Below are 57,671 nucleotides of genomic sequence, written 5' to 3'. Positions count from 1 at the left end.
ACAATAGTATACAATTAATTAGTAACGCATGTAACAATGAGAGAAAAAGATAGTTCTTTTATATATTATACAAATGAATTGAAATCTTCGATGTAATAGGGGTTATAATATGCGAAAACGAGCAAGAGTGATCTACAATCCAACGTCCGGAAGAGAACAGATGGAGCGGCAGATGCCTTATATATTAGACCGGATGGAGCAGGCGGGTTACGAAACGTCGGCATTTATGACCCGTGGGGAAGGGGATGCCCGGGATGAGGCACGCCGCGCCTCCGAGGACAGGTTCGAAGCTGTGGTCGCTGCGGGTGGGGACGGCACGATTTTTGAGGTCATTAACGGAATCGCCGAACAGGAGTGGCGCCCGAAGGTAGGGCTTATTCCTGCCGGAACGACGAATGATTTTGCGCGTGCCCTTGGACTGCAGGGAAAAGAAATTAAAGAGGTCTGCGATGTATTTGCGCGCGGACGCACCCAGGGTATTGATATAGGAAAGGCGAACGGCTCGTACTTTATTAATATTGCTGCGGGCGGAAAGCTGACGGAGCTCACCTATGATACTCCAAAGGGCCTGAAAACGGCGCTGGGGCAGGCTGCCTATTTTATTAAAGGGTTTGAGAAATTCTGGTCCCTGCATCCGCAGATGACCACTGTTGAATACGATGGGAAGTTTCTTGAGGAAGAAATTACAATGTTTCTTGTGTCCAACACCAATTCCGTCGGCGGTTTTGAAAAGCTTCTTCCGCAGGCAGAGTACAATGACGGCTATTTTGATGTGATGATCGTACAGAAGATGACGATGTTTGAATTCAGTCAGCTGCTTCGCCAGGCATTGCGCGGCAGGCATCTCGAGAATCCTAAAATCAAATATTTTAAAGCAAAACAGCTTCGTATAGAGGCAGAAGAAGACATGCAGCTGAACCTCGACGGGGAATACGGCGGCCATCTGCCGGCGACGTTTGAAAATTTATACCAGCATATTGAATTGTTCTGTCCGTAAAAAACAGCCGCATCGCCGGCTGTTTTAATTATTTTTCCATTCTGTTTTTAGAATTGCGTAGATCATGACATCCCGCCGTTCCCCCTGAATCAACAAGGAACGGCGCAGTGTGCCTTCATGTACCATCCCGACCTTTTCCATCACCTTGGCTGAGGCTGTATTTTCGATAAAACACCGGGCTTCAATTCGGTGCAGGCCCATGTCTTCGAAGCCAAAGCGGATAATTTCCCGTGCTGCTTCCGAGCCGAATCCCTGATTCCAATGGTCCGGGGCGAGCGTGTAGCCAATTTCCCCGTTGGCATGGCCACGGTCCCAATGCACAAAATCGATGGTGCCGATTACTTTTCCGGAATCCTTGCGTTCGATGCCAAACGGCGCCCGGTCACCGTATTTATAGGAGTTCATCGTGATATCCAGAAAATCTTTTGTTTCCCCGCGGCTTTTGTGGGTGTCCCACAGAACGTTGCGGGAGACAAGTGGGTTGGAGGCGTATTCGTAAATATCTTCAAGGTCTGAATAACGCAGGGCCCGGAGCCGGAGCCTTGCCGTCTCCAGGGTGGGGAAGGGTCTGAATGGTGATGTTGATGAATGATGCATAGGCCTTCATCCTTTACTGTAGCGCGCCCTCAAACGGTGCTTATTTCTTTGTTAATTATAGAATAATAAGAAATACCCGAAATGACAATAGGCACACGAGGCAGAAAAAAGGCATTCTGCGCAAATGCAGAATGCCTGGACGTTTAAACAGTAGAATTTTGTTCGAGCTCTGTACGTTCTTCCTCAGAAAATACACGTGAGCGGGTTAAAAATCGTTTGCCCTCCGGACCTTCAAGAGAAAACATTCCGCCCCGGCCGTCGACAACATCAATAATCAGCTGCGTATGCTTCCAGTATTCAAATTGATCCTTCGACATATAAAACGGGGCCCCGCCAATATCGCCCATATACATGTCACTGTTGCCGGTTTTAAAGTCACCTTCCGGATAGCACATCGGGGCGCTGCCGTCGCAGCAGCCCCCGGACTGGTGAAACATTAACGGGCCGTGTCGCTTTGTCAGTCGGTTAATCAGTTCAAGGGCAGCGTCAGTAGCGGTTACACGCTCTACTGCCATGATAAATCCTCCTTTTTAAATGCTTCCGGCCAGCGGATTCTTAAAAGAATCCTTTCGGCTGTTCGCTGTAGCTGACCAGAAGGTTTTTCGTCTGCTGGTAATGGTCGAGCATCATTTTATGGTTCTCCCGGCCAATACCCGATTTTTTATAGCCGCCAAAGGCTGCATGAGCCGGGTAGTCGTGGAAGCAGTTGGTCCATACACGGCCGGCCTGGATCGCACGCCCGAACCGGTACGCGGTGTTCATATCGCGGGACCATACACCGGCGCCAAGTCCATACAGCGTATCGTTGGCAATTTCCATCGCTTCTTCTTTCGTTTTAAAGGTAGTTACACTCAGCACTGGTCCGAAGATTTCTTCCTGGAACACGCGCATTTTATTGTGGCCTTTAAATACGGTCGGCTGTACATAATACCCCTGCGAACGGTCTTCATCGTCGACCTGGGCTGCTTCGCCGCCGACGAGAACCTCCGCGCCTTCCTGCTTTCCAATATCGAGATACGAAAGAATTTTATCGAGCTGTTCCTTGGAGGCCTGGGCGCCCATCATAGTGTCGGTGTCGAGCGGGTGGCCGACGTTGATGGCTTTGACGCGTTCAATGGCCCGTTCGATAAATTTGTCATAAATGGATTCCTGAATGAGAGCACGGGATGGGCACGTGCACACTTCCCCCTGGTTCAAGGCAAACATAACGAAGCCTTCGATCGCTTTATCGAGATACGAATCGTCCTCAGCCATGACGTCCTCAAAGAAAATATTCGGCGATTTGCCGCCAAGCTCGAGCGTTACCGGAATAATATTTTCCGAAGCGTACTGCATGATCAGGCGGCCGGTCGTCGTTTCCCCGGTGAATGCCACTTTATCAATGCCCTCATGCTGGGCAAGCGGTTTGCCGGCTTCAACCCCGAATCCGCTCACTACGTTCAGAACGCCCGGCGGCAGAAGGTCTTCGACGAGCTCAAGCACTTTGTAAATCGACGCTGGTGTCTGCTCGGCCGGTTTTAGCACGATGCAGTTGCCGGCAGCAAGCGCCGGAGCGATCTTCCAGATGCCCATAAGGATCGGGAAGTTCCACGGGATAATCTGGCCGACGACGCCGAGCGGCTCGTGGAAATGATACGCTACGGTATCATCGTCAATTTGTCCAATCGTTCCTTCCTGGGCACGGATAACGCCTGCAAAGTAGCGCAGGTGATCGATGGCAAGCGGTATATCAGCGTTCAGCGTTTCCCGGACAGCCTTGCCGTTTTCCCATGTTTCGGCCACGGCAAGCATTTCAAGGTTTTCTTCCATCCGGTTCGCCATTTTATTTAAAATATTGGAGCGTTCTGTCGTGGACGTTTTGCCCCAGGCTTCTTTCGCTTTATTTGCTGCTGCCACTGCCGCATCAACGTCCTCTTTCGTTGAACGGGCAATCTGGCAAAAAACGGTACCGGTAACCGGGCTGACGTTATCGAAATATTCGCCCTGGGCCGGCGGCCTGTATTCGCCTCCAATAAAGTTGTCGTATTTGTTTTTAAAATGTACCAGGCTTTCAGGGGTGTTTGGTGCGTCGTATCTCATACAAAATCCTCCTTCGTATTAGAGAAAAATTGGAAACGCTTACACAAGTTCATTATAGCACCATTTAAAAATAAAGAAAATATAGAAGTTCTGTATATAAAAATAATCCCGCCGAGTGCGGCGGGAAAGTATTTAATGAAGCCCCGAGGTAACATGTTCGATTTCCTGAAGGGTGCTGTCGATTTCATCAAGCAGATTGTCCGGAAGCTCCAGCTCTGCAGCTTTTAAGTTTTCTTCAAGCTGTTCGGGACGGCTCGCTCCGACGATTGTAGAGCTTACGCCCGGCTTACGGAGAATCCAGGCAAGGGCGAGCTGGGAAAGCTTGACGCCGAGCTCGTTACGGGCTAAATTCTCCAATTTGACGACATTTTCGAGAATGCGGTCGTCCATGAAGCGTTCCATCGCAAAATTAATATCTGAATTGGCAGCACGGCTGTCAGCCGGAGGCTGCTCGCCCGGACGGTACTTACCGGTTAAGATGCCCTGGGCGAGGGGGGAAAAGACGACCTGTCCGAGCCCTTCGCGTTCGCTGATCGGAAGCACCTCTTTTTCAATGTAGCGTACGAGCATATTGTAGATCGGCTGGTTCGATACCGGCCGGTGAAGGTTTCGTTTATCGGCAATATGTGCTGCGTCGCTGATCTGGGCGCCGGACCATTCGCTGAAGCCGTAGTACAAAATTTTACCCTGGCGAACAAGATCATCAAGCGCCATCAGCGTCTCTTCGAGCGGAGTGTCAGGGTCATAGCGATGGCACTGATACAGGTCCATATAATTCGTACCGAGCCGCTGCAGGCTGGCATCGCACTGCTCCATGATGTGCTTACGGGAGAGTCCGCGGTCATTCGGTCCGTCTCCCATCGGAAAATATACCTTCGAAGCAAGCACGTAGCTGTCCCGGTTGTAGGAGCTTAAAGCTTTGCCTACGACCTTTTCCGCTTCGCCACGGTTATAGGCGTTCGCTGTGTCAAAGAAATTGATGCCGTTTTCATACGCGTGGTGGATAATATTCCCGGCGGTCTGATCCTCCACGGAGGAGCCGTAGGTAAGCCAGCTGCCAAGGCCGATTTCACTTACTTTTACCCCGGAGTTTCCTAATCGACGATACTTCATGCGAACACGTCCTTTTCATAAGTATAATGCACTGCGGCAAAGAGACAGGTTACTTCAGAATTATTCCTTTGTTTATGAAATTGTAAACAATCTGCAGGAGGGCAATGAAACAAACAAAAGAAAAACAGGTATGTTATTCTAGGAAAAAAAGCAGGATAAGGGGTAGATGTACGTGGACTATTACATAACAAGGATGCAAAAGGAGCATTGGCCCGAGGTCCGGGACATATATGAAATGGGAATCATGAGTGAGCATGCGACATTTGAAACGGAGGCACCATCATGGGAGCTGTGGTCAGCGACGCATGACCTGGCGTGCCGGCTCGTTGCCATTGACAGTACGACTGAAAAAGTGATTGGGTGGGCCGCCCTTGCGCCGATTTCCGGAAGGGAAGTATATGAAGGCGTAGGCGAGACGAGTGTTTACATTCACCAGGATGAGCGCGGACGGGGTGTAGGAGGGACGCTTCTGGAAGCATTAATTGAAAAAGCAGAAGCAGAAGGCTACTGGATGCTTCAGGCCGGCATTTTTCCTGAAAATGATTACAGCCTGCGCATTCACCGGCGTAAAGGATTCCGTGAAGTAGGTGTACGGGAGCGTATCGGTAAAATGCAGGGACGCTGGCGCGACGTGGTGCTGCTTGAGCGCCGCAGCCAGGTGGTCGGCGTGGAAGAGGAAGACAATTATGATGATTGATCTTCCTCTTTTTTGTAGCGCTCCTTCCACTTTTCGAGTGAAGCAATCATGTCATCCATTTCTTTGGGTGTAATCTTCGGGTAGCGGTTCAGCGTTTCCTGGACGTGCCGGGCTTCGGGTGGCAGCGTGCGTTGGTTCTGAGAGAAGAAGGCTGCTACAGTTCCGGTGATCACGCCTATCAGGCCGATGCCGACGATCATCAGAATGCTTGCAATAATCCGGCCGGCAGTGGTGACGGGGTAAAAATCTCCGTACCCGACTGTGGTAGTCGTGACAATTGCCCACCATAGGGCCTCCTCATATGTGTGAAAGTCAGGTTCAATCCAGCGCATGGAAAGACTGGCCGCAAACAGGAGCACGCCGACAATAATGACAGCTCTGTCTATATGGTATTTAGAAAAAAACACGTCGAACGGAGAATGCTTCCGACTGAAAAGTACAATCAAACGCAGAACTTTTAAGAGACGAACGAGCCGGGCAGCTCGGAAAATTTCCCCGAGCGGCAGAATGGCGATCAGCTCGAGCGGGTTGCTTTTAATGTACTGCCACTTATTGTCGCTCGCAACAAAGCGGACGCCAAAATCAATCACAAAGAGTACGTAAATAAATATATCGAGTGCCCGCGACTGATCCGGCGGCAGATCCACCGTTAAAGAAAATATTAGAAGAGCGGCAAGAATCAGCTCATAAATCGCTTCAAATGAAATACGCACAGTGTTGCTCCTTTCTACAGCAGCTTGGCCATCATTATTTCGTTAACATACGCTCCGTGGGCAAAAAGCGAATTTCTTTTGACACCCTCCTCCTGAAAGCCAAAGCGTTCGTAGAGGGCCCGCGCTCCCGTATTTTCTTCGATTACGGTCAGCTCCAGGCGGTGGAGGCTTCGTTCTACAGCCCACGCTTCGATACGCCCGAGCAGCCGGCTGCCAATGCCCAGGCGGTGATAGGCCGGCAGGATGCCGATAACGACAGAGGCGGTCCGACAGTTACGGGTGGTGCTGCCCCCGACGCCCATCGCGTGTCCAACGACCGCACCCGCATCCTCCACAATAAACAGTACAAGATGATCCTTCATAATAAACTCGTTCACCATATGCTGGTGCTGTTCGGCCGTAGGCCTGCGCTCCCCCGGCTCGAGCAGCATATACGAAGTTTCGTTATCGAGCTGCTGCGTAAACGCCAGGTGATCGTTGGCATCGGGCGGCTCGATCAGCCGAATATTCATATGTATCTCTCCGTTCCAAGCTGTTTGCTTTGTGTATTCCTACATTATAGCGTGCGAACAGACGGACGCCAAACCGCTCCTGTGTTACAATTTTGCTGACAGACTAGAATGAACGGAAGGAACGAAATAATGAGTAAGCAAAATAAGCCGGAAGCCCCGGTAGAAAAAAATGAATTAATAGAGACGACAATTGAAGATTTAACCCATGAAGGACACGGAGTCGGGAGAATCGACGGATATGCGATGTTTATTCCGTACGCCCTGCCCGGCGAGCGCGTAGAGGCGAAGGTGATTAAAACAAAAAAAGGCTACGGCTTTGGAAAGCTTATTACCGTTCTTGAAGAAAGCAGTGAACGCACGGAAGCGCCGTGCCCGATTTACGTAAAATGCGGCGGCTGCCAGCTGCAGCATATGACCTACGATGCCCAGCTCCGCTATAAGCATAAACAGGTAAAGGATGCGTTCGAACGGATTGGCGGCCTCGACGAAGCAGCGGTCCGTGATACGATCGGCATGGAGGCCCCGTGGCGCTACCGCAATAAGGCCCAGGTGCCGATCGGTGTAAAAGAGGACGGCCGGCTGAAAGCAGGGTTTTACCAGAAGCGTACACATAACATTATTGATATGGATGAGTGCATTATTCAGCAGAAGGAAAACGACGCTGCCGTCCAGCAGGTAAAGGATATCGCCGGCCGGTTTGGCATGAGCGCCTATGATGAAGAAAGTGGACGCGGCTTTCTCCGACACGTCGTAACGCGTTACGCACCGACCACCGGCCAGCTGATGATCGTCCTTATTACAAACGGCAAAAAAATTCCGGACGAACAGGCGTTTATCGAAGCTGTTCGAGACGAAGTAAAGGATACCGCAAGCATCGTTCAAAACGTGAATACAAAACGCACGAATGTCATCTTTGGCGATAAGACAAAAACGCTGTGGGGCGAAGACTACATTTACGATCACATTGGCGGCGTGAAGTTTGCGATCTCCGCGCGGTCCTTTTACCAGGTGAATCCGGTCCAGACAAAAACGCTGTACGATAAAGCGCTGGAGTACGCAGACCTGCGCGGTCATGAAACGGTCATTGATGCTTATTGCGGCATTGGTACCATTTCGCTGTTTCTCGCAGAAAAAGCCCGGCAGGTGTACGGCGTGGAGGTAGTGCCGCAGGCCGTGAGTGATGCAAAGCGAAACGCCCAGCTGAATCACTTTGATAACGTAACCTTTGCGACAGGAAAAGCAGAGGAAGTGATGCCGTGGTGGGTAAAAGCAAACGGGCTGCGCCCGGACGTCGTTGTTGTGGATCCGCCGCGGAAGGGCTGCGACGAACAGCTGCTGGATACAATGCTTGAGGTATCTCCCGAACGTATCGTATACGTCTCCTGTAACCCGGCGACACTCGCCCGGGATTTAAAGCATCTCGTGGAAGGCGGGTACGAGGTTGTAGAGGCCCAGCCGGTGGACATGTTCCCGCAGACAACGCATGTGGAAGTAGCCACAAAATTAGTGAGAAAGTAAGAGGGAACGATGCAGAAAGCATACCGGCCGCTCAACAGTATACTAAAAAACAAGGAAGGTCCCGCGCCCGGGGCCTTCCTTGTGTTATTACGGAGTCTCTTCGCCAAAGGCCTCCGGCAGCATTTTAAAGCCTTCGATCTCTGCGTCCTCTTCAATTTCAATCATAATGCAGCGTTTTCCCTGATAGTTGACCTGTCTCACATATTCGAGATCCTGCGGGCTGATCGAAATATTGGCGATCTTCGTGTTGATTTTAATGGATTTGGAGTTGTATTTCGGCACGATGCTGTTGGCTTTGAGTTCATACGTTTCGTTATCGGTCACCCGCTGAAAGGCCGTTTTTACTTTGTCGGTGTCCACCTGCTCGCCGCTCTGCTGCAGTACCCGTTCGACGTCCTTATAGTCAAGCATCGGCGGGGTGTCCTCTTCGTTTTCTTCAACGACCCGGTGGATTTCCCCGTAGACGTTCGCAAGCGTGGAGGGGTTCATCTGATCGCCAACTACGTCTCTTACAATATCCTCGAACACGGTTTTGTTTTCTTTGGCCGTGACGATTTCTTCGCCGTTCAGCACGTCTTCGATAAACCGGTAGTCCGGTTCGTTGGGCTTTGATGCCGCATAAAGGACACGGTTGACGTCAGCGGCTCCCTCGGTCATTGCGGGGAACAAAAAGCCGGCCAGCGGATGCTTAAGATCAATGACTGGATCGGCCTCGACCTTGTATTTAAATTCCTTCTCAATGTAGTCGAACTGCATTTCTTTTTTCGGCTCTTCTGTCTTATTAATACTGCAGAGAATGAAAGCATTGGAATACACCGCATCGCGTCCGCTCGTTTCTGCCTCTTCGCTCCGCTGTTTGGCCGGCTTTAAATACTCGGCACGGATAAAGGTAATAACGGTGTCCTTTTCATACGGATGGTCTTCGATCATTTTCTCGGTCATGCGAAGCATTTGTTCCTTCCAGTCTTCAACATTGCGGCTTAAGAGGCCTTTATGAAGAATGAACTGACTGGAGTCTTCTGCGTCCTGCTGGAATTTCAGTTCGAACAGCTTTTCATCCAGCTGCCCGGTGAGAACCTTTTTGAAATTGGCCATAAACAGCTCCTGCTGGTCGCTGTCGAGCATTTCGAACGGCTGGCTCTGGTGGTGATAAATATCGGTTGTTTCTTTCATTATGTAAACGTTAAAAATGTCGGAGATTGTGAGCAGGTCATTGTCTGTCTTTAACTGCCTGCGAAGATCGGCGATATCTTTTTTATCCATTGGTAGTCCACTCCTGAGCTGTTTGAAGGATTATTAGCTTATTTATTTTAACATATCACAGAGGTTCTGGTTCCGGCACGCATAAAAAAGCCCGCTGCAGTTAAGCAGCGGGAGTCTGGCGTTTATCTGTTCGACGGGCTGCCGAAGTGACGGCGGATTTCTTCGCCGTAATCATCGGTCAGCGTCATGGACGTTTCGTAATCAGGCGAATTTTCCACGGCTTCACGGCTCACACTGGCGGTGGCACTTTCATCCAGGGCATTGAATTGATTAAACCATTCCACCGGCACAAGAGAGTGGTTACTTGACAGGGCACCAGCGGTATCGACTTCAATAAACTGAACGCTCCAGTCGTTTGTATCAAACACCACGTCAGAGATAGTGCCGATGTTTTCACCGCTCACATCGATATCATAGCCGCGGAGATCCTTCGTACTCTGCAGATAGTAGTCTTCTTTGTTCCGGGCAGCTTCCATTTCATTTTCTTCCGGACCGGTGACAGCTGTGTCATGGGCAGGACGTGCGTTACTATCGTCGTCATCCATTGGGGCAAACGGCCCGCCTACGGGCATGACAGGTCCGGTGCCAGTGCTTCCGGCTGTTGGGATCCAATAAGGCTCCAGGTTGTAATAATTTAGCACTGAAGCTTCATAGGAACGGGAAATAGGTTCGTGTTCATCCGGCTTCGGACTGTCTTTAATCTGGTCTCTCGAAGCATTCATCTGAATGGCCTGGCCGGCCAGATTAAGGCGGTTAATCAGCTGGGGACTGAGCAGAACCTTTCCGCCGACAAACCACGTACGGGTGTCAGCGACGAGAAACCGTACCTTCCATTCGCCTCTGGAGTCGAAATAGACGTCGGAAATGGAGCCTATCGCTTCTTCATCGGTAGCTGAGATCCAAAATGCCTGAAAATCCTTTGTACGTACGAGCAATTGCTGCACCTCCTGATAATAGTTATTGATACCCGGCTTATTACCTGAGAGGGGGGTTTTTAAACTAACGACATGAACGGTCAAAGGCATGTGGCTATTAAGTCACGATCTGGACGAAGGAAAGGGTAATAGACCTAAACTGTTTCATCGGCCATCACCAACCTTTGAATCAATTCCGCAGCAGTTGTTGACTTTGATAATCATTTTCAATTAGTGTGTAAATTGTAATTAAGAGCTTGGAAAGAAGCTTTTATTTTTTTGGATTAATTGATAATGATTTTCATTATCTATAAATAACAGATAATGGAGGAGACGATATGCCGGTTGTAAAGGAAGAGTCACACACCGCATTTGATAATGAATTTCTAACCAACGTTGGTGATAAGGGCAAAATTCTTGAAATGTTAAGCCAGACTTCTGCCTATATAGCGGAATTTTTCAATGAAAGTGAAAGGCCTGTGCCTGCAGCAGCAGAGCCGCAGGTAAAGCAGTTCTTTCACGGCACAGAGAATGAACATGCTTTTGATAGTGTGCTTAAGGAAGTAATGGAACATATTATGAAACCCTCTTTAAACATCAGCCACCCTCATGCAATGGCGCATCTGCATTGTCCACCGCTTTTGTCCGGGGTGTGCGCGGATGTAATTGTGAGTGCTTTAAATCAATCAATGGATTCCTGGGATCAAAGTCCGGCAGCAACAACAGTGGAGACAGAAGTAGTGAATTGGCTGTGTGAATTGTACCAGCTGCCTCAAACTGCTGCGGGAACGTTTACGACTGGAGGCACTCAGTCGAATTTTATGGGGCTGATGCTTGCAAGAGACGAGTACTGCGCACGGAGATTGTCACATGATGTCAAAGCCAACGGCCTTCCTCCGGAAGCAGCTCGATTTAAAATTTTCTGTTCAGAGGAAGCACACTTTACAGTCAAAAAATCGGCAGTTCAGCTTGGCCTGGGAGAGCGGTCAGTAGTAGGCGTGCCGACAGATGAGCATAAAAAGATGAGCGCGGGAAAGCTAGAAGCCTTCATACAGGAGGCAAGGGAAGCAGGTGATCATCCGATTGCCGTAGTAGCTACTGCCGGCACTACTGATTTTGGAAGCATTGACCCGCTCTGGGATATTCAGCATACGGCCAATAAAGAGAATCTGTGGATGCATGTGGACGCAGCATTTGGCGGGGCATTAGCGCTCTGCAGTGATCAAACTGCCAAACTTGAAGGGGTGCAGCACGCAGATTCTTTGGCGGTGGATCTTCACAAATTATTTTATCAGCCGGTCAGCTGCGGGGCTTTTTTGGTCAGGAGCCGGAATAGTTTTCGTTTTATCAGGCATGGGGCGGAGTATTTGAATCCGGAGGATGACAGAGATGAGGGCTTTACGAACCTTGTGGATTATTCGATGCAGACGACCCGCCGCTTCGATGCACTTAAAATATTGATGACGCTCCGTACTCTCGGCACGGAAAAATGGGCGAAAATGATAGGCCATGGGTTAAAACAAGCCGAACGTCTCGCGGAAAAAATTAACGACGAGCCGGCGCTGTACCTGGTAATGAAGCCGGAAATGAATGCAGTGGTGTTTAAATACTGCACAGAGCATCCCTTTGAAAAAGTGGAGGAGGATGAGATCAATAGAGAAATTCAGCAGCAGTTATATGCTTCAGGCGAAGCGGTCATTGCCAAAACGAAAATAGAAGGCAGACAGTTTTTAAAATGCACGCTGCTGAACCCTTTAACGACAGAAAAAGATATTGATCATGTAATCCAGTCGATCATTGAAGCAGGACGGGAAATTGAAATTTTACGAAGGAGGAAAAGTGTTGAATTTTAAACAGAAAGCAGCAGAAGCTTCGATGCAGAGCTTTATCAATTGTTATTTGCGTGAAACCGGAAGCGGTGTCTGGGGAGAGGAGCAATGCCGCGTGGAGCTCTCCCATCAGAAAATCGAGCTGATTCTTCCAGTGAAATACCGGTCGTTGACCCACCGGCATATCTTTCGTTTTCCGCTTTATTATAAAACCCTGGAAAGCGGCTCCCTGCTTGAGCTTGATGTGCTGACCACCGGGGCTTTGCTTTTGAAGGAGCTTTCGCTTGAATACGGTGATAACGGAGGGAAAGAAGAGATGATGCAGCGGGTGCTGCAAAGCTTTGAGCTTACAGAGCTGTTTTTGGAAGCACGCAAGGAGCAGAAGGGAGAAATCGTCTCCCGCTACATTGATTCAGAACAGGGCCTTCTGCTCGGGCATCTGCTGCACCCGACCCCTAAAAGCCGTCAGGGAATGGAACGCGAAGAGGAAAGAGACCTGTATTCCCCGGAAACCGGCGGACGTTTTCAGATGCATTTCTTCCGGGCGCCATCAGAGCAGGTGGAGGAAGCATCGATGGAAAAAGAAAGTGCGTCGGCTATCGTGAAAAACGAGCTCCAAAACGCCCCGGAGACAGAAGAATTATTTAAAGAGGACTATTGTCGCTTGGATGATGGATATGCCCTGCTGCCGGTGCATCCGCTTCAGGCAGAGGCCATGCTCCGGCAGAAATCCATTCGGCAGAAGATAGACCGGGGAGAATTAGCGTACCTTGGCCCGGCTGGCCGGAGCTTTACAGCGACCTCCTCCATTCGGACACTTTACCATGAGCAGTCACCTTATATGTTCAAAGTCTCTATTCCGGTGAAGGTTACCAATTCCCTGCGTGTAAATCAAAAAAAAGAACTGGCGCGCGGCGTAGAAGTGGAAAAGCTGATGCAGAGCCGGATTGGAAAAGAGGCAGCACGGTTTTTCCCGGGATTTGAAATTGTTCGTGATCCAGCGTACATCGCCTTTAAAGGTGAAGAAGAAACAGGCTTTGAAACGATTATCCGGCAAAACTCTTTTCAGGAAACTATGGACGACCAGGTGTCACTGGCCGCAGGGCTAGTGCATGATGCTTACGGAGAAGGCAGTATGCTCGGCAATCTGATCCGAAGCCTTGCCCAGGCAGAAAACCGGAGCACTGCCGAAGTAAGCCGGGACTGGTTCCGGCGGTACTTATCAATCTCCCTGCATCCGATGCTTTGGCTGTATATGACCCACGGCATTGCGCTTGAAGCCCACCAGCAGAATTCCGTCGTGCGTTTTACCGGCGGCTATCCGCAGGTGTTTTATTACCGGGACAACCAGGGCTACTATTTTGCGCGCTCGAAGGAAGCCCACTTAAAGGAGTACGTACCGGAGCTGAACGCTTCAAGCGATACGGTATGCGCAGATGACATTGCAGACGAACGCTTTCGTTACTACTTTTTTATCAACCATTTGTTTGGACTGATTAACGGCTTCGGAGCTTCAGGATTGATTGAAGAGGCGGAGCTGCTGCGAATACTGCGCGAAGAGCTTGAAGATGCAGAAAAATCATTCGGCCGTTCCGCTTTAACCGAAAGCCTTCTTGAACACGAAACAATCCCTTCCAAGGGTAATCTGCTGACCCGCTTTTTTGATATGGACGAATTAATCGGCTCCCTTGCTGAACAGTCCGTTTATATTCATATTTCAAACCCGTTGACCGCAAAGGAGTGTTTGCAGCATGAAAGCCCAGCAATCTAATTCTCATATGTTTATCCGGGAGCCGGACGGGCAGGAAGGTGAACGCATTCAATTCCGTGCAGTTGATGAAACAGCCGACTTTCACCTGCTGCACGGCTGGATGCACCAGGCCCACGTGGTGCCATTTTGGCAGCTGAATATAAGTGAAAGTAAATATCAAACCCATCTGTACAAGGCGCTCACTGATGCCCATCAGACACTTTACATTGGAGAGCTCGACGGGCGTCCGGTCAGCTACTGGGAAGTGTATTGGGCAGCAGATGACGTGATCGGTTCCTATTACAGGGCGGAGCCTGCAGATCAGGGCGTACACCTCTTGATTGGGCCTCCGGAAGAAACAGGCAGAGGCTACGCCCTGCCGCTTTTAAAGGCTATGCTTTCGATGCAGTTCCAATACGCCCGGACAGCCCGGATTATTGCAGAGCCCGATATCACCAACGACAAAATGATTCATGTGTTTAAAAAAGCGGGGTTTGAGCCTGTGAAGTCGGTGAATCTGCCGGATAAACGGGGGCTTCTAATGGTTTGCAGACGGGAGACATTTGAAGGAGGGACAGACGGTGACAGCTGAAACAGAAGTATATGACGTAATTGGCATAGGCGTTGGGCCATTCAACCTTGGTATGGCAGCGCTCGTGGAAAACGTGCCGGAAATACAAGGCGTATTTCTGGATGAAAATGAAGCTTTTGAATGGCACGGCGGCATGCTGCTCGATGGCACCAGCCTGCAGGTTCCTTTTCTTGCTGATCTGGTCACGATGGCAGACCCAAAAAATCCCTACTCCTTTTTGCAGTATTTGCAGGAAAAGGACCGGCTGTATGCTTTTTATTTCTATGAAAAATTTCATATTCCGCGTCGCGAATACAATGACTACTGCCAGTGGGCAGCGGAAAAGCTTTCCTCCTGCCGGTTTGGCCGGCGCGTGACCAATGTATCCTTTTTAGAAGAAAGCAGCCTGTATAAAGTGGAAGCGGTACGTTCAGATGCTAAGACAACCGAATACTACTATACCCGGCACATCGTGACAGGTACGGGCACGAAACCGTCGCTTCCCCTCTGGGCAGAAAAGGGAGAAGATGTCTGTCATTCTGCTGATTACCGGTACCGCCGGAAGGAGCTGCTCCAAAAGAAGAGTATTACAGTGGCAGGCTCCGGACAGAGCGCCGCTGAAGTCTTTTACGATCTGCTAAAGCACCGGCCTGAATATGGATACAGTCTGCGCTGGTATACAAGGTCTTCAGGATTTTTCCCGATGGAGTATTCCAAGCTCGGCCTGGAGCATTTTTCGCCGGAATATATTAGTTATTTCTACCACCTTGATTCTTACACAAAGGAGCAGCTGCTTCAAAAGCAGGATCTTCTGTATAAAGGGATCAGCGCTGACACCATTGCTGCGGTGTACGATGAGCTTTATGAGCAGACGATCGGAGGGGAGAGCGAGGACATCATTCTGCAGGCGAATACGGAAGTGATGAGCATGGAGAGAACGCCGGCCGGCAAAATGAAGCTGTGTTTGAAAGAGATTAACTACGGTACGGAGTACACAGAAGAAACGGAAGCGCTGATCGCGGCTACAGGCTATCAGCCGTCACCACAGCCGTTTTTAAAGGGTATCGAAGCAGGCCTGCAGCGTGATAAACACGGGCGTCTGCAGATTGATGAAAAATACCGCGCTGTCCAGACTGAAAGGAACCGTCATGTGTTTATTCAAAACGGTGAAATGCACACGCATGGTGTCGGGGCGCCGGATCTCGGGCTTGGAGCGCATCGGAACGCGGTCATTATTAATCAAATCGTAGGCCGGGAGGTTTACCCTGTCCGGACTAAAAATGTTTTCCAGCAATTTGAGAGAGAAAAGACCGGGGTTTTCGTGTAAACCTGTAAGCCTAATCTTAAAAAGAAGGGAAGAAAGCAGATGAATCCATATACGGAGGAATCCTTTGGGGTCGCCCAACAGCGGCACTGGGAGGAAGCGAACCAGCGATTAACAGCGAAGATGCTGCAGGAATTTTTGTATGAAGCTATTATAGAAGCAGATATTGTAAAGGAAGGCGACCCCCAAACGCTTCAAGTAGAAGTCCCTGGAGCGGTTTATACATTTTCTGCACGCAAGCGGCTCTTTGACAGTGTCCATGTGTACCCAAAAAGCATCGTAAAAAAAGAACATGATGTAGAAGTACCTGTGCGGGCAGATGCTTTTCTGCTTGAACTTCAGCAAATGGCACCGATCTCGAGTGAGACAGCCGGCCATTTACTGAAAGAATATTACCATACCCTGACCGCGGACTGCTATTTGCTGGACAAACAAACGACAGCTGCCGAGCTTGCGGAAATGGATTATTTGCGGCTTGAAGGAGAAATGGGCGGGCATCCATGGATCACTTACAATAAAGGCCGCATTGGCTTCAGCTTTCAGGATTACCTTTCTTATGCCCCTGAACACAAGCAGAAGGTTCGTTTGTTCTGGATAGCGGTCCACAAGAAAACAGCCTCGTTTCAAACGGTACACGCTGATGGTTACTATCGTTTAATAGAAGAGGAACTGAAGGAGACTGAACGAAAACATTTTCGTGATCTTATAAACCGGGCCGGAAGAGAAGCGGAGAACTATTATTACATGCCGGTGCATGCCTGGCAGTGGGACAATCACATTGTGACGCTTTACGCTGAGTACATTGCCAAAGGATGGATTATTCCATTGCAGTATTCAGAAGACACGTACCTTCCGCAGCAATCGATTCGTACGTTCGTAAATACAGAGCATAAAACAAAAAAACATGTGAAGCTTCCGGTAAGTATTTTGAATACGCTGGTGTACCGGGGACTGCCCAGTGAGCGGACAATGGTTGCTCCGGAAGTGACGAAGTGGATTCAGACGGTCAAGGACAAAGACCCGTTCCTGAGAGATACGTGCAGGGTGGGACTGCTCGGGGAAACAGAAACGATCGATGTGCCGCACCCCGCGTTTCATCATCTGCAGGGAGTGCCGTACCAGTATACAGAAATGCTGGGGGCTGTCTGGAGAGAAAGTATTTATACGGCTGTGGAAGAGGAGGAAAAACCAGTAACGCTGGCGGCCCTTCTGCACGAAGATGCGAATGGAAAGCCTTTGGTGCTGGAATACGTGGAGCGGTCGGGATTAAGTACAGAAGCGTGGATCAAACAGCTGTTTGATTCCGTGCTTCCTCCGCTGCTGCATTACATGTATAAATACGGTACCGTTTTTTCACCGCACGGCCAGAATACGATCGTGGTATTAAAGAACTACGAGCCGCAACGGCTTATTATGAAAGACTTCGTAGATGACGTAAATGTGAGCGATCAGCAGCTGCCGGAGCTTGAAGGTCTTCCGGAGGACTTAAAGCAGGTTCTGCGGTGCGAACCGCCGGAAGGGCTCGTACAGTTTATCTTCACGGGACTGTTCATCTGCCACTTCCGCTACCTGTCGGATCTGCTTGCCCGGGAAAATTTACTTGCAGAGCATACATTCTGGAAAATGACAGTGGAAACAATTGAAGCGTATCAAAAACGTTTCCCGGAGCTCGCCGGACGCTTTGAGCTCTTTAATCTTTTTCAGCCAGCCATGGTGAAGCTTTGCCTGAATCGAAACCGCATGCTTGATTACGGATACGGAGACGGAGATGACCGCCCGCACGCTTCAGAGCATGGATTCGTGGAAAACGCGCTCTTTACAGTCCATACGCTTTACACTTAAGTCAGGGGATTCCCCTGGCTTTTTTGTATGAAAACGATTATTTGTATGAAAATACATACCAAATAAACATTTATACCATACTAAAGACACATGTATTGTTTGGGAAAAGGAAAAGTATTATAATAATTCTAATGTGCAAATCGCCCCCGCAATTAAACTAAATGTTGGAGGAACAAAAATTGCAAAAAGAATATAGTCTGGATTCGACCGAATTTCCATCGTTGAAATCCGTTTCGCAAAAAATGTTTGATTTAATAGCCGACCAACTCGATGTGAATACAGCGTATATTACAAAGCGCGGCAGCAATGAAATGACTGTCATCAGCACGTTTAATAAAAAAGAAGAAATTATTCCCGAGGGCTTTTCGGTAGAATACAGCGACACATACTGCAGAAAAATTATTATGAACGAGGAAGACGCACTCTGTACAGAGGACCTGACAAAAGACGTGATGACAAGGGAATTAGAGGTGACCTCCCAGCTGCAAATGAAGGGATTCCTTGGTGTCACGCTGACTGATCTGAACGGCAACGTCTTCGGAACGCTCTGCGTCATGGATCCGGAGGAAAAAGTATTCAGCCAGGAGGATGTGGATTACTTAAAAGCCATGGGAGAGGTACTTGCCCATATTATCGAGCTTGACCACACCCAGTACAACCTCGGGTTTTTAAATGTGCCGATCATCCCGGTCAGAAAAGGTATTTCGATTCTTCCGGTTCAGGGAATTATCGATGAAAAACGGGCTGAAATTATTACCCGGACTGTTCTCGAATACGCCGCGGCCCAAAAAATTGAGCACCTCGTGATTGATTTGTCCGGACTTGTGATTGTGGACGGTGAATTTCCGCACGTGTTTATTAACGTCATTCATGCCCTGAAGCTCATGGGAGTTAATATTTTGCTGACAGGAATATCCCCGGCGATCGCCCAGCATGAGTTAAGCAACAACGAAATTTTAAAAATGAACATCCATATTTCAAGAAATCTTGAAGCTGCGCTCGAACACATTGGTTTTCACCTGCAGTCTCAATAAAAAACCGGCAGAGCGCCGGTTTTTTTGCTATCAAAAGGATAAAGGAGGAATAAAATGAAACATGAGATCCTGATAAAGGCCTCCAGGCAGACAGTATACGATTGTTTAACGGATCCAAAGAAGCGGACAGTATGGAGTCCGGAAATTAGCGATATTACATATGAAGATGATCCGAGAAAAGAAGAAGCGTTGTTTACTCAGAGCCAAAAGGCGGGACGCTCTACTTATATGTTTAAAGGAAAAAATCTGGCCGTGAAGGAACCATCGATTTTCAGCTACGAATTGACTCTGAAGCAGATGCATATTGTCATAACCTATGAATTGAAAGAAAAATCGGCCTGGACAACAGTCACGCAAACGTACGAATCTTATCAAAAAAATCTTTTCGGACGATTGGTTGGCATACTCGCACGCCCACTCACGAATAAGCTTGCTAAAGATATACTGAAAGGGCTGAAAAGATGCAGTGAAGCATCATAAAGCTGCATTGTTTTTATAAAGGTAAAACCAACCCAAAATAGTAGAACTTTGGGCTGGTTTTAGTTCTTATGGGAATTTGAAAGCATCTCATGGATTTCTTCTTTAATCAGGCTCCAGGCATCGGTTTGTATATCGGTAAGCATAAAATGCTCTGCGTCTGGGAGTTCGAGATACCTTATGGAGCGGTAGCCGATTTTTGCTGCCTGGTGGTACTGGGCGCTGATGCCGACCGGCACGTTCACGTCGAGCGCTCCGTGCACGAGTATCTGGGGAACATCAATAGGGATCAAATCAAACGGCGATGTTTCAGTATAGCGCTCAGGGAATTCATCCGGGGAGCCGCCGAGTAGCTCTGCGACGGGGTCCATGGGTTCCTGTGCGCCGGTGATTTTGTTGCGGTAATCGTGTATTTCGTGCATCAGATGCATATCGAGCACTCCGGCGAGACTCACTGCCCCGTACATGGATAACGGCTCAGCGAAATGGGACAGTTCGCTGGTAGCCGGAAGGGACGGTCTGGCAGCGAGCCATAAGGCGAGCTGTCCCCCTGCGGAATGGCCGATGGTAAATACCTGTCGAATATCAATGGGATGAATGGCTGCGAGTTCTCTGACGTAGTCAGCGGCTCTGCCAACGTCGTTAAACGTTCCCGGCCATCCACCGCCAGCGTGGCCGACTCGCCGGTATTCGATGTTCCATGTGGCAATGCCCTCCCGGGTTAAGTCCTCCGCTGCGTCCTGAATAATATCGAGGCCGAAGGGCATTCTCCAAAAGCCTCCGTGAATAACGATCGCTAAAGGAAAAGGGCCTTCTCCTTCGGGCAGACGAAGGTCTCCAAACTGCTCCGGGTGATCCCCATAATAAATTCGTTCCATAATTTTCCCTCCTGTTCTCCTTTTATCATACCTGCTTTTGGTACAATAGATAATAGGAAAATGCTGAGGAGGAGAGACGTGAGGATAAAAACGTTTTACGCCATAAGCGATAAAGGACTCGACAAGAAGGTGAATGCTTTTTTGGACGATGCAGGCATTGAAGTAACGGATATCCAGTTTGGGATGAACTTCTTTTATTTCAGTGCGATGATTGTATATCAGAATAATAGGGAACAAATGGGGGATAAATAATGCAGCCATTAGTAAAAGCTATTGAAGGAGAGCAGCTGTATCTGCGTCCATACACGAAAGAAGAAATACCGGCGCTGTATGAAGCGTTTAACAATAATCAAATTGCCCGCCAGTTTACCGGCACAAGCCGTATCTACTCCCTGGAGGATGTGGAGCGCTATATTGAAGGCACCGACGCCCATGCAGATGTTCGTCTTGGCATTTTCATGCAGGGAAATGACCAATTAATCGGGGACACTTCGTTTATTGATATCGACACGCCGGCGAGCCGGCAGGCGAGGTTTCAAATGGTCGTGTTTGACGACTATATTGGTCAGCGCTTCGGCACTGAAGCGACAAAGCTGATGCTTGAATACGGGTTCGGAAAATTGAATTTCCACCGGATTGAACTCGAGGTGTTTTCGTTTAACACCCGGGCGATTCACGTATATGAAAAGCTTGGATTTGTGCATGAAGGAATGAAGCGCGAGTGCCGTTACTACGACCATCAGTACTATCACGCCGTAATGATGAGCATACTCGAACAGGAATACCGGGAAAAGCATCGCTGAACCGCCTGGCTGCAGGCGGTTTTTCACTTTGCGGAACTAGTTTTTATGTATCGGCGGGAAAATAACCATTTAATGAAGGTGACAATGTGAAGGAAATATACAGCAGCGTGGTGCAGTTTCGCGGCACCCATTACGAATTTGGCAAACACCAGGGAAAACTTCTCGCCGGATCGTTGTCCGTCGAGAACCGGGACAAGCAATGGAAAATACGAAAACCAAGGTTTCAGGTGGATATAGGGGAAACGAAGGAAGCGCTTATGAAAGTGGCCCCGGGTATCTGGGAGGAGCTTGAAGGGCTGCAGGACGGTTTGAAATGGAATATGGAAAAAATCATTATGCATTTTTCCGGCTATCGCCTTGAAATACCTAAATCGGGCTGCTCTATTATGACCGGAGACAATTATCTGGTGCGTAATTACGACTATCATCCAAAAACCTACGAGGGCAGGTACACATTGTTTCAGCCGTCAGATCAGGGCTATGCGATGATTGGCCCCTCACAGCGGGTAACAGGCCGGATGGACGGCATGAACGAAAAACAGCTTGCGATGGGCTACAATTTTATGCACCGGAAAAAGCCGGGGGATGGGTTCATCTGCTCCATGATTGGCCGCTTAATCCTGGAGGTGTGTGCATCGGTGGAGGAGGCGGTTGATATGCTGAAAGAAATTCCGCACCGTCATTCGTTCAGCTATGTGGTCCAGGACATGAAGGGCTGTTCTAAAGTAGTAGAGGCATCGCCGCGCGGGGTTATCGCAAGGGACGATCAGACATGTACAAATCATTTTGAAAAAATGCCGGAGGAAAACCGTCATTACTTAGTGGATTCGAAAGCCCGGCAGGCGGTTATGGAGAAGAAAAAACAGGTACTTCCTTCTGCAGAAGAGGCGTACCGGCTGCTGAATAATACTGGCGGCGGGGTGTTTTCAGATAATTATCACAGCTGGGCGGGCACTATTCATACTTCCGGCTACATGCTGCAGGAACAAAAAGCATGGTTCGCCCTTGGAGGAGACCGCAAGCCGTATGAAATTGACTTCTCCCGCTGGCTGAGCGGGGAGGACAACCCCGAGCAGTATTTGTATGGTCAGGTAGACACTAATATGAAGTTCCTTCACATGGATCAGAACGTAAAATAAACCGGCACGCGGCCGGTTTATTTTTTATATGCGGGCGTCCCAGTTCTGCTGTTCCTCCTGCTTCATCTGATCCTCCGCATCCTGCGGATGAGCCGTACGGAAGGCGTGATGATCTGCTTCGATCACTTCAACCATCTTGTTAATCATGTCGTCAGGGTCAAACTGGCTGTCGAGCATTTGCTCCATGCTGCTGATTGATTTTTCCGGAGTGAAGTTTTTTTCTGGGTCGTACCATTTCCACTTTTCTTCAAACATCCGGTCATTAAAGCCCGTTTCGTATGGGCCGGGGTTAATGGTGGCCACTTGGACATTGAATTCTTCAAGCTCTGCTTTCATCGCTTTGGCGATAGCTTCGATAGCGTGTTTCGTGGAGGCATAAGCGGCAAGGTAAGGCATCGCGACGACGCCGGCGATCGAACTGAGAAAAATTATTTTGCCCTGTTTTTTGTCTACGAATTTTTTAGCGGCAATCTGCGCATTTTCAAGCGTGCTGAACACGTTGGTTTCATAGATTTCGCGGACGCGTTCAACCGGTATTTCAGCGATAGGGCCACCTTCACCGATGGCTGCGTTTGCGACGAAAATGTCATAGTCGTAGTCGGCGATCAGCTGCTGGTCCCGTTTATTGGTGATATCAAGCTTAATCACTTCGAGATCCGCCCCCGCAGCTTCTGCTTCTTCCCGTAGACTTGTAATCTGTGCCATTATCTCGACTGCAGCGATCACGCGGTGGCCTTTTTTCGCCAGGCCAATTGCTGTGCCTTTCCCAAGGCCGGTGCCGGCACCGGTAATAAATATTGTTTTACTCATGAATCTTCTACCTCCTTATGGAAATCGTGGTTGTAATAGGCCGTTCCCGTTTGAATGAAGGGCGAAACGCTCAGTGCCGCCAGAAGGATCGGTCGTACTAAAGGGATGAAAAAGGAAAATGGACGGTCCCGGCGAAATAAAAATTAAGGACTGTATGTTGATTTTTGGAAATTTGACGGGCAGGACATACTGATTATGGAGAAAAAGGAGATATTCTATGTTTGTATATAAAATTAACGAGCGCCTGGAGCTGCTGCTGCTTCAAAAAGAGCACGCGGGGGAGTTGTTCGCCCTGATTGATAAAAATCGTGAACATCTAAAAGAATGGATGAACTGGGTGGACAACGTTCAGTCGGTCCAGGATACTGCTGCAAACATTGAAAGCACGCTCGAGCAGGCGGCAGCTGGAGGTGGGTTTCGCGCAGGGATACGGTTTAAAGGAGAACTTGTCGGCGTTATTAACTACCACGAAGTGGACTGGGGGAATAAAAAAACAAGCCTCGGCTACTGGCTTGGGAAGAAACACGAGGGCCAAGGCATCATGACTCAGGCAGTAGAAGCTTTTACACATTACGCCTTCGATAAAATGGATTTGCACCGCGTAGAAATCCGCTGCGCTGAAAAAAATAAAAAAAGCAGGGCGGTCCCGGAAAAGCCGGGCTTTCAACTGGAAGGAACACTCAAGGAATCAGAGCTTCTCGCAGGAGGCTATGTAAATCAAGTAGTCTATGGAATGGTGAAAACAGAAGATGCGGACAGCAGATAAATTTTAAGAGAGATCCAGGTGTTTACACATCAGTAAACCGGGGGAAAAGTTGTTAGGCAATCACGGTGGGGTTTAAAGCCGGAAAGAAAGCTTTTACTCTTTGAGGTTTATTTTGTATGAACGCTTTTGAAGAAAAAAGCATTTTCAATATACAGGCTAATTGGGTAAAGAGATAGTAGACAAAACTGGAGGGATACGAATGATTACGGCAGAACAGGAAAAAGCATTAAAAAATCGGCTTTTGGAAATGAAAGAAGAAAATGAAGAAAAAATTGAAGCGGAAGAAACAGGAAATGCTAATAACAATACAGAAACGATCGGTGAGCTTTCCGAGTACAGCAACCACCCGGGTGATCAGGGCACGGAGCTGCATGAAATGGAAAAAGACGCAGCGCTCAATAATCAGGCCCGGGAGCAGCTTGAAAACATTGATCATGCGCTTGAGGCAATGGAAAACGGAAATTACGGCAAGTGTGAAGTTTGCGGCAGAGAAATTCCGTATGAACGTCTGGAAATTGTGCCGGAAACTACGCGCTGTGTAGACCATGCAGGCAGCGAGGCTCCAGCCCAGGATCACCCCGTGGAAGAAGATGTAGTCAATCCCGGGCCGGAGCGTGAAAAAAGGGAAGAAAATGTAGCTTTTGATAAAGAAGATACGTGGGAAGCAGTAAGCGAGCACAGTACTTCCGAGACGCCTTCCGATGATCCGGAAATGAGCGGATATACGAGTGAACAGGAAGAAGAGGAAGAGCAGGAAGGACGGGTGGAAAAAGTAGAAGATGCCTCCGTCGCTGATATGGAAGGAGAAGACACCGGAAATACAGCCGATCAGAAGGAACAGTGGCAGGGAAGCAGGAATTCCGCTCGGCAGTCCAAGGATGAGAGTAGTAATTCGAAAAATAAAAAATAAACAAATGGCAGCCCGCTTAATGAAGGGCTGCCATTTTTCATGCAATAAACATTCATCTGCCAAAATACTAATTTACCAGTTTATTTCCTTTCATACTCATTAACTTACTTCGTAGATAACTATGGTAAGGGAATTCAATTAACCCTACCACAATTCCCGCAATAACAGCTCCTGTCCATGCTGCTGCACTGTTCCCGGCGAAGATAAGCACGGTCAGCAGTACTAATACAAAGACGAGACCGAAATCTGCGGCTACGGCCGTAGGATTTTTCACCCGGGGGATCATCACGAGGTCGCCCCCGTAGGAAAGCATAGTGAGCACTACAGCTAACACAATAATAGTCCAGCCGGATAAAAGCGAAAGAATAGGACCGAGCAGCAGACCGAGCGAAACCGCCATTGCAACAAATTTAATGAAAAGTGGAAGTAGATGCGGCAAAATGGTTTACCTCCTAATGTGAAATTAGCCAGAGACGATGTGTTTATAAAAACAAAAAGCCGGAAAAGAATAGGCATCTTTTCCGGCTCACAGGTCAGCTTTATTTCCAACCGTTATCACCGATAATATATTTATTTGAGTCTCCAGCTTGATAACATGAATCTACTATGTATGATAACCGGTAACGGGGAAAACGAAACGTAAGATAACATTTCAAATTGACAGCGTTTTCTTTTCGTGCTAAAGTCTTTTTAAGTTAATATATCGGGCTGAGTCGAATGAAAGCCGCACACTAAAACGTTCTACAGGGAGCGAGGTGTGCGGTTTTTTAGTCGTTTGAAGAAACGAAATGGCTGTAAATACTTATGTCTGTAAATTACAAACGCTTACAAAGGAGCTGGAAAGATGTCAATATACTTAGCGGAAGTCATTGGTACGATGATACTTATTATTTTTGGCGGCGGTGTTGTTGCAAACGTTAACTTAAACAAATCGAAAGCAGAAGGAGGAGGGTGGATTGTTGTTGCGCTCGGCTGGGCGTTTGCCGTAGCAATGGGGGTGTATGCAGTCGGGCAGTTCTCCGGCGCGCATTTAAATCCAGCTGTTACTCTCGGCTTTGCGTCTATCGGGGCGTTCCCATGGGCAGACGTGCCCGGCTATATCGTTTCACAAATTATAGGAGCGGGCATCGGCGGGGCCGTTGTATACTTGCATTTTCTTGGGCACTGGAAGGAAACAGAGAATGCCGATGTGAAGCTGGCGGCATTTTCAACAGATCCGGCGATTCCCAACCGGTTTGCGAACTTTTTAAGTGAGTTTATTGCGACAGCCGTATTTTTACTCGTATTAAACAGTATAGGGGCAAACGAATTTACGGAAGGCCTGAACCCGCTTATTGTCGGTTTCCTTGTTGGTGCTATAGGGCTGTCGCTTGGCGGTACGACCGGCTACGCGATCAACCCCGCCAGGGATTTGGGTCCGCGTATTGCGCACGCCCTGCTTCCTATTGCAGGGAAACGGGATTCCAACTGGCCATATGCCTGGATTCCGGTAGTGGGTCCAGCGCTGGGAGGCGTTTTTGGCTCTCTCGTTTACCGGGCCGGCTTTTTAGGAGAAGGCTACGGGGTGCTTACGCTATTCAGTGTTTTTGTCTTCATCATTCTTGGCGTTCTTTATGTGATGAATAAACGTGATACAGAGGTCAGTAATCCCGACGTGAAAAACTAATAGCTGAAAACTGCAGGCCCCGGCTTCGGGGTATTGCAGTTTTTTACTATTTGTATGATGCAGGATACAGTTGCTCGATGTATAAATATCATGATGATAAGTAAAAATTTGTAAAAATATGTAGCTGTTTAGACGTAACCTGTTATTTGTTCCGGCGACTAATATCAGTAAGAATTAAAATATACATATTTTCTTACTGAAAAATAAATATGATGCTTTGTATTTATGGAGGATAAAATGAAAAAATCAAAAGGAACTGTCCGGCTGCATGCACCGGCAGGAATTTACGAAGGCCGTTTATACAAACATGTTCAGGAGTATCTCGGAATAAAATATGCGGAAGCGGAGCGTTTTAAAAAGCCGCAGCGTTTAGGGGAATCTACAGAAGTGTACAGTGCCTTGGATTATGGCCCTGCCTGCCCGCAGAGTGTAGAAGGTCTCAAAAAAGGTACGGAATCGGAAGACTGCCTGCATGTAAACATCTGGAGGCCGGACGAAGAACCAGTGCACCGCCGGCCGGTGATGGTGTTTATTCACGGCGGCGGTTTTAACAGCGGTTCGAACCGGGAGGCGCTATATGATGGGACATCGTTAGCTGCCCGGGGAGAAGTAGTGATGGTGAGTATTAATTACCGGCTGGGGATGTTTGGTTTTTTGGATGCAGAAAACATTTGCGGAGCGGAATGCGCCTATATGAAAAATCTTGGTCTGCTGGACCAAATGGAAGCACTCCGCTGGGTACAGTCAAATATTGAAAGCTTCGGCGGAGACCCGGGCAATGTCACAATTTTTGGAGAGTCAGCCGGCAGCATCAGTGTAACAGCCCTGCTCGCTGCTCCGGCTGCCCGCGGGCTTTTTCAGAAGGTCATTGCTCAAAGCGGAGTAATTACCGGCCTGGCACGTTCGGTGGAGGATGCAGTGAATATTTCTGACCAGCTTATTTATAAGCTCGGCCTGCATTCCATGAATGACATCTGCACCACTCCGGCAGAAAACCTTGTAAAAACGACGGTGTCGTTCGTGGATAAAAACTTTACCTCAAACGGCCCATATAACGGCTCGAGAATGTTTGCCCCCACACCAGATGGAGAAATTATCCTGTTTGACGTAGAGCAGGCGATTCAGGAAAACGCGGGAAAGGTAAAGCTCCTTCACGGCTCCAATGCGAACGAAATGCATTTTTTCAAGCTGCTGATTCCAGAGCTGCGCAAGAAAAAATCGGTGGATACGTATGTATTATTTTATCTTCGAAAATACGAGCATATGTCAGAAGAAACAACGATGGCAGTTTACCAGGACTATAAGAAAAGATACCCGAATTGGAGCCGCTCGCAGATTTTTATGCAGATGTTTACAGACCGGGCGTTTCGTTTATATCATACAGAACTCAGCGAGCTGTATTCCCGGGCAGGGGGAAAAGTATATCAATACCGTTTCAACGTGGAAGCGCGCTGGCTGAAAGCCTGCCACGGCCTGGAGCTCGGGTATTTGTTTAATACAGTTAAAACAGCTTTTTCCCTCCGGAACCGGACACTTTTAGGCATAAATGAAAGCCCGGCGCTCACCCGGCGGATGCAGGACGCCTGGATTCGGTTTGCGAGGGAGGGAGATCCCGGGCATGGAGATATTCCGGAATGGAAACAGTACACAAAGGAGCGGCCGGAGACAATGATTATCGGGAAAAAATGGGTGCCCAAACGTCATGACCATGCAGAGGATGATTTTGCCTGGAGAGCCCGGCTTGCCGAAACCTATACACGTCCATCTGCGTATAGAAGCTACTAGTGCGCGTATGCTATACTAATATGAAACGTAATGCGGACACTTTCAGAGCGTCCGCATTTTACATAGTAAAAAGAGTTTGACCGCAGAGGAGAGCGTCGAGATGAAGGCACCAGCGATAAAAACACATTACCGGGCACCGGTGCAGCAGTTGAAGAAAAGACAGTCCCCGTGGAAAGAAAAACAGTACAGCTGCCGTACAAGGGAATGGCTCGGAGACGACCATGGCATAACCATCCGCATTGAAATTGGAGATGACCGGCTGCCAAAGCGTATTGAAGAAGAGTACTCTTTTATCGAATGGGCAGCGGGACGGGAATGGGAAAACCGGATCAGAGTACCGCTTCGTTTTTTCGCGGCAGATGTGAGAAACGGACGGAGCTTTTCGACGTTTGAAGGCTATGTGCCTTATGTACTGCTTGAAAAGCTGGCGACTGATATTCCTTTTAAAGCGATTGGCTGGGCGGTGCTTTCAAATAGGAAGGAAGGAATTCGTTTTCGCCTGAAAACCGGAAGAAGCGGGACAACCTGGCTGCAGAAGGGGACAATTAGTGTAAACGAAAAGGGCTGTTTGTTCAGGCCTGTACTCAATAAATTTAATAACCTGGAGCTGAAAGTCACCAGGCCCTCCGGAAAAAAAGTGAAGCTCTTTCCTGCATATCTGATGGACATAGAAGCAGTCGACCACGGTTGGTTATTGCTCGGCACAGCTTCAAAAAAGCTGCTTGAAGCAAACGGATGGCCGTCAAAGCTTCAATTGATTCTGAAAAAGCGTGGAGAGTCAAAGAAATATTACTACCCCGTTGAATGGCAGGACGATAAATGGTGGTCATCGACTGTAGAACTGGATGCTTCAAGTCATTTTACAGGTGTATGGGATTTTTATATCGCAGACGCCAGCGCGAAGCCATTATGGCGGCATCGTCTTCATATGCCGGCCAGGGATATGGCAAAAGCATCCAAGTGGTACGCCCCTCATTATGAAAAAGGGGCGGTCAGCTTCCGAGTGTACCGTACCCAGAATTATTCGGCTTCAGTTATGATTCAGACAGAAAACGTCAAACTGTATACGGTGCGCGCCAGTTATGAACAGAATATCATCCATTTCCGGGGTACGCTTTACTGGAACCGCTACAGCCCGGACGCATGGGAGCTCGTATGGAAAAACAGAGACACTAATGAAGAAGCTTCTGTGCCAGTGCGTGTATACAAGCTGCATTCCAAGCAGGCGCAATACGTTTTTCATGGAAAAATGACGAATTTATTTAAAAATGAAACCGGGAGAGGAAAACATCCCTACCGGCTTGGGCGGTCGGACCTCTACCTTCGTGTTACCAGGGATGGGGAGAAGATTGACTACCGGCTGCGTTCCAACAGCAGGAATCTGGTGAAAAATACAAAGCTTGAATGGTACCACCAGGACAAAATCTACCGCCACCAATTTTACCGGACGACAAGTAAACGTGTCGCATTCTCCATAGATGAAATCGACATTGCCAAGGACATTACATCGATGAAGGTGAAGAATGGGAAATTTATTATTGAAGGGCAGGCCCGTTTTACAACTTTGACACGTAACCTGCGGCCGAGACAGCGGGTAACGGTAGTGGTGAAAAACAGGGAAACAAATGAAGAGCATCACTTAACTATCAGAAACCAGCACCTGAAAGATAGCTGGGTACAATTTGAAGCGGAAGCGGCATTCAAAGATTTCCGCTCGCTTCACGGTGATAAGGCTGTGCTGGACATCTATATCCGCCTGCATGCAGGGGAGTTTGTACACGAACGAAAGCTTGGAAAAAAAGATTTTATTTATTATAAAGATGAAATCCTGCATTCGTGGGTGCTTGAAGAAGGAGATCGGGCGGTTTCCTGGTATGTCACCTATACGCCGCGGGGAAATGTGAAAATAGAAACGACCACTTATCCTCGTAAGCATTTCCTGAAGCTCCGGGAAGAAAATGCCAGAATGCAAAGGGCCGGGAAAAAGCCAGCAGTGTGGGTTATCGGGGAGCGGCCGGATACTGCACAGGATACGGGGTATCATTTTTTCAAATACTGCCGTACTGCCTATCCCGAAATGGCGGTATACTACGCGATTGAGGAAGATTCCATGGACCGGGAAGCTGTGGAGAGGCTTGGGAACGTGCTGATTATCGGAAGCGATGAGCACGTGGACGTTTGTCTTAAGGCAACTGCCTTTTTCGGATCACATGATATTGAATATTTTCTGCCGTTTAAAGGGTCGCTAATGGAATCCTACCGAAGCGGCCTGCGTGTCTTCCTGCAGCACGGCGTGCTTGGACGAAAACGCGTGGAATACAACCGGGAATACTATAAGTACCCGTTTCACCTGTTTTGTGTCAGCTCGAAAAGTGAAAAGAAAATGGTAATGAAAAAGATGCATTACGACGATGAAACAGTGCAGGTGACGGGCCTTTCAAGATTTGATAATCTCCTTGAGGGACCGCCGGCGGAGCGGAAAATTATTTTTATTCCGACCTGGCGGGAATGGCTGCATTCCAAAGAGACCTTTCTGGAGTCGGAATATTACCGCCGGTACAAAAGCTTTCTGGAAAACCCGAAGCTGCACCGGTTTTTGGAGAAAAATGACGTATTGCTGCAGTTCTACCCGCATTACCGGATGCAGCAGTACACGGACGCCTTTGATAAAATCAACAGTAATAAAATCGAAGTAGTCAAACTGGGTAAAAAAACAGTCCAGCAGTTGTTAAAGGAAAGCACGCTGATGATCACCGACTACTCGAGTGTCTCCTTTGATTTCACGTATATGCAGAAGCCGGTCATCTACTATCATTTCGATACGAAACGATTTTTCCAGAGTGGAAGCCTGCGGCCACTTGAAGAGACTTTTCTTGGAGATGTTGTGCATTCGGAGGAAGAGCTTCTAAAAAGTCTGAGGCGTCATTTGAAGCATGGATGGACCGAAAAGAAAACAGTAAGCGAAAACAGAGAAATGATTTTCACTCATTCAGATAAGCAGAATGCAGCACGCATTTTCCAGGCTGCAGAAGAGCTTGAACAAGAAAACAGATGAAGGGGCAGAACCATTCTGCTCCATTTTTTGTGAGTAATAGCAGTTCATAAACTATATTAAAATATCTTTAAATGTGTGAAAAAATGTGAAGGTTATCACTGCTGTCACATAGTTTTATAGAAAGTTCCTTTCACTTCCCATGATTAGACGACATATTTGGCCGGATATATGTGTTACAATTAACGCGTCAAGTTGATAAATGTAAATTTTTAATGAAGAATTTGTTGAGAAAATTATTTGCGTAGAAGAATAAAATACAGAATAAAATTAACGGAATATAGGGGGGCACTACTATGAAAAAAGTATTGACTTACGGCACGTTCGATTTGCTGCATTGGGGGCACATTAATCTTCTCCGCAGAGCTAAAGAGCTTGGAGATTACTTGGTGGTAGCAATATCGACTGACGAATTCAATGACTTGAAATCCAAAAAAGCCTACTATACGTATGAACAGCGTAAGCTGATTTTGGAAGCGGTTCGCTATGTAGATGAGGTCATCCCGGAAGAAAATTGGGAGCAGAAAATCGACGACGTACTCGACCACGACATTACTACCTTTGTAATGGGTGACGACTGGCACGGGAAATTCGATTTTCTCCGCCCATACTGTGAAGTAGTATATCTGCCGCGTACAGCTGACATCTCGACAACAAAAATCAAAAAAGAATTACTGCTCGTAAACTATTAATCTTCACTCAAAGAGGCTTCGCCTGCCTAAGCGGAGAACCTGAGCAGCCGGGGAGGGAGAGATGTTCTCTCCCTTTTTTTGTTGCCATCAAAATTAACAATGATTTACAAAAACTTTAGCCTGTTTTGTAAGTTTGTCGTTTTTGTTAAGCTCTTTTTTGATAGAATGGAACAAGATGCGCTGCAAAGCATCCAAAATATGAACTTTTAAAAAATTGAGGGACGATAATGGCAAAAAAGAAATGGACGAAAAAATACAAAAAGAAATTTAAACGCTCATGGAAAAATGCGAAAAAACGGGTAACGAAACGATGGAAAAAGATTAAAAGGCTGCGTAACGGTAAAAACTTTTATAAAGCGGTTCTTTCCGTACTTGGAAAGCTTCCTAAAAATGAAAACATTATCGTTTTTGAGAGCTTTTTCGGTAAGCAGTACAGCTGTAATCCGCGTGCGATTTATGAACAAATGCAGCAGGATTATCCAAAGCTCCGGTTTTACTGGAGCATTGATCACCGGTACAAAGAGCTTTTTGATGAACGGGGCCTGAAGACAATCAAACGCTTTTCTTTCCGCTGGTTTATTGTTTTGATGCGTGCCAGGTACTGGGTGTTCAACAGCCGGCTGCCAAAATGGATTCCGAAGCCGGACAAAACGGTTTATATTCAAACGTGGCACGGCACACCGCTCAAAAAACTCGCCAAGGATATGAATGAAGTGACAATGCCGGGTACGACGACGGAAAAATACAAAAGGAACTTCCTGTTTGAGGCCGGGCGCTGGGACTATCTTGTAGCCCCGAACCCTTATTCCGCCCAAATTTTCCGGAGGGCGTTTGAATTCAGGCATAATCTGCTTGAAACCGGATATCCAAGAAATGACTATCTTCATCATTATTCACATTCAGACGTAGAGCAGGTCAAGGAAAACCTGGGCATTCCGGAAGACAAAAAGGTCATTCTGTATGCTCCGACCTGGCGGGACAATGAATACCATTTTATTGGGAAATACAAATTTACCCTTTCGATGGATCTTGAGGAAATGCGCCGTCGCCTCGGAGACGAATACGTACTGCTTCTGCGTCTGCATTATCTTGTAGCTGATCATCTGGATGTTACCGGGTATGAAGATTTTGCGATTGATGCTTCTGCGTATGAGGACATCCGGGACCTTTACGTGGCCAGCGATGTGCTTATTACAGATTATTCCTCTGTGATGTTTGACTATGGCATTTTAAAGCGCCCGATGATATTTTATACGTATGACATTGACAGCTACCGGGACAAGCTGCGAGGCTTCTATTTTGATTTTGAACAGGAAGCCCCGGGGCCGCTTGTCATGAACACTGAAGAAATCATCGAAGAAGTAGAAAACAGTGGCACTATCCGTGAACGTTACCACAAAGAAGTTGCCGATTTTGAAGACCAGTTCAATCAGTGGGAAGATGGCTATGCGGCTAAGCGTGTGGTGGAAAAAGTGTTCAACGCAAATTAATTAGTTGGGCAGAGGATAAAAGAGGGAAACAATATGAATGCAGTACGAACCGTGGCGAAAGAATTATGGACGAGCATTCCGCTGATCAATCGGCTGGCGGTATATGAAACAAAAATTAAAAACAAAAGCAATTACCTTGGATCCTTCTGGGAAATTATCAGTCCGCTTCTGTTTATCGCCATCTATTGGTTTGCATTTGGCTATGGGATCCGCCAGCGGAGCGACGTAGATGGTATTCCTTTTCTTACCTGGATGCTTGCGGGCATTATTTTGTGGTTTTTTATCCAGCCGGGAGTAACCAATGGGTCAAAAGCTATTTTTTCAAAGATAAAAATGATTTCCAAAATGAATTTCCCAACAAGCATCATTCCAGCCTATGTGGTGATCTCGCGACTTTTTCCGCATTTGGCGCTGCTTGGGATTACGATTGTTTACATGCAGTTTGCCGGACATCCGATCAGCGTGTACTATATTCAAATTCCGTATTTTCTTCTGGCGGCTATTCTGCTTGTGATCAGCGTGGTAATGATCACCTCGACGCTTACGGTGATTGTCCGGGATTTTCAAGTATTTATACAATCTTCTATCCGGGTGTTTTTATATTTAACCCCAATACTGTGGCCGATGGATAACCGGTTGCCTGACTGGCTGATTCCTGTGATGAAGATTAATCCGATGTACTACCTGGTGGAGGGCTACCGGGCAAGCTTCTTTTACGGGGAATGGTACTTCATCACAAACGTCAGCTACACCCTTTATTTCTGGGCATTGGTTTTTGTGCTTTTTAGTATCGGAGCTGTGCTGCATGTGCGTTTCCGCCGGCACTTTGTGGATTTTCTGTAAACCGGCAGGACGAAGAGTTTTATTAATCACACAATTGAGGATAGAGACGGGGGAGAACAAATGAAAAAATCCGTCGTAGTCAAAAATGTCTCAAAAAAATATAAGCTGTATGATACGCATGCCGAACGGCTGAAGGACCTGCTGCTGCCAAAAAGCTACGGGGAAGAGTTTTACGCACTGCGTAATGTTTCGTTTAAAGCAGACAAAGGGGATATTATCGGACTTGTAGGAGTCAACGGCTCCGGAAAGTCGACGCTTTCCAATATTATCGCCGGGACCATTCCGCCGACGAAGGGTTCGGTAAAGACGAATGGGGAGGCGGCGATGATATCTGTTTCCACCGGGCTGAACGGAAAGCTCTCCGGACGGGAAAATATCGAGCTTAAATGCCTGATGCTCGGTTTTTCCAAGCGGAAGATACGGGAGATGGAGCCGGATATTATCGAGTTTTCCGAGCTTGAGCAGTTCATTGATCAGCCGGTAAAGTCGTATTCAAGCGGTATGAAGTCAAGGCTTGGCTTCGCTATTTCGATTACAGTCAATCCGGATATTTTTATTGTAGACGAAGCTTTATCAGTAGGGGACAAAGCCTTTGCGCAAAAATGCCTGGATAAAATGCACGAATTTAAGCAGCGTGGCAAAACGATGTTTTTTGTCAGTCATTCATTGACGCAGATGAAAGAATTCTGCAATAAAATACTGTGGCTTGAATTTGGCGAAGTAAAAGCTGAAGGAGAAGCCTCCGAAATATTAAAACAATATGAAGCTTTCCTTAAAGAATATAATGCTTTTACCCCGAAAGAGAAAAAAGCATTCCGGAACCGGGGCTTTGAAAAGCAGAGCGCTGTCCGGGCAGTAACACAGTAAGCAGCATCCCGGGCGGTGCTGCTTTTTGCTTTTGGCCCAGGGCCTGGAGTGATATGATGAACACATCTCATTAAAGGGAATGGAGCTAATACATTGCGGTTGACAGGAGAACAGTTTGACTTGGAATTGCTGCAGGAAAAACATACAGACTCATTGTTTGAAATAGCTTCAGAGCCGTCCAATTGGACATACATGACGAGAAAGATGCATAATAAACATGATATGAAGCGGATTATTGAAGAAGCTTTGAAGCTGCATCAGCAGGGAGATACGATGCCATTTATTGTGAAACGGAAAAAAGACGGCGCAATTGTGGGGTCGACCAGGCTTTATGATATTTCCCCGCAGCGGAAAACAGCAGAGATTGGATCTACGTATTACAGTGAAAGTGTGCGTTCGACCGGCGTAAATACGGAATGCAAATATTTACTTCTCACATATGCGTTTGAAACCCTGGGGGTTGTTCGTGTACAGTTTAAAACAGATGAACAAAACAAAGCCGCCAGAAAAGCCATTCAAAAACTGGGCGCCTCCGAAGAAGGCATTCTGCGTAATGAGCGCAAGCTACCGGATGGGCGTGTGCGCAATGCAGCTGTCTACAGCATTATAAAAGAGGAATGGCCGGAGGTAAAAGCGAAATTAACGGAAAGAATTGAAATCAAGAAAAAGGGGCACGAATAATATGGCATTGATGGATGATTTAGTAGAAGCATACCTGCAGCAGTTTGATGAATTTATGTTCGTTTTGGATAAAAAGCTAGGACTCGTTTTTGTAGAAACGGTGTCTGAAGACACACCGCTTTCCTGGAGTTCAGAGGAAAGCGCGAATCTTGTGGCTATCCCGACGATTACAAAAGCAGAAAGCACACGGCTGATGCAGGACTTTGCCTCGAAGCAGCCGGATGATAAAGAAGAGTCCCTAAAAAAAGCATTGGAACAAGAGGATCGTTTTTTATCCTTTGAAAAACAAGTGGAAGAATTCGGACTCGAAAATGAATGGGAGCAGTTCGAACGGGATAATGCCAAAAAATACGTACAGGACTGGCTTCAGCTGCTCCAGCTCGATTACAATGAGCTGAACGAAAAACATGCGATTCATGCAGCAGATGAGTAAGCGGGGGCAGATAATATGGCTGTGCACGAAGAACTGCAGGCAATTTTAGAAGAGCAGGAAAGCATGATGCAGATGCATGAGCTGACGCCGGTCGAGGCCCGGGGCCAGTTCAATGACAGTATTGACGTTATCACCTCCCATGTTAACGTCGATGAAGCCGGCGGTCTCCGGGATGTGATGACCACCGGGGAATACGGGGAAATACCGCTTCGGATATATTATCCGGATACTGAGATGGACCGCTACCCAACTATGGTTTACTACCACGGCGGAGGATTTGTGATTGGAAATATCGGGACCCACGACCACATCTGCCGTGCTATTGCCAAAGAGTCGGACTGCGCAGTGGTGAGCGTGGATTACCGGCTGGCTCCGGAGCATCCGTTTCCGGCAGCGCCGGAGGATGCGTACAATGCGCTGCTTTGGCTGGTCGAAAACGCGGAACCGCACCATCTGGATGCAAAAAGAATCGCTCTGGCCGGAGACAGCGCCGGTGGTAATCTGGCGGCAGTAACTGCTATACGTGCGCTGAAGGAAAACGGTCCGAGGGTGGCTACGCTGCTGCTTTTTTACCCAAGCGTCAGTGGGGAACATGATTTTCCTTCGGTTGATATGTTTGCTGGTGGCTACGGCTTGTCGCTCCGGGATCTGGAATGGTTTATGGAGCAGTATGCCGATGGGGAAGATGAGGAGAATCCTTATCTTGCGCCGCTCGCCTTTGACCGCCTTGGGGAACTTCCGCCTACTCATATCGTTACTGCTGAAAATGATGTGCTCCGGGATGAAGGAGAGGCATTCGCTAAAGCTATTGACCAGGAAGGCGGAAGGGTAAGCCTTCGCCGGGCGGAAGGCATGATCCACGGTTTTCTTCATTGGACAAGGGCATTTCCGGAAGTTGACGAAGAGCTTCTCGCCGCGTTAGAGCCTGTAAAAGACGTCCTGGCGGAATAACTGAAAAATAATAAGGAATTCCTCCTGTATAATCTTTATACAGGAGGTTTTTGTATTATATGTAAATTAAATTTACATATAATACAAAAAAATGTTGTTATTTCACAAGTTATTGCCTAATATAATAGTAGGGGATGGGTATATGTACTTAAACGAGGAGGAATTTGTGTGTCGAAAAAATGGTTAGTGAGTCTGTTTAGCGCCGGGATAATTTCATTGGGGATCACTGCGCCCGTGTCTGCAGACGATGAGAACTGTGCGGATTTTAGTGATGGAGAAGAAGTTTTGGCCTTTTGGGAAGAAAATAACTACGGACCAGAAAACGATCCACATAACTTAGACGCAGATAACGATAACCTGCCATGTGAAAATTTGACGGAAGGCATGGAAGGTGAATTTGACGCCGCAGTCTCAAATAATGATGAAACAACAGATGACAGTTCCTCCGCTGACACTTCAGAAGATACGACTTCTACTACGGAAGAAGAAGTGACAGAAGAAGAATCCTCTTCCTCCGACGAAGGCACTACAGAAGAAACGAACGCTGAAGAAGAAGCTGCTTCCACAGAAGCTTCTGATGAAAATATGACTGAAGAATCTGCAGAAGAAGGCGGCGAGATGCCGGAAACAGCTACAAATCAACCGGCCTGGGCTTTAGCAGGAGCTGCAGTAGCTGGTCTGGGAGCTCTTTTACTTGTACGCAGACGGGTGACGTCCCACTAATAAATAATCACATATCCTATTCCCTGACCGCTGTGCTCTTAGATACAGCGGTCATTTTATTACGTGTTTCATTTAAAGGAGTAAAAGGTATGAGGAATGTAGGAGAGGAGGCTCATAATGAAAGCAATTGTGATCGAACAATACGGAAGTGCTGAACAGCTTGTGGAAAAAGAAATGGAAACGGAAACACCCGGGGACAGACAGGTGCTTGTGGATGTGTACGCCACTTCCATCAACCCAATTGACTGGAAACTTCGGGAAGGCTACATGAAAGATGACATCCCTTTCGAATTTCCTATCATTTTAGGATGGGACGTAGCAGGCGTTGTCCGGACAGCAGGAAAAGATGTCACGGCCTTTGGGCCAGGAGACAGGGTGTTTGCGCGGCCGAAATTAACAGGACGCGGTACTTATGCAGAACAGACATTGGTGGATGAAGACCTGTTAGTAGCTATTCCTGAGCCTATGTCCTATGAAGAGGCTGCCGGGATCCCGCTCGCCGGAATGACCGCCCAGCAGTGCCTGCTCGAATTTGGAGAAATCACTGAAGGGAGTAAAGTGCTTATTCAGGGCGGCTCTGGCGGCGTCGGGCATTTTGCGATACAGGTGGCTAAAGATATGGGAGCCTATGTAGCGGCTACAGCAAGCGGCAGAAATCAGGAATTTTTGAAGCAGATGGGTGCCGATGTGGCAATCAATTATGAAGAAGAAAATGTAGTGGATATACTTTCAGACTATGATATGGTATTAGATACAGTGGGAGAAAGTGTCCATGAGGAAAGCTTCCGGGTGCTTCGTACCGGTGGAAAATTTGCTTCGGTTGCTGCCCCGCCTTCTCAGGAAAAAGCAGAAGAAGCCGGTATTACTGCCGGGTTTGTGTGGCTGCAGGAAGAGGGCGAAAAGCTCCGGCGCTTAACGTCACTGTATAATAAAGGTGCATTGCGTGTGGAAATTAACAGCAAGCACAAATTTTCAGAAAAAGGTCTGAGGGCAGCACATAGAGAAAGCGAAGAAGGGCGTGCCCGTGGTAAAATAGTCATTAAGGTCCGCTAGAGATTTAATGGGGCGTTTCTGTTTCCTGAGAGAGACAAAACGGCCTCTACATAACAGGGGGATAGCAGAGAAAAATAGGACTTTAATAAAGAAAAAATTTTCCTGCTATTGAAATATTAGTGCATAATATAGATAAAAGCTTTGGAATCATCGACAGACAGGGGCGATTCGATGTCAAACGGACAACACAATCGTTATACGCGTCTTGCTAGGATTACACGACTGATTAATGCCAATTTAGACATTAAAACACTTCTTGAACACGTCGTAACAGCTATATCAGAAGAAATTATCCAATGCGATGCGGTTGGTATTTATCTCCCGGAAGACAGGGAGCGTTACAGAGGCTATGTCAGTAAGCCGGAAGTGCTGAGCGGCATGACTATAGACCAGCATGTCGTCGATCCACAGGTGGACCATCTGGCCCGCGAAGTGATCGACTCCCGGCAGTCCATCTATATTGCTGATACGTCTAAAGATAACAGACCGGATGCCAGAACAATTGATTTCTTCCAGATCCGGTCGGTGCTTACAGTCCCGATCTCCCACGGGGACGAATTATTCGGACTCGTTTATTTGTTTGATTACGGGGTGCCGATGAATTTAACAGAATCTGAAATTGAAACAGTGGAAGCTTATGTACACATGGCTGCTGTAGCTATTCGTAACAGCCAGGCAATGCATAACATTGAGGAGCTCCTGCATGAAAAGCAGACTCTCATCGAGGTGATGGAACTGCTTGCCCATTCACAGACGTCTGACTCGGCGATTGATGTCTGCTTTAGTCATATCGGCGATGAGCTGAACAATCATAATGTGAGTCTTCATATCATTGATCCTGTTTCCAAAGAAACAGTCATGCCTTCAAAGCTCAGCCGAAGAAGCGACTTTGAGCAGAATGAATGGTTAAACATTCACGAACGAATGCAGATGGATCAGACGAACGACAAGCTTTTTCAGCAGGTCGTTCAAACAAAACAGCCGCTTTTTGTCGAGGATGTTGCAAAAGAAAATAGAATATTTCAGGAAATCTGCGACGTGTTTAATATCAAGAGTATTTTTATGGTACCGATGATTTCTGTCGGCCGTGTTCTTGGTGTGATCGTAGTTGCTCATCTTGGCGAACAGCCGGCCGAGTACACAAAAGCCCAGCAGCGCCGGGTGGAGTCCATCGTTAATGCCACTGCGCCAGTGCTGATTCATTTATACAACCTTGAGAGTCAGGAAAGCATCATTGCACGAAGGACTGAAGAAATACAAAGCAAGAATGAAGAGCTCCAGCGGCTGATTTTAGAGATGCGCAAAATCAATACGGAAAAAGAATTGATTATGAACACGGTGGATGAAGGCATCATCGGTTTTTCGCTGGAAGGAATTGTCATGTTTTCCAATGAAGCAGCTGAGCACATGCTTGAAGCAGACACCCAGCTATTTCACAGCATTCAGTCCTACGAGGAGATTCTGGAGCATATAGAAAACGATGAAGGAGCCCTTTCTGATATTTTTGCCTCTTACCTGTCCTCGGATGCCGTGCAGCCGGTGAGCGGGGAAGCGTATATGAGCCATCCTGAAAAAGGGCTGGTGACGCTTGAATACACTATTTCGAGCCAGATTGAAGAAGGCGTTGTGGTCGGGTACGTATTAACGGTCAGAGACGTGACGGTACGAAAAGAAATGGAGCAGCGGATTGAATACTATGCATATTATGATGGAACGACCGGGCTTCCAAACCGGATGCTCGTGCATGACCGCCTGAGTCAGACGCTTCGGGAAGCCAAAGAGCATGACCAGGAAATTGCTGTATTATTTCTCGACCTGGACCGTTTCAAACAAATCAATGACCGTTTCGGCCATGCCGGGGGAGACGAATTATTAACTGAAGTTGCCTACCGCCTTCAGGAGATGGTAAGCGGTGCAGCGACTGTGGCCCGCCAGGGAGGAGATGAGTTTATTTTAATTCTTCCAAGGCTTGAAAACATGGCGCAGGCTACGACAACTGCAGAACAGATTCTGCGCGTATTCCGCAACCCGTTTTATCTCGAAGGGGAGGAAGTGTATGTAAAACCGAGTATCGGTATCAGCTTCTTCCCATTGGACGGCCATTTAGCAGATGACTTGATTCAGAATGCCAATTCGGCCATGCATAAAGCGAAAGAAATGAACGGCAATACGTACCGGGCGTTTTCGTCTGAGCAGATGGGGCCGGACATGAAAAAAATCCGGCTTGAAAATGATTTGTACCGGGCGCTCGAAAACAAGGAACTTGAACTGTTTTACCAGCCGCAGGTGCGTTTAAGTAAAAACATTGTTATCGGCGTGGAAGCACTTGTACGTTGGAATCATCCGGTTCACGGAAAAATATCTCCTTCAGAGTTCATTCCAATAGCTGAAGACACCGGCTTAATTACAACCATCGGCGAATGGATTTTGGAGGAGGCCTGCTCCCAGGCGAAAAGCTGGCAGGAGCAGGGCCACTGCAGCCTGCGCGTAGCGGTAAATATTTCCGCCCAGCAGTTTCAGCGTGAATGCCTGGTCGATACCGTGAGAGAGGTACTTGACCGGACAGGGCTTGCACCCGAGTTTTTAGAAATAGAAATCACGGAAAACACTCTGCTGTTAAATACTGAAGAAACGGTCACGACCATGAAAAGGCTGAAAAATATCGGAGTCCGTATTTCAATAGACGATTTTGGCACCGGGTACTGTTCACTGCAGTATCTTAGGGAATTTCCGATTGATACGCTTAAAATTGATAAAGTATTCATTGATGACATTAAGACAGAAAACAGCTCCGCCCCTATTACAACTACGATTATTGCTCTTGCTCACAGCCTGGACCTTCACGTGATCGCTGAAGGGGTGGAAACGCTTGAACAGCAGAAGTTTTTGCAGGCGAATAAATGTGATTTAGTTCAGGGTTTCCTGTATAGTAAACCAGTACAGGCGAGTAAAATACCTGGATTTTGTAATAACTAGTAAAATTTAGTGGGGGGAATAAAACAGAATGAAAGCAGCTCAGTGGATAATTGATTATTTGCGGCAGGACGGCCTGGACTATGTTTTTGGTATACCAGCGGGATCGGTGAACGCACTTTTTGATAAGATGTATGAACATGGCGATATTACGCCGGTTATTACCAAGCATGAAGGCGCGGCCGGCTATATGGCTTCCGCCTACGCGAAGCGTTCGGATAAGCTTGGAGTGTGTATAGCAAGCAGCGGACCCGGAGCGACAAACCTTCTTTCCGGAGCAGCTAATGCAATGAGAGAGCAGACTCCCGTGCTTTTTATTACCGGCTCTGTGCCGACATCAACGGTTGGCCTGAATGCTTCCCAGGAGCTTGATGTTGTTCCGATGTTTACTCCGGTGACCAAATACAGCCGCCGGGTGGAAAGTATCCATGAAGTACGCGAAGTGTTCAAGGAGGCAGTATGTAAAGCATTCGCCGGCATACCCGGACCAGTGCACGTAGCGATCCCGATCAATATTCAATTATCTACGCTCGAAGGGAGCACTGAGCTGCTCGAATATCCGGCCAAGCGCCGGCTGTCTCCGGTGGAAAGCAATGTATCGGAAACCACCCGCATACTCTCCAGTAATCGCCAGGGGATCGTTTTCCTTGGACAGGGGGCAAAAGATGCCCTGCCTGAGGTTATGAATCTGGTGGATTATCTGGACTGGCCGGTCGTTACTACGCCTCAGGCGAAAGGGCTTATACCGTCAGATCACCCAAACGCGCGTGGCGTGTACGGATTTGCCGGGCACGAATCAGCTACGGAAGTAATGGAAAACAGCGATCACTCCATTATATTCGTTATAGGCTCAAGTCTCGGAGAAACAGCTACGAATAACTGGAATCCAGCTTTGGCCGCTGATCGTTTTATGATTCAGCTTGACTATGATCCCACGGTATTTGACCGCAAATATAAAGTGGATATTTCCCTGCTTGGGGATGTGCGCACAACGATCGGAGAAATAAACAGGCGGCTTCGTCTTCCAGCAGAAGGCAAATCCGGGCGTCAGCAGACAGGGGGGCCGCCGAAAACTGTAAACGAAAAATTCGAAACCCAGAACGTGCTTCAGCAGCTCCAGTCCCATATGCCGGAGGACACGCTTTTTACGGTGGATATTGGGGAGTTTATGAGCTATGTGATCCATTACATGGAAGTGAAAAAACCGGATACGTATGACATCAACGTCCATTTTGGTGCCATGGGTTCGGGAATTTCCAATGCGCTTGGCGCAAAACTCGCCGAACCACACCGTCCTGTTACAAGTATTACCGGAGATGGATGCTTTTTTATGCATGGGATGGAAGTACTGACCGCCAAAGAGTATCAGCTGCCCATTCTTTTTATTGTGATGAACAATGCAAGGCTCGGGATGGTGTATCACGGGCACCGGCTTCAATACGGAAGAATGCATGACCGGTTTGAACAATCGATGGTGCCTGTGGCAGCTATCGCAGAACAGATGGGGGTAAAGTATGCCACGGTCCGTTCCATGGATGATATCACCCCCGGGCTTTACGAAAGTCTCTGTTCAGACAATTGCCCGGCGGTACTGGAAATCCAGCTTGTTGATGAACAGACACCTCCGATGGGAGACAGGGTGAAATTTTTATCCTCCTTCAGCAAAATTTAAAAAAACACTGATAAACGAAGCGCCCCGTGCCTTATGAAGGCCGGGGCGTTTGCTGTGGTTCGGGCTGTTCGGGAAAATGAAGTTCTTCGAGCTCTTCGAGGACATCGTGAATAGATAAAAGGGCAAAGATAATAATAACGTCTGTAGAAAAATGATGATGATATTTTTTTATGTTCGGCCGCGATGCATGCTGGCGTTTTTTCCAGAAGCACCGGTCAAGACGTTCAATCAGCCTGAACTGCTCATCGGAGATGCGTTCTCCAAAGTGATGAATCGTTTGTGACATCGCCGGAATAATGTCGCCGATCAGCTGGACCTCTTCTTTTGTGAACGTGTAGTCATCTGTTTCGAAATTAAATAAACGATTAATGTGATAGCTTATGCGCTCTAAAAAATGGAGCTGGCGCTGCTCCTGGGTGAACCTTCTTGCCTCTGTATCCTTTTTCTTATGGTATTTCCATTCTTCCTGCTGGTAATAAGAAAGCTGAATGGCCCGCTCCAGGTCACTTTCGAGCTGATGATACTTTTCCATTACCTGTGCAGACGGACGCCGGCCGTTCATTACTTCTTCAAGCCGCAGCTCAAAAATTTCAGCGGTCTCCACAAACATTTTTCGATTCTGTTCTGCGAGCAGAGAAGAGAATTTTGGAGGCAGAATCGTTAAATTAATAACTGTAGAAATCGCAAGGCCGATAAATGTCGTGCCGACACGCTCTACAAAAGTTAAAAAATAATGATCGCTCGCTGTGGGAATCATTGCCACTGCCGTAATTGTTGCGACGAGCATTCCGTCCCGGAGCCGCAGCATATTACAGAAATAAAGTGTTAATACAGAAGCAATCATATACGTTACCGGGGTGGGCCCGAATAAATAAACGGTCATCATCGCAAGAGCTGCCCCAATGACGGTGGCAGGAAGCCGCTGGGCACCTTTACGTATGGAAGCTGCTGCTGTCGGTTCAAGAGTTACTATGGCTGTTATAACGGCAAAAGCCTGCGGGAGATCAAAAATGCCGCATATAAAGGCAGTGAGCAGAACAGCTATACCAGTCTTGATCAGTCTGCCACCGATGAACCGCCGCTTAATTTTTCTCCAGTAGTGCATGGTAAGCCGCCTTCTTTATAAAAATTTCAAGTCTTTATTTAGTGTAGCATGAACGTGCAGCGTTTTCATCAGCCTCTCCTGCACCAAAAAAGCTGCCCGCAACAGCAGGCAGCCAAAAGCATTTATATAGATTTTTCGACCTGTTCATATGCTGCCTGCCGTTTAACGGAGATTACTTTAAAAACGTACCAGGCAAGCACGAACACAGTCAGTACGGCCCCGATCGTCATGGAAAGGCCGTACGGAAGACCAAGACCTTCCGGGGCGTAAAAGATGTAGGAGCAGACGACAGCTGTCATAAACATCGCCGGCACGCCGCAGATGAAATGGTTTTTGCCGGCATAGAGCAGGTACATGCAGCCGGTCCAAAGCATCACAGTAGCGACGAGCTGATTGGTCCACCCTACATATCTCCACAAAAATGAGTAATCGATCATGGATAAAAACAGGGCCGGGATAACGACCGGAATAATAGTAAGAATTAAAAGCGGTTTTCCTTTTAGAGATACAGTGTTTGCCACGAGCTCTGCAAGCATCATCCTTGAAGAACGAAGGGCTGTGTCGCCTGTAGTAATAGGAAGCAAAATAACGCCAAGAACGGCAAGTACCCCGCCGAGTGTGCCAAGAAGGCTCGTAGAAATTTCGTTGACGGCGCCGGCCGGGCCTCCGGCGGCTATGGCTGCCTGAAGCCCGCCAGTACCTCCAAAGAAGGCCATACCGGCTGCGGCCCATATGAGGGTAATGATGCCTTCGGCAATCATAGCTCCGTAAAATACTTTCCGCCCTTCTGATTCCTTTTTCAGGGTGCGGGCAATAATCGGGCTCTGGGTGCTGTGAAACCCGGAAATGGCCCCGCAGGAAATAGTCACCATTACCATTGGCCATACCGGCAGCTCATCGGGATGAAGATTGGCAAGTGTAACGTTTGGAATCGTTACGTCAGAAAACACCAGGGCGCCGGCAATACTGACTGCCATAAAGATAAGTACCGCTCCAAAAAGAGGATATATCTTTCCGATCACCCGCTGAATTGGAAGCAGGGCAGCCAGTAAAAAATATGCAAAAATAGCAAAAATGGCGGTGAGAAAACTGAGCGGTGTCAGGCTTGCAATTAATTCGGCCGGCCCGGCGATAAAGGCGGCGGCTACGAGGATCATTAAACAAATGCTTACGATATTGATAAAGCTCTTCATCGGGCGGCCAAGATATCTACCTACGAGGGAGGGAAACTGGGCGCCATTGTGGCGAAGAGAAAGCATGCCGGAAAAATAGTCGTGTACGGCTCCAGCGAAAATGGTACCGAGGACGATCCAGAAAAATACGATTGGCCCGTACAGTGCTCCGAGCAGCGCCCCGAAAATCGGCCCGAGACCAGCAATATTTAACAGCTGGATAAGGCTGCCGCGCCACCAGCTGAGAGGAGCGTAGTCGATATGCCCTTCATTATGATAAGCAGGCGTTTTGTTGCGGTCATTGATGCCGAACGTTTTCTCCACGAAAGATCCGTAAACGATGTAGCCGGCAATCAGCAGGATAATAGCGATAAAGAAAGATAACATAAAACGTTCCACCTTTGCTGCAATGTACTAGAGAAAACCATTGTTATAAATTCTAACTTGTTCTTTCCAAAATGACAATCGTCTATATGGAAAAAACAAAACTTTTTTCACATAGCAATGAAAAGCGATTTTAACCATGTTCAAATGAAGCAAGTCTTACCCATGTGATGACCTTACCTATAATAGGGGTAAACCGTAGTATGAGTGTCCTATGGGTGGTACAATAGCGGTAAATAATGAACGGAAGGAAGGGCGGGTGATGACCATGGACCGTATTGAAACAAAAAAAATAGCTGAAGTCATCCGGGAAAAGATTGAGGAAATGATCAAGCGGGGCGAAGTGAAGCCTGGCGAAAAGCTGGACTCTGTCGTCGCACTCTCGGAAAAATTTGACGTCAGCCGTTCGGCCGTCCGGGAAGCATTAAGTGCCCTGCGTGCCGTAGGAATTGTAACGATAAGGCAGGGCGAAGGGACATTTGTGAATCAGTATGATTTTTCCACTATTACAGAAATGATGAACAGCCGTACCCTCATTTCAAAACAGGAAATGAAAGAGTTGTTTGAAGTCCGGCATGTCCTTGAAAAAGGGGCTTCCGAGCTTGCGGCAGTCCGGCGTTCAGAGGAGGATCTTGAGCGGATGCGTACTGCGCTGGAGCAGATGATGCAGGCAGCAGGCGGGACTGATGATCTCGGAGAACAGGCAGATGTCCGTTTTCACCTTGCAATCGTGGAGGCCTCCGGAAATACTTTATTAACACAGATGATGGGCCGCCTCTCCGACACGATGCAAAAAACAATGTATGAAACAAGAAAAGCATGGCTCTTTTCAGAAAAACGTTCATTCCGGCGGCTTCTTGACGAGCACCAGCGGATTTATAAAGCTATAAATGAAAAGGATCCGGAAGAAGCTGCTGAAGCAATGAGCGCTCATTTAACGAACGTGGAAAAAGTGCTGTCCAAAGGCATTGAGCATATGAACGACTAAGGCGTCCGGATCCGGACGTTTTTTTTGTATGAATGGGGAATTTTAAGCTCTCAAGCCTTTAATACTTGACGAGTAAAAGTTCAGGGGGTAAACTACTATATAGTTCAGGGGGTGTACTAATGAAGGATCAAAAAATGGAAGAAGCGGTGGAACTGTTCGCAGAAGTGATGATTCTCGGAAGGAACCGTATAACAAATGAAATACCCGATAATTTACTAAACCAGATTTCTCCGGAACAGGTGGAGCTGCTGGATTTTTTAATGAAATACGGAGCGATGACATCAACAGAAATACAAAACAGGATGCTCGTCGGAAAGAGTGCTTTGTCCAACCGCCTGAAAAAGATGGAAAACAATGGCTATGTGAAATTTGTACCCAGCAGCGAGGACCAGCGGGTAAAATATGTAGAAATTACGGATGAAGGCAAAAAATCTCATGAGCGGCATACACGTCTTGTAAATGAATATGTGTCTGATCTGCTTCAGGACATAAATGAAGAGGAAGTGGAGCAGTTTATCCAGACCTTTCATAAAATACGAAGCATACTACAAAAAGGTGGACAGCAAAAATGAAAACAATACTACAGTTTCGCTGGTGGATAGCTTCTTTAATATTAATCTTCACCGTGGTACTTACGGTCGTTTCCCCGAGTTTATCGAATTTGGCAGCTGACAAAGAAACGCTGCAAATACCGGAAGAGGAAACATCCTCCCAGGCCCAGGAGATACTGGATGATAATGGGGAGGGTGGTAACACCATCAGTGCGGTAATCCAAACAGAGAACCAGGTGGATGGAGAGGAACAGGAGAATATTCAATCGCTGATTACCTCCATCGAAGACGAAGACATTGAAGGTGTATCAGAGGTCACGGATCCATTTGGCAGTGAGGAGACAGAAGAACAGCTGGTTGCCTCGGGCGAAAATGTTGTCGTTATTCCGATCTCCATTGAAGGAAACAGTGACACGGCGGTTAATGCCGCCGAAGAAATTCGTGATTTGAACGAAGCTTCGGACATGGAAATGTATGTCACCGGAGAATCACTTTTAAACCAGCAGGTAAATGAAGCTAGCCAGGAAGGGCTGGAGCGTACGGAAGTTATTACAGTAGTGCTGATTCTTGCGCTGTTGTTTGTTGTGTTCCGTGCGGTTATTACTCCATTTGTACCGCTTGTGGCAGTTGGCCTTACGTATTTGATCAGTCAGTCGATTATCGCTTATTTAGTAGACTGGTTTAACTTTCCGGTTTCCAACTATACGCAGATTTTCCTTGTAGCGGTTCTGTTTGGGATCGGTACAGATTACTGTATACTTCTTTTGAGCAGATACCGTGAGGAGCTGGCTGCCGGGCTTGATTACAAAAAAGCCATCATACGGACGTATAAAACAGCCGGTAAAACGATGGTTTACAGTGCGCTTGCCGTGCTTGTAGGCTTTACGGCGATTGGCTTTGCAAACTTTTCCGTTTTTCAGTCCGGTGTTGGTGTGGCGGTTGGTATCGTCGTATTAACAGGCGTTCTTTGGACGATTCTGCCGTTCTTTATGCTGACATTGAAGAAGGCTTTGTTTTGGCCATCGAAGCTTCACAACGGTCATGCTGACAGTAAAATATGGAAATGGCTGAGCCGCGTGTCCGTCTTCCGGCCGCTGCTTGCCATTCTCATTGTTGCTGTCGTGACTGTGCCGCTATTATTAACATTTGATAATTCGCGGTCTTACGATACAATTGATGAAATTGACCAGGATACAGAAGAAGTTACCGGTCTGAACTTAATTGAGGAAGGCCTCGGTTCCGGACAGGCGCTTCCGATGCAGATTGTTATTGAATCAGATGCATCGGTGATGGAGCCGGAGACACTTGCGTATGTGGAGGACTTGAACCGCTCTGTTTCCAATTTGGATGAAGTAGAGGCAGTACGCAGTGCGACCCGGCCTGCCGGAGATGTTATCGAGGATTTTTATGTAAACAATCAGATCGAAGATGTGAGCACGGGTATTAGTGATGCCCGCGATGGCATTGAAGAGACTGAAAATGGACTGCAGGATGTTGAAGACGGTCTGGCCGCGATTCAGGAACAGCTTGGAAGCAGCGACACGGAAAACTCCTCCCTGCAGGATGCGGCTGATGGCCTCGGCGAGGTGAATACGGCGCTCGGGCAGGTGAGCACTCAGCTGGCGAATGCATCTTCCCCTCAAGAAGCGTCAGCTGCTTCGGAGCAGCTGACCGGGATCAGTCAGCAGATTACCGAGATTCAAAGTGGTCTTGAAGAAGGTCAGCAGGAGCTTGACCAGCAGACAGAAGAGCTTGACCAGCTCGCTGAAACGCTCGGCGAACTCGAAAACGGGGTGTCAGACTCCCGTGACGGGCTGACTGAAATCAGTGATGGCCTGGAAAGTGCTGAAACCTTTACCGGCGAGGTTTCTGAAGCAAACTATGTTGAGGGCACCGGCGTGTACCTTCCGGAGGATACCATCGAGGATGAAGATTTTCAGGATGGTGCATCCAATTATGTATTCGACAATGAAAACGGCATGACCATTGAAGTGGGCTTGAACGCAGACCCTTATTCCAAAAAAGCAATCCAAAGTGCAGAAGAAGTTAAAGAGGTTGTAGAAATGAATACGCAGGGCACGCCGCTGGAGGATGCGACGATTGAATACGGAGGCGTCCCAAGCGTGAACAGTGATTTGCAGTCGGTCAGCTCCAGTGATTTTGACCGGACAGTGCTCATCGTTCTTGTCGGTATTTTTGCGATACTCATTATTCTGCTCCGTAATATTATTCAGCCGCTTTATATTATCGGCGGGCTTGTACTAGCGTATTTTACAGCGATGGCTGTAACAGAGTTGATATTTGTAAACGGGCTTGGGTATCCAGGTATCGCCTGGCCGGTACCGTTCTTCGGATTTGTTATGCTTGTAGCACTCGGAGTGGACTATTCCATCTTTCTGTTAAGCAGGTATAACGAAGAAGCAAAAGCCGGCGTGCGCACAGGCATGCAGACGGCAATGATTAAAATGGGCACGGTAATTATTACCGCAGCAATCATTTTGTCAGGCACGTTCGCAGCAATGCTTCCGTCGGGAGTGCTTACGCTTCTCGAAGTAGCTACGGTTGTTATTACCGGACTGCTGCTGTTTGGGCTGATTGTACTGCCGCTGTTAATACCGGCGCTGATCAGCTTCAACTCGGAAGAAAAGAATCCAAAGAAAAAACAAAAGCAGCAGCGATAAAAAAGAAACTCTGCCTTTCAAACGGGGCAGAGTTTCTTTTGCGTTATAAAGTATGGCGGAAAACGTAGCTGGATGCCTTGTAGTCAAGCCGTTCATAAAAGCGATGGGCGTCAGTGCGCTGCAGGCCGGAGGCTAGAATCACTTCCGAGCATCCGTGTTTTTCTGCGTATTGATGAACAGCCTGGAGCAGAGTTTCGCCGTGGCCGTTCGACCGGGCGCTTTCCGCCGTCACAAGTTCATGAACCCATGCGTGTCTGCCCCAGGCGAGGCTTTCCAAAAGCTCGAGTCCGGCTACTGAGACTACCGCTCCGTCTTCTTTTAACGCGAACAGCTGATACGAAGGGTGGCGGGAAAGATAATCATTGAAGGCTTCCCAGCTGAGAGAAGGCCGCAGGGATTGAATAACTTCAAATGCTTTTTTGTAATCGGATCGTTTATTTAAAAATGTAGTAGTCACAGCCATAAGTGAGATATCCTTTCTGCACGAAAATAAGACCCGGAAGGCCGGGCCTTATTACGTAATATTAATTATGCGTGCTGCTCTAAGTTTTTTCTGGCTTCTTCTGCAGCACGGACCATGTTTTTAAGGGCTTCAATCGTTTCGGGCACATCACGTGTTTTAAGTCCGCAGTCCGGGTTAACCCAGAACAAATTGCTCGGAAGTACGCGCAGGGCCCGGTCGATCATTTGAGTCATTTCTTCGACTTCTGGTACGCGCGGGCTGTGAATATCATAAACGCCAAGGCCGATGCCTTTGTCATAAACAGCAGTTTCAAACGTTTCGATAAGCTCCCCGTGGCTACGGGACGTTTCAATTGAAATAACATCAGCGTCGAGCGCGCGGATTGACTCAATCATGTCCTGAAATTCGCTGTAGCACATGTGCGTATGGATCTGGGTGGTATCCTTGACAGAAGAAGTAGAAAGCCGGAAGGCGTGTACGGTCCATTCCAGGTATTCGTCCCATTCTGCTCTTTTTAGCGGAAGGCCTTCACGAATTGCCGGTTCGTCCACCTGGATCATTTCAATGCCTTCGTTTTCAAGCGCAAGCACTTCGTCATTAAGAGCCCGGGCAATCTGAAAGGCTACTTCTTTTTTCGGAATGTCATTGCGTTCAAAGCTCCAGTTCAAAATCGTCACCGGACCGGTAAGCATCCCCTTCATCGGTTTTTCGGTCAGGGTCTGCGCGTACTTGGTTTCTTTCACGGTCATTGGTTCCTTAAACTCAACATTTCCGTAAATCACCGGCGGTTTGACACATCGGGAACCATAGGACTGCACCCAGCCGTTGGAAGTGAATGCAAAACCGCCAAGTTTTTCTCCGAAGAATTCTACCATATCGGTACGTTCAAACTCCCCGTGCACGAGAACATCGAGACCAATTTCTTCCTGGATATCGACCCATTCCTCCATTTTATTTTGAATGTACGTTTCGTATTCTTCTGCGGAAATTTCACCCTTTCTCACCCGGCGTCGTTCGACCCGGACTTCACGCGTCTGCGGGAAGCTTCCAATTGTAGTGGTTGGAAGCTTCGGCAGCTGAAACTTTTCCTGCTGAAGCGGACTTCTTTCTTCGAACGAAAGCGGGCGGGACGAAGGAATGTCTGCTGCAGTGCTGCCAGCTGACTCCTGACGCCACGGGGCGTTTTTAACGCGATCAAGCTGGGCAGTGTTTTGTTCAAGCTCTGCCTTCGTATCTTCCCCATTTAATGTGCGTGTAACAAGGTTGATTTCTTCAAGCTTTTGGTCCGCAAAAGAAAGAGCATCCAGCAAAAGCGAATCAAGCTGGGTTTCATGTCTGGTTGTAACCGGTGTATGCAGAAGACTGCAGGAAGGCTGGATTTCAATATGTTCACTGCCTGTTTCTGCCTGAATATCCTTGGCGAAAGCGACAGTGGCACTCACATCCGCTTTCCAGATGTTGCGTCCGTCAATAACGCCTGCACCCAGCACTTTGTCTGAAGGGAAGCCGTGGTTTTGCACGTTCGCCCAGTTGCCATCCTTGCCGTGAACAAAATCAAGACCAAGTCCTGCGATCGGAAGAGCAATAATGTCTTTATAATGAGAAACGCTGTCGAAATACGTTTGCACAAACAAATCCAGTTCAGGTACTTCGCGATTGAACAATTCATATGCCTTCCGAATTAACGGAATATCTGTTTCAGGAAAAGACTGAACAAAAGCCGGCTCATCGATTTGGACACTTTTCGCTCCTGCATCCTGCAGCTGCTGCAGCACTTTCTGGTAAAGCGGCAAAAGGTCGTTAAACAGCTGTTCAAACTGATGTTCTTCGTAGCCTTTAGAAAGCTTCAGGAACGTATATGGACCGATTAGGTATGGACGTCCTTCAATACCTAATTCAGAAGCTGCTTCCTGATAGGCTTTTAATGGGTAGTTATCTACAAGGCGCGGCTTTGCGTTTTGAAGCTCCGGCACGATGTAGTGATAGTTGGTGTTAAACCACTTTGTCATCTCGCTTGCCGGCGATGCCTTCGTGCCCCGGGCTACTGCAAAATATGTAGATAGGGAAGAGTAGCCCGCAGAAGCGTCAAAACGCTCCGGGACAAGTCCGAACATCACGGACGTATCGAGTACATGATCGTACAGAGAGAAATCGCCCACAGGAATTGAATCCACACCGCGTTCCTTTTGCTTTTTCAAGAAATCCAATCGGAGTTCTCGGATTTGATGTTGAAAAGATCCCTCATCGAGCTTTCCTTTCCAGTATGATTCCAATGCTTTTTTCCATTCGCGTTTTTCGCCTAAGCGTGGATAGCCCAGGTTGCTGCTGGTCCATGTCGTCATTAAATTCTTTTCTCCCTTCCAGTAGTACTCGAGTGTCCTCTTATTCTTTATGTAAGAGGCAGTCATGTAGCCAAACTATATCTTTTTCTGAGTTAAAGTGTCAAGGTATTTTACAGAATATTTTCACGTTTAGAGCAGTAAAAAACACCCTCAGTCAGTGCTGAGAGTGTTTTTGCTTAAAATAGCAGTGGCTATGCTTTGCTTTCCTTCGTGTTGCTTTTGCTTCCGCGCACTTCGCGCTTTTCCATCGTATCGGGTCTGGTGTTTTTAAGAAAGAACGAAAGCACAAGGCCGACTATGGCTGCAATTAAAGCTACAAAGAAAGCTACATTAATGCCATGAATCAAAGCGCCGGTCTGGCTTGATACTTCTCCTGCCCTCGCCGCGCCGGAAGCGCTCTGGGACATGACAGTAATCAGTACGGCTGTTCCAATTGAGCCTGCTACCTGGCGAAGCGTGTTCGTCATCGCCGTACCGTGGGCAATCAGCGAATTAGGAAGCTGATTCAGTCCGGCAGTAGTCATCGGCATCATAACCATGGCAACGCCGAGCATACGAAGCGCAAACATAGCCGTTAAAAACGCGATGGAAGAGTCGTCTGTTAAAAACATATACGGTATGGTGCCGACCGTTAACAAGGAAAGTCCGGTAATCGCAAGTCCTCTTCCGCCGACTTTGTCGAAAATGCGGCCGGTAATAGGACTCATCAGGCCCATTAAAAGAGCCCCCGGTAAAAGCATCAGACCGGAATCCAGGGCGGAAAAGCCACGTGCGTTTTGAACATAAAGAGGAATAAGAGTCTGAGAGCCAACCATAGAAACAAAACAGGCCATGGCAACCACAACGGTCAGCGTAAAGATAGGGTTCTTTAATACACGAAACTCAAGTATTGGCCGTTCCACATGCAGCTGTCTCCATATAAACAGGAACAGGGCAACAGCGCCCACGGCAAGAGTGGTGAGCACGGTGGCACTTCCCCAGCCGCTGTTTCCGGCAGCGCTGAATCCATACAATAAGCCTCCGAACCCGGCAGTTGAAAGCATAATCGATAGTAAGTCGAGCTTTGGATGTTTAAGCTCCGTCACGTTTTTCAGCAAAAAGTACGCTAAAATAATGTCCACAATGGCGATTGGAAGAATAATATAAAATAGCGTATTCCAGGAATATGAATCCACAACCCACCCGGAAAGGGTAGGGCCGAATGCCGGTGCGAAAGCAATGGCGAGTCCGGCGAGTCCCATAGCCTGGCCACGCTGGGAAATAGGAAACATGGTCATGATGGACGTCTGCATCAACGGAATCATAATTCCGGCGCCGACGCCCTGAATAACCCGGCCGGCCATAAGCAGTCCGAAGGTTGGAGACAGGGCTGCAAACAGGGTCCCAATTGCAAAGGAACCCATAGCGAACAAAAACAGGCCCCGGGTGGTGAATTTTTCAATGAGAAAAGCGGTGATTGGAATCATAATCCCGTTAACGAGCATAAAAACGGTCGTTACCCACTGAGCTGTGTTGGCGCTCACGTTTAAATCAGCCATAATGCTTGGAATGGCCACAGCCAGCAGAGTTTGGTTTAAAATAGCGATAAACGCGCCAGTAAGAAATACTGCGATAATTAAATTTCTTGTTTTCGCAGGTACTTGTGTAGCTGCTTCTTCAGGCATGACAAGCCCTCCTTCAGTGTAATACATTTCATGATTATCAATTTTTATAAAACTAATTGGTTTTTAAAGAACTTTTTAGTTTTCATCAGCATATAATAACGCCAGCTACAGGAAAAATCAAGAAAGTTGTTTTGAAGAAAACAAGCATCTGATTTTTTGTGCTGACGGTTTGAGGCTTGACTGTGCAGTTATAAAAGCCGGTATAGCAAGAAAACCGTAACAAATGAACGATACCGGGACTGGGGAGTTACTGAATAATTTCCCGCAGGATATTAATATTAATTTGTAGGTCTTCCTTTTTTTCAAGAAAACAAAACAGGGATTCCATAACAATCATTTCAGGCTTAGATTCGTAGAACTCCTGGTTTAAGCGGTCTACTGCTTCCACCCACTGCTTTTTTTCATAGGAGGGAAAGCGGTAATGAATAAAGGCCCGCACCTGCTGAATAGTCCGGTCCCAGAGCTCCTTCTGATCGATCTCCCCGTAATGCCCCTGAAGATTAAATGGTTCCATATCTTCGCTCGAAAATACAGAAGCATAGGAGGATTTGTGTTTGATAATACTTTCAATATTAGTAACCAATACTTCGGCGAGCTGTTCGAAATCAAAATTGTAACGGTCAACTTTCTCAGCGAATGCAATCATTTCTCTGCTCATCCCCTGCATGCATATGGCAAGATCCCACACGAAGGGCTCTATATCGGCACCAAACGTCTCGAGAAGGGTATCTTTATGCCAGTTCACCATAATGAGCTGTCCTTGCTTTAGAAGGGCCTTGATATCATCAGACTGCTTGTTAATGGAAGCCGATTGATAAAGCATCCATACGTATTCCCGGTGCTCAACGAGACCTTCGATTTCTCTTGAGAGCTTGGCAATAAGCTGGTCCCTCGGCTGCTTGGACTGCTCATTGCGGGCGTAATTGGCACGGTGAATAATATGATTTAAATTGTCTCTTACAATTTGCGCGAGGATGTCTTCCTTGGATTGAAAGATTTTATAAATCGAAGCTTTAGACATTCGGCACGCTTCAGCAATATCCTGAACTGAGGTGTGAAAAAAGCCTTGACTGGAGAAAAGCTGCATCGCGGTCTGCTGAATGTATATTTTCTTTTCATCCATGACCACACCACCTTAAAACGATCGAGTTTTTTTAGTACCTTTAAGTTTCAACTGTTTAATAATAGTAGATTTTAATTAGAAAAGCAAGATCTTTGACTATCTTTAAAAATATATTTAAGATAAATAACGTAAAACTGACTAAAAAGATAGGAATGGGGGATTATCATGGCAGTAACAGTACAGCCCGTTTCCCAGCAGGAGACTGCCGAAAAAGCTTCCAAGAAACTGGGAGCACCGCAGAATAAGCTGGTTACTGGCGGGTTGATCGTATTTGCTATTTTAACGTTATATCTTGCATTAACCCAGTCAATCGTGCAGCCACTTCTGCTTACGATCGGCCTGCTTCTGGGATATACACTTTTTCATGCCAGGTTTGGATTTACCTCGGCGTTTCGCCGCTTAATGTCCGTCGGTAACGGGCAGGCGCTCCGGGCCCATATGGTAATGCTTGCAGCAGCGGTGACCTTGTTTGCACCAATTCTTGCTGTTGGCTCGACCTTTTTTGGCGGGGACGTGGCCGGATATGTCAGCCCAGTCGGTGTGAGTGTGGTCGTTGGATCGTTCATGTTCGGTCTCGGGATGCAGCTCGGAGGAGGCTGTGCTTCCGGAACGTTATACGCGGTAGGCGGCGGTCGGACGAACATGTTCATTACGCTGCTCTTTTTTATCGTTGGATCTACCGTGGGAGCATATCACCTTTCGTTCTGGACAGATGAAACTCCTTCCTTTGGTTCGATTTCACTGGCTACCTCGACTGGCCTTGGCTACACGGGAGCCTGGATAGTATCTTTACTCATTTTCGCTGCTGTAATTGCAGTAACATTAATTATTGATAAAAAGAAAAATCCGCCGGCAATGGCTACTCTGCCGACAGCGAGCGGTTGGAAACGCATTTTCCGCGGTTCGTGGCCAATGATGATTGCGGCAGTAGTACTTGCTGTATTAAATGCGTTAACTCTGCTTACGCGCGGTCAGCCGTGGGGCATTACTTCCGCCTTTGCACTCTGGGGGTCCAAAGCTGCTGAAGCTGTAGGTATCAATGCTTCGGGCTGGGACTACTGGAGCGGAGAAAGTGCGCAGGCGCTGCAGACGACAATTTTTGCTGACTCCACTACTGTGCTGAACTTTGGCGTTATTTTAGGCGCATTTATTGCTTCAGCCGCGGGCGGACTGTTTAAGTTTACGAAAGTAACGGTGGGTAATGCTTCTGCTTCCATTATCGGCGGCCTCTTAATGGGCTACGGGGCGCGGCTCGCTTTTGGGTGCAACATCGGTGCTTACTTTGGAGGCATTGCTTCCTTTAGTGTACACGGTTATGTATGGGCAGTATTTGCATTAGCCGGCACATTCCTTGCTTTGTTTTTGCGGCCGTTGTTCGGGCTTTCTGTACCAAAGCCAAAAGACACGTTCTGTTAATACGAAAAAACCTCCCTGAACGTGCACTGACCTAGAAATATGAGACAAGATAAAGCACCTAGCCGTTAGCCTTCTGCCGTCCGGTATTCCACCGGCGTGTGGAAGGCTAATTTCGTCAAGGGTCGCTGATAGTTGTAATAATACATGTACGTCTGCACGTTTTCTAGTATAATTGGAAATGTTAGGGGCACCCCTTTCGGGGTGCGGAATCCTTCCGACTTTAGCGAGGAATGGAAGGATTCAATGACGGCATTATCAAAGCAGTTGCCTCGGCGCGACATGCTTGTGATAATGCCTTTTTTGTGGGCAGCCTCCTGAAAGGCATACGACGTGTACTGGCAGCCCTGGTCGCTGTGCAACATCGT

The 57,671-nt window shown here is 47.6% G+C and carries 51 protein-coding genes; 33 read left to right on the top strand and 18 right to left on the bottom strand.

From position 1 onward, the window contains the following. The first annotated feature begins 109 nt into the window (after nucleotides 1–109). A complete protein-coding gene (locus tag G548_RS0108275; protein ID WP_022793692.1) occupies nucleotides 110–997 on the top strand; it encodes a diacylglycerol kinase in 888 nt (295 codons plus the stop codon). A gap of 24 nt (nucleotides 998–1,021) precedes the next feature. On the opposite strand, the gene G548_RS0108270 is transcribed toward G548_RS0108275, so the two are convergent. The 4 genes from G548_RS0108270 to G548_RS0108255 all read right to left on the bottom strand — a co-directional run bounded on the left by G548_RS0108270 (nucleotide 1,022) and on the right by G548_RS0108255 (nucleotide 4,786). Next, entirely contained in the window at nucleotides 1,022–1,594 is a 573-nt protein-coding gene (locus tag G548_RS0108270) for a GNAT family N-acetyltransferase (RefSeq protein ID WP_022793691.1), read from the bottom strand. Between the two features lie 143 nt (nucleotides 1,595–1,737). Then, nucleotides 1,738–2,109: a DUF779 domain-containing protein gene (locus tag G548_RS0108265; protein WP_022793690.1), complete on the bottom strand. Its 372-nt coding sequence runs from the start codon at nucleotides 2,107–2,109 to the stop codon at nucleotides 1,738–1,740. A gap of 40 nt (nucleotides 2,110–2,149) precedes the next feature. Continuing rightward, nucleotides 2,150–3,673 (bottom strand): acetaldehyde dehydrogenase ExaC, encoded by a 1,524-nt coding sequence (gene exaC / locus G548_RS0108260; protein ID WP_022793689.1) that lies wholly within the window; start codon nucleotides 3,671–3,673, stop codon nucleotides 2,150–2,152. Nucleotides 3,674–3,805: 132 nt separating this feature from the next. Then, the gene (locus G548_RS0108255) at nucleotides 3,806–4,786 is read right to left on the bottom strand and encodes an aldo/keto reductase family protein (protein WP_022793688.1); all 981 of its coding nucleotides are present in this window, start codon (nucleotides 4,784–4,786) and stop codon (nucleotides 3,806–3,808) included. Nucleotides 4,787–4,958: 172 nt separating this feature from the next. Between G548_RS0108255 and G548_RS0108250 the strand changes: the two genes are divergently transcribed. Beyond that, nucleotides 4,959–5,483, top strand: a complete 525-nt coding sequence (locus tag G548_RS0108250; protein ID WP_342664630.1) for a GNAT family N-acetyltransferase — start codon at nucleotides 4,959–4,961, stop codon at nucleotides 5,481–5,483. On the opposite strand, the gene G548_RS0108245 is transcribed toward G548_RS0108250, so the two are convergent. Together G548_RS0108245 and G548_RS0108240 are read right to left on the bottom strand one after the other, a co-directional pair. After that, on the bottom strand, nucleotides 5,471–6,196 hold the full coding sequence (locus G548_RS0108245) for a potassium channel family protein (RefSeq protein ID WP_022793686.1): 726 nt from the start codon (nucleotides 6,194–6,196) through the stop codon (nucleotides 5,471–5,473). The two genes, G548_RS0108250 and G548_RS0108245, sit on opposite strands and share 13 nt — an antisense overlap. Before the next feature lie 14 nt (nucleotides 6,197–6,210). Next, nucleotides 6,211–6,708 carry a GNAT family N-acetyltransferase gene (locus G548_RS0108240; protein ID WP_022793685.1) on the bottom strand — a complete coding sequence of 166 codons (498 nt, stop codon included), beginning with the start codon at nucleotides 6,706–6,708 and terminating at the stop codon, nucleotides 6,211–6,213. A 129-nt stretch (nucleotides 6,709–6,837) separates the two neighbouring features. Between G548_RS0108240 and rlmD the strand changes: the two genes are divergently transcribed. Further along, nucleotides 6,838–8,226, top strand: coding sequence for a 23S rRNA (uracil(1939)-C(5))-methyltransferase RlmD (gene rlmD / locus G548_RS0108235; protein WP_022793684.1), 1,389 nt, complete (start codon nucleotides 6,838–6,840; stop codon nucleotides 8,224–8,226). Nucleotides 8,227–8,313: 87 nt separating this feature from the next. On the opposite strand, the gene G548_RS0108230 is transcribed toward rlmD, so the two are convergent. Together G548_RS0108230 and G548_RS0108225 are read right to left on the bottom strand one after the other, a co-directional pair. Further along, on the bottom strand, nucleotides 8,314–9,489 hold the full coding sequence (locus G548_RS0108230; protein WP_022793683.1) for a DUF4317 domain-containing protein: 1,176 nt from the start codon (nucleotides 9,487–9,489) through the stop codon (nucleotides 8,314–8,316). A 122-nt stretch (nucleotides 9,490–9,611) separates the two neighbouring features. Further along, on the bottom strand, nucleotides 9,612–10,424 hold the full coding sequence (locus tag G548_RS0108225; protein WP_022793682.1) for a PRC-barrel domain-containing protein: 813 nt from the start codon (nucleotides 10,422–10,424) through the stop codon (nucleotides 9,612–9,614). Nucleotides 10,425–10,741: 317 nt separating this feature from the next. Here G548_RS0108225 and G548_RS17710 point away from each other — a divergent pair, with 317 nt between their 5' ends. From G548_RS17710 to G548_RS0108190, 7 genes are all read left to right on the top strand, one after another. Then, nucleotides 10,742–12,256 (top strand): pyridoxal phosphate-dependent decarboxylase family protein, encoded by a 1,515-nt coding sequence (locus tag G548_RS17710; protein ID WP_022793681.1) that lies wholly within the window; start codon nucleotides 10,742–10,744, stop codon nucleotides 12,254–12,256. Next, nucleotides 12,243–14,003: an IucA/IucC family protein gene (locus G548_RS0108215; protein ID WP_027847285.1), complete on the top strand. Its 1,761-nt coding sequence runs from the start codon at nucleotides 12,243–12,245 to the stop codon at nucleotides 14,001–14,003. Before G548_RS17710 ends, G548_RS0108215 begins: the two co-directional genes overlap by 14 nt. Nucleotides 14,004–14,010: 7 nt before the next feature. Beyond that, complete coding sequence (locus tag G548_RS0108210; protein ID WP_040880835.1) at nucleotides 14,011–14,574, top strand: GNAT family N-acetyltransferase; 564 nt, start codon at nucleotides 14,011–14,013, stop codon at nucleotides 14,572–14,574. Next, complete coding sequence (locus G548_RS0108205; RefSeq protein ID WP_022793678.1) at nucleotides 14,564–15,880, top strand: lysine N(6)-hydroxylase/L-ornithine N(5)-oxygenase family protein; 1,317 nt, start codon at nucleotides 14,564–14,566, stop codon at nucleotides 15,878–15,880. The genes G548_RS0108210 and G548_RS0108205 overlap by 11 nt, the downstream gene beginning before the upstream one ends. 39 nt (nucleotides 15,881–15,919) lie before the next feature. After that, the gene (locus G548_RS17705) at nucleotides 15,920–17,719 is read left to right on the top strand and encodes an IucA/IucC family protein (RefSeq protein ID WP_022793677.1); all 1,800 of its coding nucleotides are present in this window, start codon (nucleotides 15,920–15,922) and stop codon (nucleotides 17,717–17,719) included. 179 nt (nucleotides 17,720–17,898) lie between these two features. Further along, on the top strand, nucleotides 17,899–18,753 hold the full coding sequence (locus G548_RS0108195) for an STAS domain-containing protein (protein WP_022793676.1): 855 nt from the start codon (nucleotides 17,899–17,901) through the stop codon (nucleotides 18,751–18,753). Between the two features lie 54 nt (nucleotides 18,754–18,807). Further along, nucleotides 18,808–19,233 (top strand): SRPBCC family protein, encoded by a 426-nt coding sequence (locus G548_RS0108190; RefSeq protein WP_022793675.1) that lies wholly within the window; start codon nucleotides 18,808–18,810, stop codon nucleotides 19,231–19,233. 59 nt (nucleotides 19,234–19,292) lie between these two features. On the opposite strand, the gene G548_RS0108185 is transcribed toward G548_RS0108190, so the two are convergent. Continuing rightward, nucleotides 19,293–20,108 carry an alpha/beta hydrolase family protein gene (locus tag G548_RS0108185; protein ID WP_022793674.1) on the bottom strand — a complete coding sequence of 272 codons (816 nt, stop codon included), beginning with the start codon at nucleotides 20,106–20,108 and terminating at the stop codon, nucleotides 19,293–19,295. A 78-nt stretch (nucleotides 20,109–20,186) separates the two neighbouring features. On the opposite strand from G548_RS0108185, the gene G548_RS19190 reads away from it, so the two are divergent. The 3 genes from G548_RS19190 (at nucleotide 20,187) to G548_RS0108170 (ending at nucleotide 22,050) form a co-directional block, all read left to right on the top strand. Next, a complete protein-coding gene (locus G548_RS19190) occupies nucleotides 20,187–20,360 on the top strand; it encodes a hypothetical protein (RefSeq protein ID WP_022793673.1) in 174 nt (57 codons plus the stop codon). Beyond that, nucleotides 20,360–20,911, top strand: a complete 552-nt coding sequence (locus G548_RS0108175) for a GNAT family N-acetyltransferase (protein WP_022793672.1) — start codon at nucleotides 20,360–20,362, stop codon at nucleotides 20,909–20,911. Before G548_RS19190 ends, G548_RS0108175 begins: the two co-directional genes overlap by 1 nt. Nucleotides 20,912–20,997: 86 nt before the next feature. Next, nucleotides 20,998–22,050 (top strand): C45 family autoproteolytic acyltransferase/hydrolase, encoded by a 1,053-nt coding sequence (locus G548_RS0108170; protein ID WP_022793671.1) that lies wholly within the window; start codon nucleotides 20,998–21,000, stop codon nucleotides 22,048–22,050. Between the two features lie 24 nt (nucleotides 22,051–22,074). On the opposite strand, the gene G548_RS0108165 is transcribed toward G548_RS0108170, so the two are convergent. Beyond that, nucleotides 22,075–22,860: an SDR family oxidoreductase gene (locus tag G548_RS0108165; RefSeq protein ID WP_022793670.1), complete on the bottom strand. Its 786-nt coding sequence runs from the start codon at nucleotides 22,858–22,860 to the stop codon at nucleotides 22,075–22,077. Between the two features lie 217 nt (nucleotides 22,861–23,077). On the opposite strand from G548_RS0108165, the gene G548_RS0108160 reads away from it, so the two are divergent. After that, nucleotides 23,078–23,626, top strand: coding sequence for a GNAT family N-acetyltransferase (locus G548_RS0108160; protein ID WP_022793669.1), 549 nt, complete (start codon nucleotides 23,078–23,080; stop codon nucleotides 23,624–23,626). Nucleotides 23,627–23,825: 199 nt separating this feature from the next. Then, on the top strand, nucleotides 23,826–24,536 hold the full coding sequence (locus G548_RS17700; RefSeq protein WP_022793668.1) for a TraR/DksA C4-type zinc finger protein: 711 nt from the start codon (nucleotides 23,826–23,828) through the stop codon (nucleotides 24,534–24,536). A 67-nt stretch (nucleotides 24,537–24,603) separates the two neighbouring features. On the opposite strand, the gene G548_RS0108150 is transcribed toward G548_RS17700, so the two are convergent. Beyond that, a complete protein-coding gene (locus tag G548_RS0108150; protein ID WP_022793667.1) occupies nucleotides 24,604–24,975 on the bottom strand; it encodes a DUF2512 family protein in 372 nt (123 codons plus the stop codon). 405 nt (nucleotides 24,976–25,380) lie between these two features. Here G548_RS0108150 and G548_RS0108145 point away from each other — a divergent pair, with 405 nt between their 5' ends. From G548_RS0108145 to G548_RS0108080, 14 genes are all read left to right on the top strand, one after another. Continuing rightward, nucleotides 25,381–26,202 (top strand): MIP/aquaporin family protein, encoded by an 822-nt coding sequence (locus G548_RS0108145; RefSeq protein WP_022793666.1) that lies wholly within the window; start codon nucleotides 25,381–25,383, stop codon nucleotides 26,200–26,202. 237 nt (nucleotides 26,203–26,439) lie between these two features. Continuing rightward, on the top strand, nucleotides 26,440–27,987 hold the full coding sequence (locus G548_RS0108140) for a carboxylesterase/lipase family protein (RefSeq protein ID WP_022793665.1): 1,548 nt from the start codon (nucleotides 26,440–26,442) through the stop codon (nucleotides 27,985–27,987). A 100-nt stretch (nucleotides 27,988–28,087) separates the two neighbouring features. After that, the gene (locus tag G548_RS18760) at nucleotides 28,088–31,042 is read left to right on the top strand and encodes a CDP-glycerol glycerophosphotransferase family protein (RefSeq protein WP_022793664.1); all 2,955 of its coding nucleotides are present in this window, start codon (nucleotides 28,088–28,090) and stop codon (nucleotides 31,040–31,042) included. Between the two features lie 293 nt (nucleotides 31,043–31,335). Next, nucleotides 31,336–31,731: a glycerol-3-phosphate cytidylyltransferase gene (gene tagD / locus G548_RS0108130; protein ID WP_022793663.1), complete on the top strand. Its 396-nt coding sequence runs from the start codon at nucleotides 31,336–31,338 to the stop codon at nucleotides 31,729–31,731. A 227-nt stretch (nucleotides 31,732–31,958) separates the two neighbouring features. Then, nucleotides 31,959–33,221 (top strand): CDP-glycerol glycerophosphotransferase family protein, encoded by a 1,263-nt coding sequence (locus tag G548_RS17690; protein ID WP_022793662.1) that lies wholly within the window; start codon nucleotides 31,959–31,961, stop codon nucleotides 33,219–33,221. Between the two features lie 33 nt (nucleotides 33,222–33,254). After that, nucleotides 33,255–34,064 (top strand): ABC transporter permease, encoded by an 810-nt coding sequence (locus G548_RS0108120; RefSeq protein WP_022793661.1) that lies wholly within the window; start codon nucleotides 33,255–33,257, stop codon nucleotides 34,062–34,064. Nucleotides 34,065–34,124: 60 nt separating this feature from the next. After that, nucleotides 34,125–34,931: a teichoic acids export ABC transporter ATP-binding subunit TagH gene (tagH, locus tag G548_RS0108115; protein ID WP_022793660.1), complete on the top strand. Its 807-nt coding sequence runs from the start codon at nucleotides 34,125–34,127 to the stop codon at nucleotides 34,929–34,931. Nucleotides 34,932–35,024: 93 nt separating this feature from the next. Further along, nucleotides 35,025–35,612, top strand: coding sequence for a GNAT family N-acetyltransferase (locus G548_RS0108110; protein WP_022793659.1), 588 nt, complete (start codon nucleotides 35,025–35,027; stop codon nucleotides 35,610–35,612). A 1-nt stretch (nucleotide 35,613) separates the two neighbouring features. Next, the gene (locus G548_RS0108105) at nucleotides 35,614–36,045 is read left to right on the top strand and encodes a UPF0158 family protein (protein WP_022793658.1); all 432 of its coding nucleotides are present in this window, start codon (nucleotides 35,614–35,616) and stop codon (nucleotides 36,043–36,045) included. A 15-nt stretch (nucleotides 36,046–36,060) separates the two neighbouring features. Continuing rightward, nucleotides 36,061–36,996: an alpha/beta hydrolase gene (locus tag G548_RS0108100; protein ID WP_022793657.1), complete on the top strand. Its 936-nt coding sequence runs from the start codon at nucleotides 36,061–36,063 to the stop codon at nucleotides 36,994–36,996. Nucleotides 36,997–37,164: 168 nt separating this feature from the next. Beyond that, the gene (locus tag G548_RS18755; protein ID WP_022793656.1) at nucleotides 37,165–37,719 is read left to right on the top strand and encodes an LPXTG cell wall anchor domain-containing protein; all 555 of its coding nucleotides are present in this window, start codon (nucleotides 37,165–37,167) and stop codon (nucleotides 37,717–37,719) included. A gap of 117 nt (nucleotides 37,720–37,836) precedes the next feature. Continuing rightward, nucleotides 37,837–38,772: an NADP-dependent oxidoreductase gene (locus G548_RS0108090; protein ID WP_022793655.1), complete on the top strand. Its 936-nt coding sequence runs from the start codon at nucleotides 37,837–37,839 to the stop codon at nucleotides 38,770–38,772. 171 nt (nucleotides 38,773–38,943) lie between these two features. Beyond that, nucleotides 38,944–41,748 (top strand): sensor domain-containing phosphodiesterase, encoded by a 2,805-nt coding sequence (locus G548_RS0108085; RefSeq protein ID WP_022793654.1) that lies wholly within the window; start codon nucleotides 38,944–38,946, stop codon nucleotides 41,746–41,748. 28 nt (nucleotides 41,749–41,776) lie between these two features. Continuing rightward, a complete protein-coding gene (locus G548_RS0108080) occupies nucleotides 41,777–43,417 on the top strand; it encodes a thiamine pyrophosphate-binding protein (protein ID WP_022793653.1) in 1,641 nt (546 codons plus the stop codon). 31 nt (nucleotides 43,418–43,448) lie between these two features. On the opposite strand, the gene G548_RS0108075 is transcribed toward G548_RS0108080, so the two are convergent. Both G548_RS0108075 and G548_RS0108070 read right to left on the bottom strand, forming a co-directional pair. Beyond that, complete coding sequence (locus tag G548_RS0108075; RefSeq protein WP_022793652.1) at nucleotides 43,449–44,522, bottom strand: FUSC family protein; 1,074 nt, start codon at nucleotides 44,520–44,522, stop codon at nucleotides 43,449–43,451. 122 nt (nucleotides 44,523–44,644) lie between these two features. Continuing rightward, a complete protein-coding gene (locus tag G548_RS0108070) occupies nucleotides 44,645–46,081 on the bottom strand; it encodes a carbon starvation CstA family protein (protein WP_022793651.1) in 1,437 nt (478 codons plus the stop codon). A 259-nt stretch (nucleotides 46,082–46,340) separates the two neighbouring features. Here G548_RS0108070 and G548_RS0108065 point away from each other — a divergent pair, with 259 nt between their 5' ends. The 3 genes from G548_RS0108065 to G548_RS0108055 all read left to right on the top strand — a co-directional run bounded on the left by G548_RS0108065 (nucleotide 46,341) and on the right by G548_RS0108055 (nucleotide 50,298). Beyond that, nucleotides 46,341–47,066, top strand: a complete 726-nt coding sequence (locus tag G548_RS0108065; protein WP_022793650.1) for a FadR/GntR family transcriptional regulator — start codon at nucleotides 46,341–46,343, stop codon at nucleotides 47,064–47,066. Nucleotides 47,067–47,185: 119 nt separating this feature from the next. Further along, nucleotides 47,186–47,638: a MarR family winged helix-turn-helix transcriptional regulator gene (locus tag G548_RS0108060; protein WP_022793649.1), complete on the top strand. Its 453-nt coding sequence runs from the start codon at nucleotides 47,186–47,188 to the stop codon at nucleotides 47,636–47,638. Continuing rightward, nucleotides 47,635–50,298, top strand: a complete 2,664-nt coding sequence (locus G548_RS0108055) for an MMPL family transporter (RefSeq protein ID WP_022793648.1) — start codon at nucleotides 47,635–47,637, stop codon at nucleotides 50,296–50,298. Before G548_RS0108060 ends, G548_RS0108055 begins: the two co-directional genes overlap by 4 nt. 43 nt (nucleotides 50,299–50,341) lie before the next feature. On the opposite strand, the gene G548_RS0108050 is transcribed toward G548_RS0108055, so the two are convergent. The 4 genes from G548_RS0108050 to G548_RS0108035 form a co-directional block, all read right to left on the bottom strand. Then, a complete protein-coding gene (locus G548_RS0108050) occupies nucleotides 50,342–50,761 on the bottom strand; it encodes a GNAT family N-acetyltransferase (RefSeq protein WP_022793647.1) in 420 nt (139 codons plus the stop codon). A gap of 65 nt (nucleotides 50,762–50,826) precedes the next feature. Further along, nucleotides 50,827–53,103, bottom strand: a complete 2,277-nt coding sequence (gene metE, locus G548_RS0108045) for a 5-methyltetrahydropteroyltriglutamate--homocysteine S-methyltransferase (RefSeq protein ID WP_022793646.1) — start codon at nucleotides 53,101–53,103, stop codon at nucleotides 50,827–50,829. Nucleotides 53,104–53,294: 191 nt separating this feature from the next. Next, nucleotides 53,295–54,767 (bottom strand): MDR family MFS transporter, encoded by a 1,473-nt coding sequence (locus tag G548_RS0108040; protein WP_022793645.1) that lies wholly within the window; start codon nucleotides 54,765–54,767, stop codon nucleotides 53,295–53,297. Between the two features lie 247 nt (nucleotides 54,768–55,014). After that, nucleotides 55,015–55,890 (bottom strand): TetR/AcrR family transcriptional regulator, encoded by an 876-nt coding sequence (locus G548_RS0108035; protein WP_022793644.1) that lies wholly within the window; start codon nucleotides 55,888–55,890, stop codon nucleotides 55,015–55,017. Between the two features lie 165 nt (nucleotides 55,891–56,055). On the opposite strand from G548_RS0108035, the gene G548_RS0108030 reads away from it, so the two are divergent. Next, nucleotides 56,056–57,306 (top strand): YeeE/YedE family protein, encoded by a 1,251-nt coding sequence (locus G548_RS0108030; RefSeq protein ID WP_022793643.1) that lies wholly within the window; start codon nucleotides 56,056–56,058, stop codon nucleotides 57,304–57,306. A gap of 65 nt (nucleotides 57,307–57,371) precedes the next feature. Here G548_RS0108030 and G548_RS0108025 read toward each other — a convergent pair. Continuing rightward, on the bottom strand, nucleotides 57,372–57,671 hold a 300-nt coding region (locus G548_RS0108025), incomplete at its 5' end, for an integrase core domain-containing protein (RefSeq protein WP_022793642.1).

The sequence above is a fragment of the Marinococcus halotolerans DSM 16375 genome (assembly GCF_000420725.1).
GTDB lineage: Bacteria > Bacillota > Bacilli > Bacillales > Marinococcaceae > Marinococcus > Marinococcus halotolerans.
Note: the sequence above shows the minus strand (reverse complement) of the source record. Positions and strands in the feature narration are given on the sequence as shown.

What these genes read in the sequence shown, in the direction of transcription:
- G548_RS0108275 (WP_022793692.1), top strand. Translation starts at nt 110, where the DNA reads ATGCGAAAACGAGCAAGAGTGATCTACAATCCAACGTCCGGAAGAGAA.
- G548_RS0108270 (WP_022793691.1), bottom strand. Translation starts at nt 1,594, where the DNA reads ATGCATCATTCATCAACATCACCATTCAGACCCTTCCCCACCCTGGAG.
- G548_RS0108265 (WP_022793690.1), bottom strand. Translation starts at nt 2,109, where the DNA reads ATGGCAGTAGAGCGTGTAACCGCTACTGACGCTGCCCTTGAACTGATT.
- exaC (WP_022793689.1), bottom strand. Translation starts at nt 3,673, where the DNA reads ATGAGATACGACGCACCAAACACCCCTGAAAGCCTGGTACATTTTAAA.
- G548_RS0108255 (WP_022793688.1), bottom strand. Translation starts at nt 4,786, where the DNA reads ATGAAGTATCGTCGATTAGGAAACTCCGGGGTAAAAGTAAGTGAAATC.
- G548_RS0108240 (WP_022793685.1), bottom strand. Translation starts at nt 6,708, where the DNA reads ATGAATATTCGGCTGATCGAGCCGCCCGATGCCAACGATCACCTGGCG.
- rlmD (WP_022793684.1), top strand. Translation starts at nt 6,838, where the DNA reads ATGAGTAAGCAAAATAAGCCGGAAGCCCCGGTAGAAAAAAATGAATTA.
- G548_RS0108230 (WP_022793683.1), bottom strand. Translation starts at nt 9,489, where the DNA reads ATGGATAAAAAAGATATCGCCGATCTTCGCAGGCAGTTAAAGACAGAC.
- G548_RS17710 (WP_022793681.1), top strand. Translation starts at nt 10,742, where the DNA reads ATGCCGGTTGTAAAGGAAGAGTCACACACCGCATTTGATAATGAATTT.
- G548_RS0108210 (WP_040880835.1), top strand. Translation starts at nt 14,011, where the DNA reads ATGTTTATCCGGGAGCCGGACGGGCAGGAAGGTGAACGCATTCAATTC.
- G548_RS17705 (WP_022793677.1), top strand. Translation starts at nt 15,920, where the DNA reads ATGAATCCATATACGGAGGAATCCTTTGGGGTCGCCCAACAGCGGCAC.
- G548_RS0108190 (WP_022793675.1), top strand. Translation starts at nt 18,808, where the DNA reads ATGAAACATGAGATCCTGATAAAGGCCTCCAGGCAGACAGTATACGAT.
- G548_RS0108185 (WP_022793674.1), bottom strand. Translation starts at nt 20,108, where the DNA reads ATGGAACGAATTTATTATGGGGATCACCCGGAGCAGTTTGGAGACCTT.
- G548_RS0108175 (WP_022793672.1), top strand. Translation starts at nt 20,360, where the DNA reads ATGCAGCCATTAGTAAAAGCTATTGAAGGAGAGCAGCTGTATCTGCGT.
- G548_RS0108165 (WP_022793670.1), bottom strand. Translation starts at nt 22,860, where the DNA reads ATGAGTAAAACAATATTTATTACCGGTGCCGGCACCGGCCTTGGGAAA.
- G548_RS0108160 (WP_022793669.1), top strand. Translation starts at nt 23,078, where the DNA reads ATGTTTGTATATAAAATTAACGAGCGCCTGGAGCTGCTGCTGCTTCAA.
- G548_RS17700 (WP_022793668.1), top strand. Translation starts at nt 23,826, where the DNA reads ATGATTACGGCAGAACAGGAAAAAGCATTAAAAAATCGGCTTTTGGAA.
- G548_RS0108145 (WP_022793666.1), top strand. Translation starts at nt 25,381, where the DNA reads ATGTCAATATACTTAGCGGAAGTCATTGGTACGATGATACTTATTATT.
- G548_RS0108140 (WP_022793665.1), top strand. Translation starts at nt 26,440, where the DNA reads ATGAAAAAATCAAAAGGAACTGTCCGGCTGCATGCACCGGCAGGAATT.
- G548_RS18760 (WP_022793664.1), top strand. Translation starts at nt 28,088, where the DNA reads ATGAAGGCACCAGCGATAAAAACACATTACCGGGCACCGGTGCAGCAG.
- tagD (WP_022793663.1), top strand. Translation starts at nt 31,336, where the DNA reads ATGAAAAAAGTATTGACTTACGGCACGTTCGATTTGCTGCATTGGGGG.
- G548_RS17690 (WP_022793662.1), top strand. Translation starts at nt 31,959, where the DNA reads ATGGCAAAAAAGAAATGGACGAAAAAATACAAAAAGAAATTTAAACGC.
- G548_RS0108120 (WP_022793661.1), top strand. Translation starts at nt 33,255, where the DNA reads ATGAATGCAGTACGAACCGTGGCGAAAGAATTATGGACGAGCATTCCG.
- tagH (WP_022793660.1), top strand. Translation starts at nt 34,125, where the DNA reads ATGAAAAAATCCGTCGTAGTCAAAAATGTCTCAAAAAAATATAAGCTG.
- G548_RS0108105 (WP_022793658.1), top strand. Translation starts at nt 35,614, where the DNA reads ATGGCATTGATGGATGATTTAGTAGAAGCATACCTGCAGCAGTTTGAT.
- G548_RS0108100 (WP_022793657.1), top strand. Translation starts at nt 36,061, where the DNA reads ATGGCTGTGCACGAAGAACTGCAGGCAATTTTAGAAGAGCAGGAAAGC.
- G548_RS0108090 (WP_022793655.1), top strand. Translation starts at nt 37,837, where the DNA reads ATGAAAGCAATTGTGATCGAACAATACGGAAGTGCTGAACAGCTTGTG.
- G548_RS0108085 (WP_022793654.1), top strand. Translation starts at nt 38,944, where the DNA reads ATGTCAAACGGACAACACAATCGTTATACGCGTCTTGCTAGGATTACA.
- G548_RS0108080 (WP_022793653.1), top strand. Translation starts at nt 41,777, where the DNA reads ATGAAAGCAGCTCAGTGGATAATTGATTATTTGCGGCAGGACGGCCTG.
- G548_RS0108075 (WP_022793652.1), bottom strand. Translation starts at nt 44,522, where the DNA reads ATGCACTACTGGAGAAAAATTAAGCGGCGGTTCATCGGTGGCAGACTG.
- G548_RS0108070 (WP_022793651.1), bottom strand. Translation starts at nt 46,081, where the DNA reads ATGTTATCTTTCTTTATCGCTATTATCCTGCTGATTGCCGGCTACATC.
- G548_RS0108065 (WP_022793650.1), top strand. Translation starts at nt 46,341, where the DNA reads ATGACCATGGACCGTATTGAAACAAAAAAAATAGCTGAAGTCATCCGG.
- G548_RS0108060 (WP_022793649.1), top strand. Translation starts at nt 47,186, where the DNA reads ATGAAGGATCAAAAAATGGAAGAAGCGGTGGAACTGTTCGCAGAAGTG.
- G548_RS0108055 (WP_022793648.1), top strand. Translation starts at nt 47,635, where the DNA reads ATGAAAACAATACTACAGTTTCGCTGGTGGATAGCTTCTTTAATATTA.
- G548_RS0108050 (WP_022793647.1), bottom strand. Translation starts at nt 50,761, where the DNA reads ATGGCTGTGACTACTACATTTTTAAATAAACGATCCGATTACAAAAAA.
- metE (WP_022793646.1), bottom strand. Translation starts at nt 53,103, where the DNA reads ATGACGACATGGACCAGCAGCAACCTGGGCTATCCACGCTTAGGCGAA.
- G548_RS0108040 (WP_022793645.1), bottom strand. Translation starts at nt 54,767, where the DNA reads ATGCCTGAAGAAGCAGCTACACAAGTACCTGCGAAAACAAGAAATTTA.
- G548_RS0108035 (WP_022793644.1), bottom strand. Translation starts at nt 55,890, where the DNA reads ATGGATGAAAAGAAAATATACATTCAGCAGACCGCGATGCAGCTTTTC.
- G548_RS0108030 (WP_022793643.1), top strand. Translation starts at nt 56,056, where the DNA reads ATGGCAGTAACAGTACAGCCCGTTTCCCAGCAGGAGACTGCCGAAAAA.